Source organism: Desulfovibrio piger (assembly GCF_951793255.1).
Classification (GTDB): Bacteria; Desulfobacterota; Desulfovibrionia; order Desulfovibrionales; family Desulfovibrionaceae; genus Desulfovibrio.
In genome coordinates, this window is record NZ_OX636706.1 from 2937677 (window position 1) to 2990000 (window position 52324).

Below are 52324 nucleotides of genomic sequence, written 5' to 3' on the forward strand. Positions count from 1 at the left end.
TGCACAAGCAGCCATCTATTTTGTCTTTCCGGGCGCAGATGTCAAGTTGAGCAAAAAAGTTGGGGCACTTCCCTTTTTGGCCATGTCGGGCTATGGTTTTATTACTACCGTGTGAAAGGTCGCACGTTGCCCTCGTAAATCCGGCGGCCCCGGGCTCGCCATATCGCTTACTAAGGGAGTTTTAGCATGTCCAACCCCGTGGATACCCAACGTACTTACGCACTTGTAGGCACCGGCGGCTGCGGCAAAACGTCGCTGGCCGAGATGCTCCTCTTCAATAGCGGCGCTCTGACCCGCATGGGCGCCATCGAAGACGGTACCACCTGCCTCGACTATGAACCGGAAGAAGTACGTCGTCGCGGCTCCATCCAGCCTGCGGTGGCTACCTGCCTCTGGAACAAGAATCGCCACTTCATGCTTGATATCCCGGGTGACGGAAACTTTACCGGCGACATGGAATGCCTGCTCAAGGGCGTGGACGGCGTCGTCTTCGTGCTGGACGCCGTGGATGGCGTGCGCCCCCTGACCAAAAAATTCTGGAACCTCACCCGCGCCGAAAACCTGCCCGCCATCTTCGTCATCAACAAGATGGATCGCGACCGCGCCGACTTCCAGATGGCCTTCGACGGCCTGTCCACCCTGGGTGTCAAGGCTGTGGCGCTGCAGGTGCCCATCCGTGAAGGCGAGGCCTTTACCGGCTATGTGGACGTGCTGACCGGCAAGGCCTACACCTTTGGCGCTGACGGCGCTGTCAGCGAATGCGATGTGCCCGCCGATGTGGCCGACGACGTGAGCCTGCTCCACGACCTGACCGTGGAAAACATCGCCGAAAGCGATGAAGAGCTCATGGAAAAATACCTGGAAGAAGGCAGCCTGTCTCTGGAAGACCTGCAGATCGGTCTGCGCAAGGGTACCGTGGCCGGTGAGCTCTGCCCCGTGCTGGTCTGCTCCTCCCTGGAAAACAAGGGTGGCGTGGCCGTGCTGGAAGCCATCCAGGCCCTGCTGCCCGCCGCTTCCGAGCGCCCCGCCTTTGTGGACGCCCTGGGCCAGGAACGCAAGCCCGATCCCGACGCCCCCGTGGCCGGTTTCGTCTTCAAGACCCTGGCCGACCCCTTCTCCGGCCAGCTTTCGCTGGTGCGCATCCTCTCCGGCACCATCAATGGTGATGCCACCCTCAAGAACATGCGCAGCGGTGAAAACGAACGCCTGGGCAGCCTGCTCTTCCTGACCGGCAAGACCCAGACCCCCTGCAAGGAACCCGTGGGCCCCGGCGCCATCGTGGCCGTGGCCAAACTGAAGAACACCCGCACCGGCGACAGCCTGTGCGACGAAAAGCAGCCCTTTGCCCTGCCCATGCCCAAGCTGCCGCCGCAGCTCATCACCTACGCGCTGGCTCCCAAGGAAAAGGGCGATGAAGACAAGGTCTACTCCGCCATCCAGCGTCTGCTGGACGAAGACGTCACCCTGCGTCTGGCCCGCGACGAAGAAAACGGCGACATCCTGCTTTCCGGTATGGGCCAGCTGCACATCGAACTTTCGGTGGAAAAGGCCAAACGCCGCTTCAAGGTGGACATCATCCTCAAGACGCCCAAGGTGCCCTATCGTGAGACCGTGCGCGGCAAGGTGCAGGTGCAGGGCCGTCACAAGAAGCAGTCCGGCGGCCGCGGCCAGTTCGGTGACTGCTGGATCAAGATGGAAGGCCTGCCCCGCGGTTCCGGCTATGTCTTCGAAGACGCCATCGTGGGCGGCGTGATCCCCCGCCAGTACATCCCCGCCATCGACAAGGGCATCCAGGAAGCGGCCGCCCGCGGTTTCCTGGCCGGTTGTCAGGTGGTGGACTTCCGCGTCAAGGTCTACGACGGCAGCTACCACACCGTGGACTCCTCGGAAATGGCCTTCAAGGTGGCCGGCTCCCTGGCCTTCAAAAAAGCCATGGAAAGCCTCAAGCCCGTGCTGCTGGAACCCATCGTGCTGCTGACCGTCTCCGTGCCTGACGAATGCATGGGCGACGTCATCGGCGACCTTTCCTCGCGTCGCGGCAAGGTGCTGGGCTCCGACTCCGCCGCCGGTGTCACCGAGATCAAGGCCCACGTGCCCATGAGCGAAGTGCTGCGCTACGCTCCCGACCTGCGCTCCATGACGGCCGGTCAGGGCTTCTTCACCATGGAATTCGCCCACTATGAAGAAGCTCCCCAGCCTGTGGCCGACAAGGTCATCGCTGAACACCAGAAGGCCGTGGCCGGCGAATAAGCCCCAGCCTCTCTCCTGCTGATCAAGGGCCACCTGCTCCGTGCGGGTGGCCCTTTTTATTTACGGACGTTCTTCCACAGGTCCCCCGCAGCGCACCGAGGGTTGCAAGAAAGGGGAAACATTCCCCGGAGTGGACGGAAGAGGAATGCAACAAAGGGACATCGCCCCAGAACGGAGGACGCAGCCACAGCGCTGTCTGAACAGCAAAAATGCGAAAAGAGCCACGCCATCCAGGCAGGATTCCTGCCCGTTCCAGAGCCGAAAACATCGTGACACAGCCCCGGGAGCGATGACCGCACCGTGTCCGGCAAAGCGCCCTCGGCATCCCCCCTGCCCTTCCCCGTATCAGGTGAGCCAGAGCTGCAGCAGCGATGGGCAGGGATAGGGCCTGACGGCACCGGCTGCCCCTTCCCGCAGGCAACAAAAAAGGGAGGTCATCCGCGGATGTCCTCCCTTCGCAAAAATCAGGCGTATCGTTTACAGGGAACGCAGGCTGGGGGCCGCATGACGGGCCGCAGGGACCTTGCCTGCCAGGCTCATCTCGGGCCGGATGCCCGCATTGCGTTCGATGAGCTCCACAGCACGGGAGATCTGGCGACCGACCCTGGACTCATTGGCGATCTCGCGTTCCAGGGATGTGATGCCCTTGATGACCGTGGAGTGACGGCGGTTGAAGCGCTCGCCGATCTCCTTGAGGGACATGTCCGTATGCTTGCGGGCCAGATAATAGATGGTATTGCGGGCCAGCACGTACTGCTGTTTGTGCGAACGGGATGCCAGCTGGCGTTCGTTGAGGCCGTAGCTCTCGCAGACCAGGCGCACGATGGAGGCGAAGTCCGGGCCACAGTCCACGGTGGCGTACTGCTGCAGCACTTCCAGCGCCAGCTCGGGATTGAGCCCGCAATTGAGCATGCGCGCCTTGAACACCAGACTTTTGAGGCAGGATTCCAGCTGGCGCACGTCGCCCTGCAGGCGCCCAGCCAGCAGATCACAGACCTCGTCAGGCAGCAGCACCTGAAAGCTCTTGGCTTTGCGCTCCAGGATATGGCGGCACATTTCCGTATCGGGCCGCTCCAGAGGCGACACGATGCCGGAGCAGAAATGGGAGACCAGCTGGCTGTCCAGTTTTTCCAGCTCGCGCGGAGAAAAGCTGCTGGTGAAGATGGCGCGGCCGCCGCGATCCTGCAGGCTCTTGATGACGGTCAGGACCATGTCCTGCATCTTTTCCTTGCCCTGGAGGAAATGCACGTCTTCCAGCAGGAGTACGTCCAGATCGCGCAGACGGGCGCGAAAGCTCTCCACATCATTGCTGCGCAGGGCAGCCACATAGCGCGACGCCAGATCCTCGGCGGAAAGGTAGGCCAGACGGGCCTGACCGCCCTGCTCCTGCACGGCACGGCCCACGGACTGCATGATGTGGGTCTTGCCCAGGCCGGAGGCCGAGCTGACGAACAGCGTCTCCACACAGCCGCCGTCATGGCAGATGTCCTTGGCCGCAGCCACGGCCATGGCGTTGCAGGGGCCGACCACGAAATCGTCGAAACTGAAGCGCCAGCGCTGACGGGTACGGGGGCGCAACGTGGGGGCAGGCAGAGGCAGGGAACACTGGCTGGGCTGCCAGAGGGGCTGGGACGGACGGGAAGGCGCCGTATGGAGAGGCGTTGCGGGCGCCTCATGCACGGGCTGCGCCACGGGCGTAGCGAGAGGGGCCGCAGCAACGGCGGCAGGGGCAGCGGGCGCGGCAGGAGCGGGAGCAGCACCCTGACAGGAGATACGGATATCGATGTTCTCCGGCGCCACCTGCAACACGGGCGCGGCAGCGGAGCGCAACGTATCCCGCATGCGGTCACGCAGCCAGCGGGCCACATATTCGCTGGGTGCGGCAAGGCACAGGCTGTTCCCCTCGATATGGGCATCCAGGGGATGGATCCACACCTTGAAGATGCCGGGATTGAGGACATCCCTCAAATTTTCAGAGATCTTCTGCCACTGCTCTTGCATGCCTGTCATTGCCCGCCCATGAAAAATGCCGGTACGCGGGTCATGGTCAGCCATGCCCGCTCAAAAATGTCTCGCCCCATTGGTGCTGTTGCGATGTCGCCGTCCGTCTTTCGGCGAAGCGCCCGCAAGGATGTAGTTTTTTCGCGTTGTTCTGTCAACATATGGCGAACGGGAAGACCAGGCCTTTCGCGCCTGCTGCCGCCATGCGGGCATCCCTGCCCTCTATCCTCTGTGGACGCTTGTGAGATTCTGCCCTTTTTTTCCCCATACTGCAAGCCGGAAGAGCCGCCATGAAAAAGAAAGGTCGTTGCCACCGGAATGACAACGACCTTGGGATCTTGCAGATATCGATGTTTACTTGAACTGCACGAAGTTCTTGAGCAGCCCCAGCAGTTCGTAACGCAGGGATTCATCCTGCAGGGCGAAGTAGATGTTGGCGCTCAGGAACTCGGCCCAGTCACCGGCATCGAAACGCATGCCGGCCATACGCACGGCCATCATGCCGCGGTCCTTGGCCATGGCCTGCAGGGCGTCGGTGAGCTGGATCTCGCCGCCGTGGCCCGGTTTGACCTTTTCCAGATAGTCGAAGATGTCCGGGGTCAGCACATAGCGCCCCACGATGGCCATGCGGGAAGGCGCGTCCTCGCGCTTGGGCTTTTCCACCATGTCCCGCACGCGGTACACGCCGGGGGCCACTTCCTCGCCATCGATGATGCCGTAACGGCTCACCTTTTCCCACGGCACTTCCATGACGCCGATGACGGGCATCTTTTCGGCCATGGCCACTTCGATGAGCTGGCCGATGCCGGGCACGCCGCTGAACATCAGGTCGTCGCCCACCATGACGGCAAAGGGCTCGTCACCCACCAGTTCACGCGCGCACAGCACGGCATGGCCCAGGCCCAGCTGGCGCTTCTGGCGCACGGAAAGGATGTTGACCATCTCCGCCACGCGGCGCACTTCTTCCAGCTTGTCCAGCTTGCCGGAACGCTCCAGCAGGTCCTCGAGCTGAAGGTTGTGGTCGAAATGGTCTTCGATGACGTTCTTGTCGCGGTTGGTGACGAAGATCACGTCCTTGATATGGGCACGCTGGGCCTCTTCCACAACGTACTGGATGACAGGCTTGTTGTAGATGGGCAGCATTTCCTTGGGAATATTCTTGGTTGCGGGCAAGGAACGGGTCCCCCAGCCGGCCACAGGGATAACAACCTTACGAATATCCTTCATGTTCTCCTCCATCATGGCACGCCCGTCACGGGCCGTACCTGGGACATGGTTCTTGACGAAAGTATGTCGCGGGTCTGCCGCGGCAGCTCCAGGAACGAATCAGCTCCTCCGGGAAGAGGACAAAAACTAGCGAAGTTCGCGGCTCACCACATCGGCCAGATCGCGCGCGTAGCGGACGACCTTGTCTTCATCTTCGGCCTCGACCATGACGCGGCACAGGGCCTCGGTGCCGGAGTAACGCAGCAGCACGCGGCCACGACCGGCCAGGGCCTTTTCCACATCGGCCACGGCCTTGCCGATGGCGGGGCGCTCCTCGAAGGGCAGCTTTTTTTCCACCCGCACGTTGATGAGCTTCTGGGGGAAGAGGTGCAGCAGGCCCGCCAGCTCGGACAGGGGCTTTCCCTTCTCGCGCACGATGCGCAGCAGCTGCAGGGCCGCCAGCAGACCGTCACCGGTGGTGCTGTACTGGCGGTAGATGAGGTGCCCGGACTGCTCGCCGCCCAGCATGGCGCCGGTCTTGCGCATGGCTTCCATGACGTAACGGTCGCCCACCTTGGTGCGCAGCAGCGTACCGGCGCGTTCCTTCATGAAGATCTCCAGCGCCAGGTTGCTCATGGCCGTAGCCACCAGCATGTTGCCGGGCAGTTCGCCCCGCTCCATCATGGCCTGGGCCCCCAGGGCCATGAGCTGGTCGCCGTCCAGGACATTGCCCTTTTCATCCACCACGATGAGGCGGTCGGCGTCGCCGTCCAGAGCCAGGCCCACGTCCGCGCGCACTTCGCGCACCTTGGCGGCCAGGGTCTCGGGATGCAGGGAACCGCAATGGTCGTTGATATTGGTCCCGTTGGGGCTGGTCCCCAGGCGGAAGACTTCCGCCCCCAGTTCTTCCAGGGCCAGCGGGGCCACCTTGTAGGCCGCACCGTTGGCACAGTCGATGACGATGCGCAGGCCGGACAGGGTCAGATGGGCCGGGAAACAGCTCTTGGTGTACACGATGTAGCGGCCGCCGGCGTCTTCGATCTTGCTGGCGCGGCCGACCCGGTTGGAATCGGGATAGGGCCAGCGCATGTCGGGATCGAGCACCATGGCCGAGATCTCGTTCTCCACCTCGTCAGGCAGCTTGAAGCCGTCGGCGTCGAAGAATTTGATGCCGTTGTCCGAATAGGGGTTGTGCGAGGCGGAGATGACCACGCCCAGATCCGCCCGCATGTTGCGGGTCAGGAAAGAGATGGCGGGCGTGGGCAGCGGGCCGGTCATGATGACGTGCATGCCGGCGGCGCACAGGCCCGCCGTGAGGGCGGACTCGAACATGTAGCCGGACAGGCGGGTATCCTTGCCGATGACCACGCGGTGCTGGTGCGAGCCTTTGCGGAAGCGCACCCCGGCGGCCAGGCCCAGACGCAGGGCCACATCCACGGTCATGGGATAGATATTGACAGGGCCACGCAGGCCATCAGTGCCGAAAAGACGTTCTGCCATGTGTTCTCCTTGCCGGTGCCATGCGCCGGAGGCTACTTCTTACGGGTAATGGTAACGCTGTCGAATGAGGGATTCAAGATGGTCATGCCTTCCGGCAGCTGGATGCGCGGCTCTGCCGTGCCCTTCTGCCCCGGCTCCAGCGCCGGCGGGACGACCATCACTTCCAGTCGTTTGAGATAGGACGAATTGCGGGCCAGGGCCTCGGGCACCTCCACCATGACTTCCACATGGGAGGGCTCCACCGTGAACTGCGAGGCGTTCTGGGCCTCCACCGAGATCTTGCACCGGCGGGAGACCACGGTACGGCCGCTGGTGATGGTGTACTGCACCTTCACCGAGGCGGGGTTGGAGGTGACCAGGCTGGGAGTATCCAGCAGCAGGGTCTGCTCCACCGTGGTGCCGGCGGCCTTGGGATCCAGCCGGATGCCCAGAGGCAGGTTGTTGATGGACGAGATGACGCCTTCCGGCCCGCGCAGAGTGACGGATGCCGGGGACACGGTCACGTTCTCCACGGTCAGGGCCCCGCTGCGCAGGGGGGATTCCAGCACGGCCCGGATGGGCACGCTGCGCTCGGCCAGGGTGTCGGCCGTGATGACGATGCGGGGCGGCTGTACGTCCACCAGCTCGAAGGCCCGCAAACTGGGGCCCATGTTGTCCGAGGTCAGGGGGACGATGGTCGTGCCCTTTTTGATATTGGAAAGATTGATGGCTTCCGTCAGGCTGCGCGACGAGATGGAGCGCAACAGGATCTCCGGCCCGCGCAGACGCACCTGCACCTTGCTGACAAGACCGTCCGTCACCACCAGCCCGGAGGGGATGCCGTTGTATTCGATGCCCACTTCCAGCTGGACTTCCAGACGGTCGCGCACGCTGACCACATACCACATGCCCACGGCCACGGCAAAGGCCACGAGCAGGGAAAGGAGATGGGGGGCCTTGCGGCTGTTCTTAGAGAATATCATTGAGCACCTGCCTCAAGCGTGTGGCATCGAGACTGCGGACGAGCTCGCCCTTCATGGCCACGGAGATCTCGCCGCGCTCTTCCGAGACCACGACCACCACGGCATCACATTCCTGCGTCATGCCCAGGGCGGCGCGGTGGCGCGTGCCGAACGACTGCCCCTTGGCCTCGGCCAGGGGAAGGATGCAGGCGGCGGCCGTGATGCGCCCCTTGCTGATGAGCACGGCACCGTCATGCAGCGGCGCCTTGGGATAGAAGATGTTCATGAGCAGCTGGCGTGACAGCAGGGCATCCACCCGCACGCCTTCGCGCTTGATCATGTCGTCCAGCCGGGTGCCCCGCTCGATGACGATGAGGGCCCCCACACGCAGGCGGGCCATCTCCACACAGGCCATGACCACTTCTTCCACGGCCGAATGCTGCAGCGCACGCTTGCGGAAAAGGTTGTTGGTCCCTATCTCGCCCAGTGCCTGCCGGATGTCGCTCTGGAAAATGACCACGATGAGCAGGAACAGGGAGCTGAAGACATGCTGCAGCAACCAGGTCAGGGTATACAGCGCCATGCTGCGCGAGATGAAATACAGCAGGGTCAGCAGCCCAAGACCGGTCAGCACCGTCAGGGCACGCGATCCCCGCAACAGCTGGATGACCTGGTAGAGCAGGAATGCTACCAGCAGGATGTCCAGCGCGTCACGCCATTCAAAAACCACATGTTCCAGCACGGTCCCTATCCTTGGGCATCAGAAAAATCCCCTTCCACGCCATGGGATGGCGTCCCCCCTTGCCGTCTGCCGCATCACGGATGCCGGGCAGCCGGCGCGCAGTATAAAAACAAGCGCACGCCGGCGCAACAGACAAATATCCCCCGTGCGGCCGGGCCGGGCATCAGTCCCCGCAGGCCCCGGCGGGATCACGGAAGGCCGCGGCCAGCGTGAGCGTCTGGCGCGTGGCGGCCACATCGTGCACACGATGCCAGAACAGGCCCTTTTCCCAGAGCATGGCCGTAGCCACCTGGGTGGCGCAGCCCCGTTCCTGGGTGGTGAGGCCCAGCAGCTGCCCGAACATGGACTTCATGGACAGGCCCATGAGCACGGGCCGTCCGAAGGCGAGCCAGTCCTCCGCATGGGCCAGCAGCTCCAGATTATGGCGCAGGGTCTTGCCGAAACCGATGCCGGGATCCAGCACGATGTGCTCTTCCGGCAGACCGGCGGCGGTCAGACGGTGCAGCTCGCGCTCGAAAAAGGCCATGACCTCGGAACGCACGTCCGTATAGCGGGGATCCTTCTGCATGACGTCCGGTCTGCCCTGGCTGTGCATGAGCACATAACCCGGCTTGTACTGGACGAGCACGTCCAGCAGGCCGGGATCGAAGCCGCAGGCCGAAATGTCGTTGATGATCTGCACGCCTTCTTCAAGCACGGCAGCCGCCGTGGCCGCATGGTAGGTGTCCACGGAGAGCATGACGCCGGGGATCTCCCGCCGCAGTTCGCGCAGCACGGGCATGAGACGCAGCAGCTCCTGCTCAGGCGTCAGGGCCTGTGCGCCGGGCCGGGAAGATTCCGCCCCCAGATCGAGGATGTCGGCCCCTTCCGCATGCAGGCGCATGGCGTGGGCCAGCCCCAGATCCGCGGAATCGTGCGTGCCGCCGTCATAGAAGGAGTCCGGCGTCAGGTTGACGATGCCCATAACGCCAAAGGGGGCAGAGGTCGTCACCGCCCCGCCCCCAAGACACAGCCAGGAGCCGCCCCGGCGGGACGGCTCCTCAGACATATGGTTATTGCTTGCGCTGTTCGTTTTCATCGTTGTCCTGCGTTCTGTTGCCCGTATCGACATCGCCCTGCTCCGCCTTTTCGGGAGCGGGTTCAGCAGCCTTGTCCGCCTCGGGCGCCGCGGCGTCCGTGTCGGCCGGATCCGGCTCCAGCACGAAATCCCCGGCAGGAGCGGCCTTCACCGGCTTGCCGTTGGCGTCCAGCGGCAGCAGGGGCTTGTTCTCCATGAGCAGGTCCAGCTCTTCGCCGCTGATGGTCTCACGTTCCAGCAGCGCCTGCGCGATGCGGTCCAGGGCCGCACGGTTGTCTTGCAGCAGCTTGACGCAGCGGGCGTGAGCCTCTTCCACGATGCGCTTGACTTCGGCGTCCACCAGGCGGGCGGTTTCTTCGCTGTAGTTCTTGTTCTGCACCCATTCGCGGCCGATGAAGACTTCTTCACCGGTCTCACCGATGGACAGGGTGCCGATGGCATCGCTCATGCCCCACTCACAGACCATCTTGCGGGCCATGCGGGTCACGCGTTCGATGTCGTTGGAAGCGCCGGTGGTGATGTCGTCAAAGACGATCTCTTCCGCCACACGGCCGCCCAGCAGCACCACCAGGTTGTTGCGCAGGTAATTGCGCGAGTAGCCGTGGCGGTCTTCCTCGGGCAGCTGCATGGTCAGGCCCAGGGCGCGGCCGCGGGGGATGATGGTGACCTTGTGCACGGGATCGGAACCGGGCAGCAGGCGGGCCGCCAGGGCATGGCCGCCTTCGTGGTAGGCCGTGATGCGCTTTTCCTCATCGGAAAGGATCAGGCTGCGGCGTTCGCGGCCCATGAGCACCTTGTCCTTGGCGTATTCGAAGTCGTGCATGTCCACCTTGGTGGCATTGAGCTTGGCGGCCTGCAGGGCGGCTTCGTTGACCAGGTTCTCCAGATCGGCGCCGGAGAAACCCGGCGTACCGCGAGCCAGTGTATCCAGATCCACATCGGGATCCAGAGGCGTACGCTTGGTGTGGACCTCGAGGATACGGCGGCGGCCGCGCAGGTCAGGCGTGGGCACCACCACCTGACGGTCGAAACGGCCGGGACGCAGCAGGGCCGGGTCCAGAACGTCGGGACGGTTGGTGGCGGCCAGCAGGATGACGCCCTCGTTGCTTTCGAAGCCGTCCATTTCCACCAGCAGCTGGTTCAGGGTCTGTTCGCGTTCGTCATGGCCACCGCCCAGACCGGCGCCACGCTTGCGGCCCACGGCGTCGATCTCGTCGATGAAGATGAGGCAGGGGGCGTTCTTCTTGCCCTGCACGAACAGGTCGCGCACACGGGAGGCACCCACGCCCACGAACATCTCCACGAAGTCCGAACCGGAGATGGAGAAGAAGGGCACGCCGGCCTCACCGGCCACGGCGCGGGCCAGCAGGGTCTTACCGGTACCTGGAGGGCCCACCAGCAGCACGCCCTTGGGGATGCGGCCGCCCAGACGGGTGAACTTTTTGGGGTTGGACAGGAATTCCACCACTTCGGACAGTTCGTCCTTGGCTTCATCCACACCGGCCACGTCCTCAAAGGTCACACGGGCCGAGTCCTGGTTGAGCAGGCGCGCGCGGGAACGGCCAAAGCTCATGGCCTTGCCGCCGCCACCCTGCATCTGGCGCATGAAGAAGATCCAGACACCGATGAGCAGCAGCATGGGGAACCACGACACCAGCAGGGTCATGTACCAGGGCTGTTCTTCCGGCGGCTGGGCCTTGACTTCCACCTTCTTGTCCAGCAGGCGGGACACCAGCTCATTGTCACGCGGGGCATAGGTCTGGACGGAGGCACCGTCCGGTCCGCGCCCGATGAGGGTGTTGCCCTGGATCTCCACAGAGCTGATCTGCCCGCCGTCCACACGGCCGATGAAATCCGTGTAGGACACCTTCTGGGCCGAGCTTTGCGGCTGCTGGAACATATTGAAAAGCATGACCATCGCAAGGACTATGGCAGCCCAGAGCATCAGGTTGCGACTAAACTGATTCAATTCGGCCTCCACTACAGAGCGGTAAAGCGTTGTGCTGATGGCGCACCGGTCTGCGCCAAGCAGTCAAGGTACTCTGACCGGCGGCAGGGTGTCAATCGACACCGGTCAGGGATCAGGAACAAGATAAGTCTCTTTTCCCGCCTGGCAATGGGCAGCGCCGGAGAGACGGGAAAATCGCTCTTCCCGCACCATACTCCGGTACCAGCGCCTTGCCGCAGGGCGGACTTGCTTTCCCCCGGGCTTTGTGTCACATATATGGCTGTTGTGTGGAGGCGTGTCGTCACCGGTGTGGCGCCCGGTCTTCAAAACCGGTGGCAGGCTTAACCGTCTGCGGTAGGTTCGACTCCTATACGCCTCCGCCATCCCGTCAACAGTCCGTCCGCAAGCCTTGTGCCTGCGGACTTTTTTTGTATCAGCCCCGTTTCGGAGCGCCGGGGCAGGCAGCCGCAAGGGTGTCCCTGCCTGTAGCAGACGGCGCGTCGGGATACCGTCAGCGCATTGCCTTTTACCTGCCTGACGGGCATCATCACAGCATGTCCCGGCTCACATCTTCCTCTCCCTTGCCGCCCATGCTGCTGGCGGCCTGCCCTTTGCCGTCCTTCTCCGGTCAGTCTCCTGCCATCTCACTGCCGGAGTTGCCGGAGGGCCTGCCGGCGGCGGAAGACCGGGCCCATATGGCGGCTTTCCGCCTTCCGGCCGAACGTGAAAAACGCCATCTGGCACGGCTGCTGCTGGCGGTGCTGCTGCATCGCGCCGCTGTTGCCGGTCTGTCCGCCCTCCCCTCTTTGAGCTGGCATCCCCTGCCGCTGCTGTTCCACCGCATGCGGGAGGCCCGGCTTTTCTTCGCCCGCCATGCCTGTCCCCGTCTGCATCGCCTGCCTTCAGGCCGTCCGTGGCTGGAAGGCTTTTCCGTCAGCTTCAGCTACAGCGAACAGGCGGTCTTCTGCCTGCTGGCCGGGCCCGATACCAGCCCCGGCGTGGATGCCGAGGCCCTGACGAGCCCGGCGCCGTCCGCATCGGCCTTCGCGCCCCAAGAGCTTTCCTCCCGTCTTTCTCCATCAGCCCGACAGCGTGACTGCCTGCGCCGCTGGACCATCAAGGAAGCCGTCTTCAAGGCCGCCGGTACGGGCTGCGACCGACCGCCGCGCCTGCTGGACAGCGGCCGCAGCGGCCGGCGCACAGGCGACCTCAGGCTGGATGCCGCCCTTTACCGCTGGCAGATGCTGCCCTGTCCCGGCCACTGGCTCTGCGTGGCGGTGCGGGGGTAAGGCTTCCATTCTTTCCGCGCACCAGGTCGCCCCGGCCATTTTGTGTCCCCTCGCAGCTGCCATATACAAACATTACTTGCCTTATGCCCGCTTTTGGGTCACTGTGCGCCCATGCTTCGCTTTCATCTGGTCAGCCTTTTCCCGGAGTTTTTCCGCTCGCCCCTTGAGACGGCACTGCTGGGCCGCGCCCGCGAGGCCGGCATCGTGGACTTTTCTTTCCACGATCCCCGCAGCTTCAGCACCAGCCGCCACCATCATGTGGACGACCGCCCCTACGGCGGCGGTCCCGGCATGGTCATGCAGGGCGAACCGGTGGCCGCGGCGCTGCGCTCCATCGAGAAGCCGGGACGCATGATCCTGCTGGCTCCCAGCGGGCGTCCCCTCAATGATGCGCTGGCCCGCGAACTGGCCCGGGAAGAAGACCTGACCCTGATCTGCGGCCGTTACGAAGGACTGGATGCCCGCCTGCTGGACATCTTCCCTCTGGAGCCCGTGAGCGTGGGCGAAGCCGTGCTCAATGGCGGCGAGACGGCGGCCCTGGCCGTCATCGAGTCCGTGGCGCGGCTGGTGCCCGGCTTCATGGGCAAGGAGGAGTCCGGGGACGACGAAAGTTTTTCCAACGGCCTGCTGGAGTACCCCCATTACACGCGGCCCGAAGTCCTGGAAGGCCGCGAAGTGCCGGAGGTACTGCGGGGCGGGGACCACGGTGCCGTAGCGCGCTGGCGGCGGCAGCAGTCGCTGGCCACCACGCTGCGGGTGCGGCCCGACCTGCTGGACAGCGCGCCCCTGGTGGCGGAAGATGCCCGCCATCTGGCCACGCTGCCCTGGACAAGGGCCGGAAGGAACCTTTCTTTCTGCCTCGTGCACTATCCCGTGCTGCTGGGCCGGAAAAATTCCGGCGTTTCCTCTTTGACAAATTTGGATATTCACGATATAGCCCGGATTTCCCGCAGCTATGCGATGGGACCGTTCTATGCCGTGACCCCGCTGGAGGACCAGCAGCGTCTGCTACAGGCCATAGTCCGGCACTGGACGCAAGGCGCGGGAAGCAGGGGCAACCCGGACCGGGCCCAGGCGCTCGCCACGGTTTGTCCTGCCGAATCCGTGGATGCCGCTGTGGAACATCTCACGGAGCGCACGGGCATGCGGCCCAGAGTGGTGGCAAGTTCCGCCTCCTGGCCCGCTCACAAGCACGCGCCCCCGCCGCTTTGTCCGGCGGATGTGTGCCGCATGTGCGAAGAAGGTCCTGTGCTGCTGTTGCTGGGTACGGCCCAGGGGCTGGCCCCTGAGGTGCTCGCCCGGTGTGACGGGGTGCTCAGACCCATACGGTATCTGGGCTACAACCACCTTTCGGTGCGGAGCGCGGCCGCTATCCTGGCCGACAGAATTTTGGGCGATTACAAGTAAGCGCCACAGTTTTTCTTCACGACGACAGCCGTCCCAAGGCTGCGTATTTAAGGAGTAGGGCATGGATATCATTAAGAAAATTGAACGTGAAAACATGCGTATGGATATGCCCGTGTTTCGCTCCGGCGACACGGTGAAAGTGCATCTGCGCATTGTGGAAGGCGAAAAAGAGCGTATTCAGGTGTTCCAGGGCAACGTGATCCGCATCCAGCGCGGCACCACCGACGCCACCTTCACCGTGCGCAAGATCTCTGACGGCGTGGGCGTGGAACGCATCTTCCCCCTGCACTCCCCCTTCATCGACCACGTGGAAGTGGTGAGCCAGGGCCGCGTGCGTCGCAGCCGTCTGTACTACCTGCGCGCCCTCAAGGGCAAAGCCGCTCGCATCAAGCCCCGCGGCCGCTTCTGATTCGCAGCCCAGCGGAATGTCCATGGCGGCCTGAGGGTCCTGTGAACATGCCCGGGCAGAATACGAACGGAATGAACCTCACCCTGCCTTGCGCGGGGTGAGGTCTTTGGCGTTTTAGCAACCGAGTGAAACACGATGCCCCCTCGCCGCAAAAGATCCTCCGCCGCACCGGCCCCGGAACAGGGCCTGCTCTGCGCCCTGCCCTCCCGTCCCCTGCTCATGGCGGGCATCGATGAGGCGGGCCGCGGCTGTCTGGCCGGTCCCGTCGTGGCGGCGGCCGTCATCCTGCCGGAAGAATACGACCTGCCGGGCCTCACGGATTCCAAGGCCCTGAGCGCCGCCCAGCGGGAACATCTGGCGCCCCTGATCCGCCAGTGCGCCCTGGCCTGGGGGCTGGGCGTGATCTGGCCCGCCACCATCGACCGCATCAACATCCTGCAGGCCACCTTCGAAGCCATGAGCCGCGCCGTGGCCGGCCTCAAGCGCAGGCCCGACCTTTTGCTGGTGGACGGCAACAAGACCGTGCCCGAGCCCGTCCTGCTGCCGCACTGGCGCAAGCGTCATGCCGACGCCCCCGACCTGCCCCGCCAGAATGCCGTGGTGGGCGGGGACAGCTCCGTGCCCGCCATCTCCGCTGCCTCCGTCCTGGCCAAGACCTACCGGGACATGCTCATGGAGCATCTGGAGCGCCGCCATCCCGGCTATGGTTTCGCCCGGCACAAGGGCTACGGCACGGCCGACCATTACGAGGCCCTGCACCGTCTTGGCCCCTGCCGCCAGCACCGGCTGACGTTTCGCGGCGTGCTGCCCGACAGGGACGAAGGCCCCGGTACCCGGCAGGGGAGCCTGCTGTGAGTTTTCTTTCCCGCCTGCGCCGCCTGGCCGATCCTTCCGGGCCACCGGCAGGGGACGACCGTGCGGGCGGGGACCACAAGGCCGCCCTGGGCCGTGCCGGGGAAGACGCCGCCGCCACCCTGCTGCATGCGCGCGGCATGCGCATCCTGGCCCGCAACTGGCGCAGCGGCCCGCTGGAACTTGACCTTGTCTGCCGGGAAGGCGACACTCTTGTTTTCGTGGAAGTCAAAACGCGCGGTCCGGGCAGTCTGGGCAGCGCCCTGGACGCGGTGGGGCCGCGCAAGCGGCAGACCCTGATCCGGGCCGCACGGGCCTGGCTGGCCGCACATGACCAGTGGCACCTGCCCTGCCGCTTTGACCTCGTCTGTATCGAACCGGGGCCCACGGGCCCGCACATGGAGCACATCCGCCATGCTTTCGACCTCTCCGGCTCCGGGCCATCTGTGGATAGTGGCCACGCCTCTTGGCAACCCTGGTGACCTTTCTCCCCGCGCCCGCGAAGTCCTCGCCGGCGCCGACCTCATCCTGGCCGAGGATACCCGCCGCGCCGGGCTGCTGTGCAGCCAGTGCAACATCCCGGCCCGCCGCTTCCTGAGTTTCCATGACCACAACGAGAGCGAACGGCAGGAAGAGGTCCTGCGCCTGCTGCGCCAGGGACAGAACCTGGCCCTGGCCTCGGATGCGGGCACGCCCCTGCTGGCCGATCCCGGCTACCGTCTGGTGCGCGCCTGCCGGGCCGAAGGCCTGCCCGTCTCGCCCGTGCCCGGCCCTTCGGCGCCGGTGACGGCCCTTTCCGCCGCGGGCATCCCGCCCCTGCCCTACACCTTTTTGGGTTTTTTGCCGCGTGATGCCGCGGGCCGCCGCGCCACGCTCTCGGCCTTTGCCCGCACGCCGGGCTCGCTCATCTTCTTCGAACGCAAGGACCGCCTGCGCGAGAGCCTGGCCCAGGCCGCGGAGCTGCTGGGCCCCCGGGCCGTGGCCGTGTGCCGGGAATTGACCAAGACACATGAGGAATTTATACTTGGCCGTCTGGAGAAATGGCAGGAGCTGCCCGAAGAACTGCTGGGCGAGATCACGGTCATCATCGGCCCGCCGGAACAGAAGGAACGCGCCGATGAAGCCGAAGCCCGCCGGGCCCTGGAAGCTGTCATGGCCGCTGCGGACGAGCGTCTCAAGCCCAAGGAAGTGGCCCGCCGGGCCCAGGAGATGGCCCCCGGCTGGAGCGCCAAGGAGCTTTACGAACTGCTGACCCGCGCCTGAGCCTTTCTCCGCCACGGAACCGACCGCCCAACCAAGCGAGCCCGCCATGTTGCCCACCCGGACAGCCCTTTCCTGCCTTGCGCGAAGCTGCTGCATCAACGCCGCCGTCACGGCACGCGGCATGCAGCAGCTGGGATTGCTGTTCGCCCTGGAACCGGCACTGCGCCATCTGTATCCCGAGGCCGAAGCACGGGCACAGGCGGCGGCCCACTACAGCGCCCACAGCAACACCCATCCCTATATGCTGCCCTTCTACATGGGCCTGTTGCTGAACATCGAAGAACAGGTGGCCGAAGGCAAACTGCCCTCCAACGCGCTGGACACGGTGCGCCGCACGCTGGGCACTACGCTTTCCGCCGTGGGGGACGGTTTTTTTGAAGGGGGCGTCTTCCCCTGCTGGGCGTTGTGCTGCATCTGCTTCCTGCTGGCCGGGCACACGCTGCCCGTCATCCTGCTGACGGTCCTGCTGGTCGTGGCCCTGCTGGCCTTCAGGACAGGCACGTTTTTCTTTGCCCTGCGCTACGGGCTGGCTGCCCTGGCCTGGCTCAAGCGTCTGGGGCTCATCAACTGGACCGGCCGCATCAAGGTCGTCAATGCCTGCCTGCTGACCGTGGCGGCTGCCATGCTGCTGCCCTACAGCGGGGACCGGCATACGCTCCTCTGGTGTATGGGCGGCGGCGCTGCCGTTCTGGCCGCCGCCTGGATCATCGGGCGCCTGCATTTGCCGCGCATCGTGCTCTGGCTGATCCTGCTGACCTTTCTCGTGCTCATGGACACGGGGCTGGTCGGCCTGTAAAGGCCCTTGCCGCCACGGCAGGGAAACATCCGGCCACACGGACGGGAAAGGCGCGCTCCGCAGGGCCTGTAGCCGCCTCAGACGACAGGGCCGCATACGGCATGGCATCCTTGCCGCAAGGCCCCCGATGCGGTGCGGGGGACCGTCAGGAACAGATCGTACAGGTCGCCCCGGGCGACCAGGGAGAATATATCATGGCAGAAGTTCAGGAAACACCCGAAGGCCTCGTCCTCCCCGTCACGCTGCATACGCGTGGCGGGCTGCACGCACGGCCTGCTGCCCGTCTGGCGCAGGAGGCCCAGAATTTTTCCTCCGACATCCAGATCCAGAGCGACAACGGTACCGCCGATGCCAAAAGCATGCTGGATATCCTCTCCCTCGCCATCTCCACAGGCTGCACGCTGACCCTGCTGGCCCGGGGCGATGACGCCCGCGAAGCCCTGACGGCCCTGGCCGATTATCTGGAAAATCTGCAGGACTGATATGGCACGCTCTCTTCTTTTCGGTACGTCCGTCTCTCCCGGCATCGCCATCGGGGTGCTGCGCTTCGCCCACAATGTCCAGACCGTGGAGATGCGCCGCATCAGCCCGCGCGAAGTGGAAGGCGAGCAGGAACAGCTGCGCGCCGCCGTGACCAATGTGCGCGCCGCCCTGCAGGAAGCCATGGCCAAGGTCCCGGAAGACCTTTCCGAATACCGTGAGGTCATCGCCGCCCAGATCGAACTGGCCCGCGATCCCAAGCTGGTGGGCAGCGCCCTTTCCCGCATCGAGAAGGAACTGGTCTGCGCCGCCTGGGCCCTGGACAGCACGGTGGAACAGCTGTGCAGCATCTTCCGCAACATGGACGACCCCTATCTGCGCGACCGTGCGCAGGACATCCGGGCCGTGGGCCTGCGCCTGCGCGAATGCCTGGCCGGCAGCTGCGCCCTGCCCGCCGCGGCCGGTGCCGGCATCCTGGCCGCCCAGGATCTTTCGCCCGCCGACGTCATGGACATGGATTTCAAGGACGTGCGGGCCGTCATCACGGCAGAGGGCGGGCCCACGTCGCATACGGCCATTTTGTCGCGCGGCCTGCACATCCCGGCCCTGGTGGGCGTCACCGGCCTGCTGGAGACCGGCAAGCCCGGTGAAAAGGTCATCGTGGACGGCCTCAACGGCTGCCTGCTGCTGGACCCCGATGCCGACGACCTGGCCACCTATGAAGAGCGCCAGCGCGAGTATCAGGAGTGGGAGGCCCGCATCCGCAGCGAGTCCCACTGGCCCGCCGAGATGCGCGACGGCGTGCGCGTGAGCGTCCATGCCAACCTGGAACGCCTGGAAGAAATGGACGAACTGCAGGACAGCGGCGCCGAAGGCGTGGGCCTGTACCGTACGGAATTCTCCTTCCTGCGGGAGCATCTGCCCAGCGAGGAAGAGCTCTATGCCGAATACAGCGCCGTGGCCCGCAAGGCCGCGCCCGCGCATGTGGTCTTCCGTACCCTGGACGCCGGTGCGGACAAGATGCTCCGCGCCCAGGAGGCCCTCAAGGAACCCAACCCGGCCCTGGGCCTGCGCGGCATCCGCTTCTGCCTGCGGCACCAAAAGATCTTCCGCAGCCAGCTGCGCGCCCTCATGCGCGCCGGGGTGGAAGGCAATATCTCCCTGCTGCTGCCCATGATCTCCGGCCTGGCCGAGGTACAGAGCGTGCGCCGCATCATGCAGGAACTGCAGCAGGAGCTGCAGGCCGCCGGTCTGCCCCACGCCGCCGATCTGCCCCTGGGCATCATGGTGGAGACCCCGGCGGCCGTGCTCATCGCCGATGCCTTGGCCCGCGAATGCGACTTTTTCAGCATCGGCACCAATGACCTTATCCATTACCTCATGGCCATCGACCGCAACAACCTGCATGTGGGCTACCTCAACGAGGCCCTGCATCCGGCCGTGGTCCGCTCCCTGAAGCGCATCATCGACTCCGCCCACCGCGAGGGCATCGGGGTCTCGGTCTGCGGCGAGCTGGCCGCCGACCCCTACGGTCTGGCCCTGCTGCTGGGCATGGGCGTGGACACGCTCTCGGCCTCGCCGCGCTTCGTACCGGGCATGAAGCACATGATCCGCCGCCTGGACGCCCAGACCTGCATGGACATGGCCCACAGCGTGCTCATGAGCACCGACGTGACGGCCTCGCAGCGCATGCTGCGCGAACGCCTGCAGGAGAGTCTGGGCTCGGAGCTGGCCTTCCATACCACAAGCATCATGACGAACAGTTAGGAATATGAGCAAAAAACCATCCCCGTCCACCATCGCCGTCAACAAGAAGGCCCGCCACCTGTACGAACTCTCCGACTTCGTGGAAGCGGGCATCAGCCTGACCGGCCCTGAAGTCAAAAGCATCCGGGCCGGAAAGATCAACTTTCTGGACAGCTATGTGGATTTCCGTGACGGCGAGGCCTTCGTGCTTTCGCTGCATATCGCCCCGTACGACAATGCCGGCTATGTGCCCCAGGATCCCGACCGCCCGCGCCGCCTGCTGCTGCACGCCGCCGAGATCCGCCAGATGGCGGCCCGCGTGGAACAGAAAGGCCTGACCGTGGTGCCCGTGCGCATGTACTTCAAGCAGGGCAAGGTCAAGATGGAGATCGCCCTGGGTCGCGGCAAGAAGCTCTTCGACCATCGCGAGACCCTCAAACGCAGGGCCGAAGAACGCGACGCCGCCCGCGATCTGGCCTGATATCATGTGGCGTCCGCCGCTGGCCCCGGGCCTTCTCTGGCAAAGCTGGCTCTTATGCTGGCTGCTGGGCCTGCTGGCGGCACGCTGGCCCGGACCCGCGCTTTGCGCGGGTCTTTGCGTCCTGGTGGCGGACAGCCGTTTGTGGCGTCTCCCCCGCCTGCTGGTGGGCTGTGCCGTCGCCCTGCTGGGCTGTGTCACGGCCCAGGCCCTGCTGCCCGCTTTTCCCGTGCCCCCCGTGCTGGAACAGCTGTACGAGGAACGCACCCCGCCCCGCCACTGGCCTGTGCTGGAAGCCAGGGTGAGCGATGTACGCACCCTGCCGGAACAGCGCCTGCGCATCAGCCTGACCGACCTGCATCTGCAACAGCCTGACGGTCAGCCTCTGGTCCATCTTCCCGGCAACCTTGCCTGGACATGGGAGCAGGCCGCCGTCTTCCCGCTGCCGGGCCAGACCATACGCCTGCAACGCAAGCTGTTGCCCGTGGATACCCAGCGCAACTTCGGCCTCACCGATTGGGGCTTCTGGTGGCACAGCCACGGTACCGGCTGGCGCATCTGGAGCCGGGGCACGGGCGGTCAGCCCGCCGTCGACGGCGCCCCCTCCCCCTTTGCCCGGCAGCGTCTGGAACTCATTCGAAAGTTCCTTGCCGTGCTCCTGCCGGGCAGGGACGATCTTTTGCCGCCCGCCGCCGCGCCTCCCTCCGGTCTGACGGCCGCAGCCCCTCCCCAGATCCCTGCCGCCGCGCCTCCCACGCCTTCCGCGGCACCGGTGCCCCAGGGCAAGGCCATCCTGCTGGCCCTGCTCTTCGGGGAACGCTTCCTGCTGGAGACGCCCACCGTGAAAGCCTTCAATGCCGGCAACCTTTCCCACAGTCTGGCCCTTTCCGGGCAACATCTGCTCGTGGCCGGTCTGGCGGGGATGCTCCTGGTCTGGCTGGCGGCCCGTATGCATCCGGGGCTCTATCTCTGGCGCCCCCGTACCGTCCTCATCCCGCTGGCGGCCTGCCCGGCGGCCCTGGGCTATCTCTGGCTGGGCAATGCGCCGCCTTCGCTGCTGCGGGCGGCCGGGATGCTCCTGTTGCTGGCCACGGCCATGGCCCTGGCCCACCTGCGCTGCATGCCGCTGCCCCAGACGCTCCGGGAGCGCCTCCCTTCCAGCGGGCTGGATGTCCTGTGCTGCACGCTGCTCTGCATCACCGTCATCTCCCCCCTGTCCGTCTTCGATACCGGTCTGCAACTTTCCGCCCTGTGCGTGTCCGTCATCTGCTGCGCCACGCCGCTCATGGGGCAGCTGTTGCGCCGTATCCCGCGGACGTCCCCCGGGCAGCGCCTGCTCCGTTCACTGGCCAGCATTTTGCTGGTCTCCTTCTTCATCCAGCTGGCCCTGCTGCCCCTTTCCCTGCTGCTGTTCAACAACAGCGGGCTGTGGTTCCTGCTCAATGTTTTCTGGCTGCCCGTCCTGGGCACCCTTGTCCTGCCGGGGGCCTTCCTGGGACTGGGGCTCAGCCTGTGCGGCCTTGGCCCGGCAGCCGCTCTGGTGCTGGATGTGGTGGCCCTGCCCTGCCAGTGGCTGGTGGACGGCCTGCTTTTCCTCCAGACGCAGGGCTGGCTCAGCGTCCCCCCCATCCTGCGGCCCCACTGGACGGCCCTTCCCGCCATGGCCTGCCTTTTTCTGGCACTGGCCCTGCGGGCCGGACGCCCCGGCTTGCCGCCGGCGGGAAAACGCCTGCTCATCTGCGGTCTGCTGCTGGCCTGTGTGGGCCCGGCCCTGCGTCTGCACCACAGTCTGGTGCCCCGGCTGGAGCTTTCCGTCCCTGACGTGGGACAGGCGCAAGCCGTCCTGCTGCGTCTGCCGCATGGCCAGACCCTGCTCGTGGACGCCGCAGGCAGCATGTCCCGCTCCTGGAACCCGGGACGCGAACTCCTCCTTCCCCTGCTGGCCTGCAATGCCCGCCCCGGTCTGGACGCCATCATCAACAGCCATCCCGACATCGATCACGCGGGCGGCATCCCTCCCCTGCTGGCGGCCTTTCCCGAAGCGCTCCTGCTGCACAACGGCCAGCCGGGCAGTGGTCAGATGGGGCATATCTGGCAGGCCACCCTGCAAAAACGGAAGAACACCCCCCTCCATGCCGGAGATACCCTGCAACTGGGCGATCCCGAAGACGGGCTGGCTCTGCATGTGCTGCATCCGCCCCGGCCAGCCCCGGGCGCCTATGTCTGGGAAGGCAACAGTGCCTCCCTGGTCCTGCGCCTGGTCCACAATGGGCACGGCCTGGCCCTTTTCCCCGGTGATGCCGACGGGGCCGCCCTGCGCCACCTGCTGGCCAGTGGCCGGGACGTGCAGGCCGATGTTCTGCTGGCACCGCACCACGGCTCGGACAGTTCTTTTTTGCCTGAATTCCTGACGGCTGTGCGCCCCCGGCTGGTGGTAGCCTCCTGCGGCGCCTTCAACCGCTTCGGCCATCCCGGGAAACAGCTCAGACAATGGCTGGAAGAACAGCATATCCCCCTGCTGCAGACAGGCCGCCACGGGCATGTCCGTGTGACCTGGCCCCTGTCAGGCGACAGGGACGTCCCTCTTCTGGACTGGGACACCGCCCGGCCGGTACGGCCCTGAAAACAGACGAGAAAGAAAATCCTCCCTACTGCTACCGCTGCCTGCCGGACGCGGGACGACCTTGTCCGCAGGACGTGTGGGGCCTCATCGACGAACGCATGCCTGCAAGACGGTGGCAGGGTGGAGAGTCCTCCGGATAAAAAATTGCTGTCGTCCTCCGCAACGTACGATGTTCGCTCGGCTGACGCGATGACCGTGGCAGCAGTGCGGTGGTTGTCCGGCGCTTTGTGCGCGCACCACAGGATACAGGCTGCGCATCACTCTACAGCCTGCGGCCTCAAGCTCTGGAAAAGAGGATACCCTTGCGCACACTCCCCTCTTTGTACGGCGCCGGATACGGACAACGGGCCGCTCCCCGCGGGGAACGGCCCGTTGCTCATCACGGCTGCACATCAGCCATACACAACTGTTTGTCAGGCTGACGGCCCGAAATGCCCGCCAGACCGAGGTTTCCTGAGAGAGGGGAAGGGAGCTTTACCGCAAAGCTCCCTTCCCCAAAAGATCGCCCGCTACTTCTGGCACTGCGGACAAAATACCGTGGCCCGGCCGGCGATGCGCCCTTTTTCCAGCTCCGTGCCGCAGCGACGGCAAAGCTGTCCGCCACGGCCATAGACGAAAAAGGTATTCTGGAAAGCGCCCACATTGCCGTTGGCATCCCGATAATCACGGATGGAGCTGCCGCACTGGGCGATGGATTCCCGCAAGACCTCCTGCAAAGCGCAGCGGAGACGTTCCGCTTCTGCCTCCGAAAGCTCCCCGGCAGGCCGGCGGGGATCGATACCGGCCCGGAACAGGGACTCGTCCGCATAGATATTGCCGATACCGGCCAGTGCGGTCTGATCCAGCAGGGCGGCCTTGATGGCCCGGCGTCCGTGCAAACGCGGCCCCAGAGAACCGGGCCCCATGTGCAGCGGTTCCGGGCCCAGCGAACGCCAGAAGTCCCAGCGCTCCAGCAGCTCCGGCGTGGCGGCAAAGACCAGGCCGAAGGAGCGCACATCATCGAAAAAGAGCTGCGCCCGGCTCCCGTCAGGCCGCTGCAAATGGAAGATGATGCGCGTGTGCTTCAAAGGGGCGGCCCCTTCCGGGTGGACCATGAAGCGCCCCGTCATGCGCAGATGCACGGCCAGAATCGACGGCACAGGCAGAGCAGCGGCTACGGCGGGCGGCTCCAGATCCAGCAGGGCCAGCTTGCCCCGGCGACGGGCAGCGCTGATGCGCGTCCCCGCCAGTCGCTCCACAGGAAGGCTCAGGGGATGCAGGGAGCGCTCGCGCAGCACGTCCACCCGCTCGATGCAGCATTCCAGTACCTGCGGCCGCAGAGTACGGACGACGGTCTCCACTTCCGGCAATTCGGGCATGATCCACCTCATACGAAAAGACCTGCCGAGGGCAGGTCCAAACCAGCAGGGGCCGGAACCATCCGGCCAGGAAAAAGACAGCCCGTGTTGCGGACAGCACGGGCAGCAAAAAAGACAGGCAAAAACAGGGAACAGGGCAGTCGTATGGACGGTCCGAAATGCTCGCCGCAATCCGGCGGCAAAGCCGACTCCACAGGCTAGGCCTGTTCGTCACCGCCCAGATAGATGTCCAGCAGGCCTTCCGGCGGCGCGATGTGGATGCACTCCCCTTCCAGGTCGAAGCCTTCGATGAACGAGGCTTCCGCAGGGAACAGGACTTCCTTGCCGTCATCGGTCACGATGCTCCAGACCTCCAGACCGGCAGGATATTCCACATGATCCAGCACGCCCAGGCGGGAGCCGTCAGGCAGGATGACGGCAAAGCCCAGCACGTCCTCCACGTAGACTTCGTCTTCGTCCACAGGGGGCAGCAGGTCGCGGTCCACAAGGATCTTCTGGCCGCGCAGGGCTTCGATGTCGTTACGGTCGGTCACCCCCTCCAGCAGGAGCAGGGGACGACCTTTGTGCATGCGCCACGAACGGGCCCGGGCAGGACGCGGCGGGGCATCGCCCGCCTGCAACCAGAAAGGACCGTCCAGCAGCGAAGGGGAGTCTGCGTACCAGTCGACGCAGATCTCCCCCTTGATACCGTGCGGGCGCGCGAGCGTGCCCATATGGATGCGTCGTGCCATGAGGAACTATTCCAGGATCTCGAGTACGACGCGTTTTTTGGCCTTGGTGGACGCGGCGCTGAGCAAGGTGCGCATGGCGCGTGCCGTGCGGCCCTGCTTGCCGATCACCTTACCGAGATCTTCCTTGGCGACCTTCAATTCCAGCACAGTGGTCTGTTCGCCTTCCACTTCAGTGACCTGTACCTGATCAGGCGCGTCCACGAGCGAACGGGCGATAAATTCAATCAAAGCTTTCATTGCTGGCCTCCCGCAAGTCCTGCCGTGACAAGACTGTTGCTGTGAGCGGGCGCTGCATCTCCGCGGAAAAAGCCCGCGGGAAAAGCGCCATGCGCCTGCGGTGCGGTACGTCCATCAGGCAGCCCCCTCAGGGATCTGCCGCGTCAGTACCGCACACCGGAAGAACATCGGGCCAGTACCGGAAAGACCGGTACGATGGTATCCTGCAAAGATACCCTTAGGCCATCTTCTTGAGCAGGGCGCGGACGGTGTCGGTGGGTTCGGCACCGCGATCCAGCCAAGCCTTCACCTTTTCGGCGTCCAGCTTCACTTCGGCGGGATCGGTCATGGGGTTGTAGTAACCCAGGAATTCCAGCGGACGGCCATCACGACGGGTTTCGTCGTTGGCGGCCACGACGCGGTAGAAAGGATGCTTCTTGCTGCCCAGACGGGTCAATTTCAGCTTAACAGCCATGATTATCTCCTGTTTGTGCTATGGTAGCGTTGCGGGGGCAAAAGAGCAAGTTTGCCCTCCCCCCATTATATCAATGACCAGTGCGCCGCAACGATTTTTTTATCGCGTCTCCGGCATCGCCGCAGCCGTCTGGCGATGAGGTTTCGCCGTGCTCTGCCGGGGAACGGACGCTGATCCGTGCGGACAGACCGCACGGACGGGCCTATTTCTTTTTGCGCTTGGCAGGCCGTTCGCGCTTCTTGCGCTTTTTGGCCGCCGCCGACTTGCCGTGTCCGGCATCCGGCAGCCCCATGGGCGGCATACCGGGCATGCCACCCATCCCCGGCATCATGCCGGGCATCCCGCCCATGCCGCCGGGCATGCTCATGCCCCGGGGCATCCTGGGCATGGCGGGCATCCCCTTGGCCTTGCCACCCATCATCCCCTTCATCATCTGGCGCATCTGCTCGAACTGACGCACCAGCTGGTTGACCTGCTGCACCGTGACCCCGGCGCCCTTGGCGATACGCGCCCGGCGGCTGCCGTTGAGGATATCGGGGTTGCGGCGCTCGGCCATGGTCATGGAATTGATGATGGCTTCGGTACGGGCCATTTCCTTTTCAGGCATGGCCCCGTTGGCTTCGGCCAGCTTTTCGCGCAGGCCGCCCATACCGGGGATCATCTTCAAAATACTGTCCAGAGAGCCGAGCTTCTTGATCCGGCGCATCTGGGTACGGAAATCTTCCAGGTCGAAGCTGGCCTTGCGCATCTTTTTGGCAAGGGCTTCGGCCTCGTCGGCGTCGATGGTGGCCTGGGCCTTTTCCACCAGAGTGAGCACGTCGCCCATGCCCAGGATGCGGCCCGCGATGCGGTCAGGATGGAAGACCTCCATCTCGGACAGCTTTTCGCCCATACCCACGAACTTCACCGGGGCACCGGTCACCGCCCGGATGGACAGGGCCGCACCACCGCGGGCATCGCCATCCATCTTGGTCAGCACCACACCGGTCAGGCCCAGACGTTCGTTGAAGGACTCCGCCACGGTCACGGCATCCTGACCGGTCATGGCGTCGGCCACGAACAGGATCTCCTGCGGGTTCACCGCCGCCTTGATGGCGGCCAGTTCCTGCATCAGCGGCTCGTCCACATGCAGACGGCCGGCGGTGTCCAGCAGGACCACCGTGGCCTGCTGCTCGCGGGCGGCGTCCATGGCCTGACGGGCGATGTCCACGGGATTCATGTCCACCGTGGACGGGAAGCAGGGCATGTCCAGCTGCCTGGCCAGCACGGTCAGCTGATCGATAGCCGCGGGACGGTACACGTCGGCAGGCACCAGATAGGGACGCATCTTCTGCTTGCGCAGCAGATTGGCGATCTTGCCCGCCGAGGTGGTCTTACCGGAGCCCTGCAGGCCCACCAGCATGATGACGGCGGGTTCCTGGCCCTGAAGGTTCAGACCCGCTGTCTCACCACCAAGCAGTCCCACCAGCTCTTCATGGACGATCTTGACGACCTGCTGCGCCGGACTGACGCCCTTGATGAGTTCCTGTCCCAGGCACTTCTGGCGGACGTTCTCCACAAAGTCCTTGACGACCTTGAAGTTGACGTCGGCCTCCAGAAGGGCAAGACGCACCTCGCGCAGGCCGGCCTGGATATTTTCTTCCGTCAGCTGGCCGCGTCCGCTGAAGGAGCGGAACACACCGGAAAGGCGATCGGAAAGACTTTCAAACATGGGAACCCCGCTATCAAGTTACACTGAAAGGCCCTGCCCTCCCTGCCGCAGGACATGGCGGCAGATCACGCGGGCCCGGCCAGCGCATACAGAATTGTGATTCATAGGCTGTTTATGCCGTTTCGTCAAGAAAAGACCGCAGTGGCGGCCATCACGGCTTTTTACCAGGCCGTCCCGGCCTGTCTGTGGCTCACGGATCCCGGGGGACATGCCCCCTCACGCTGCCCCTGCTCTGCCCAAAAACAAAAAAGGCCGCCCCCGAAGGAGCGGCCTTTTCAAATCGCGGGTAATACGCTTTAGAAAGCGAAGCGCAGGCCCAGCATGAATTCGTGGTTGTAAGGACGGCTGCCCACCTTGATCTGGTCGCCGTTCAGAGCACCACTGGCTTCGGTGTAGCCCAGGTCCACATAGCGGTAAGCGGCGTCGATGTACAGGGCGTCGTTCACGTTGTAAGCCACACCGGCGCCCACGTTCCAGGCAAAGTTGGTGGTGCTTTCGTCACGGGAAACAGCACTGCCACCACGGTGCAGGTCGAAGCCCAGGTAGTTGAAGGACATACCGATACCGGCGCCGATGTAGGGCACGAAGGCGCTGTCGTTGCGGAAGTCATAGTACAGGTTGGCGAACAGGGTGGAGCTGTTCCAGGTGCAGTCCACGCTGCCCCAGTTGCTGCCCCAGCTCTTTTCGCTGTTGCCGCGCAGGGCGTATTCCAGTTCCACACGCAGGGGCACCAGATACTGGGGCCAGAAGTCGTAACCGGCAGCCAGAGCGCCGCCCAGGGTGAACTGGGAGTATTCGTCCACGCCGCCCATACCGGAGCGTTCGATGGTGCCGGTTTCCTGAATGGTCATCAGGAACTTGGGAGCCAGGTACATACCGGTACCTTCGGCCTTGGCCATGCCGGGCAGGACCAGAGCCACCAGCAGAGCCAGTGCAAGGATGGTGCGTTTCATTGCTCTCCTCCAAAGAGATGTTTCCTGCAAAGCAGGGCCTGTTCAGGCGGTAAAAGTTTAGACTTTCTCAAACGGGACTATAGAGATTTTCCAGCCCGCGGTCAAATGCTCTGTGCCGCAAGACGCAAAAAAAGGCGTCGCCCCAAGGACGACGCCCCTGAAATCTGCCGGAAAGCAGCCTAGAACTTGTAGCCGAAGCTCAGCATATAGATGTTGGCCACGGTGTCCTTGGAATTGCCGCCGGTGATACCGGATGCCAGACCGGGGGTACGAATACCACTTGCATCAGTGTCATCATAGTTGGTCGGATTGATCCACATGTGGCAGTAGGCGAAGTCGATGGTGAAGTCGTTCCACTCCACGCCCGTGCCCAGGGTCAGGGCCGTGCGGCCGTTGGAGGGCACCATGAAGTCGGAGTGATCCTCGTTGATGACCGGGGTCTCGTACCAGAAACCGGCACGCAGGCTCCACCAGTCCAGAGGCTTGTATTCCACGCTGGCGTTGAAATTCCAGCCGTCTTGCCAGTTTTTGTGGCTGATGGACTGGTTGCCGTTGTCCATGTAGATGTTCAGGGAATTGTAGGTGGACCATCGCGTCCAGACAGCGCCCACTTCGAAGCTCAGATTGTCCAGAGGCTTGTAGGCCACGCCCAGGGCCAGGGAGTCGGGCAGCTGTACGGTACCGTGGAGGTTGCAGTCCTCAAGAGAAACTTTAGAAAGCGTACTGTTGCGTTCAAATTTGCCTTCACCGTATGCGTTGACCGTGACCTGGGTCTTGTAGGCCAGGCCCACGGACCACTGATCGTTCAGACGGGCATGCAGGCCGAAGTGGCCGCCCACGCCCCAGCCCGAAGCCTGGACTTCGGCATCATGATCCATACCGGGCACAGGAGTCGTTCCCTTCAGATTAAAACCCGGTGCCTTCTGTTCCGTGGTCAGGTTGACGTTCATGATCTCCAGACCGGCGGACACGGAGAGGATGTCATTGATCTTCCAGGCCAGAGTGGGCACGGCGGAGATGGTCTGCAGGTTGACGCTGTACAGATTATAACGGCCGGTCCAGTTCTGGTCATAGCTGTTGCCCAGACCGAAGCGCGAGAACACGCCCAGGCCCAGCCACAGGCTGTCATTGAGCTGCCAGCTGGCGTAGGCGTGCGGCGCGGCCCACACGGCGGGCTTGGTGGTGGTCTCCTGCTTGCCGTGGGCCGTATCCAGCGACAAGGTCCCCATAGGCGCGACCAGGGCCATGCCGCCCATGACCTGGACGCCGGGCAGCTGGGTAATGCCGGCCGCGTTGTAGGCGATGGCCGACACGTCGTCGGCGCGGCCCACCATGCCGCTGGCCAGACCCAGACCGCGTGCGCTCCACTCGGTCAGCGCAAAACCTTCAGCCATGACGGACGACGCCATTCCCAGAACCAGGGCCACCCACAGGCCCACCACACGCAAAGCTTTCATTCTTCCTCCCTTGACCATGAAGCACCGGACAAATTCCTTCCGCCCGGTACCGGCTCCCGCCCCGCCGTGCCCGGCCATGACGCGCATACCGTCCGCTCCGGCATCAGGTCCGGTCAAAGGCCGCAAAAATGCCCGGGCAGGCACCGCGGAGCTTTCCCCAGTAAAATCCCGCTTACGGGTAAAATAAACCGGAAGATTAGAGCATATTGACAGGGTCAAGGTCAAGGAAAAGCCGCAAACGGCTGGCGCACTGCTGCCGCAAAGCTTCATGGTACAGCGCCCTGACCTCCTGCCAGCCGGCACTTTTGATGAGGCAGGAAAAACGCCTGCGGCCCCGCAGCATGGCCAGGGGCGCCGGGATAGGCCCCAGCAGGCGCACGCCCAGCTCACGGGCCCTGGTTTGCAGCAAACGGGCCAGCTCCCCCAGCGCCGCGGCACCGCCGGGATCTTCCGCAGGGAAGGAGATGCGCAGCAACGCCAGACGCACGAAAGGCGGATAACCGTGTTGTCGCCTCCGGGCCAGCTCGGCGGCATAAAAACCTTCATAATCACCGCTCTGGACATACTGCCAGCAGTAGTGATTGGTATTGCGGGTCTGGATCAGTACCCGCCCGGGTTTGTCGCCACGTCCTGCCCGGCCTGCGGACTGGACCAGCAGCTGGAAGGACCGCTCCGCAGCCCTGTAGTCCGGCAGATTGAGCCCCAGATCCCCGTCCGCCACGATGGCCAGGGTCACATCAGGGAAGTGGTGGCCCTTGGAGAGCATCTGCGTACCTACAAGGATGGGGGACTCGTGCCGGGCAAAAGCCGCCAGTATCTCTTCCATGCGTCCGGGCCGCCGGGTGCTGTCACGGTCGAGGCGCAGGACAGGCTGCCCGGCCAGCGTGGACAAATATTCTTCCAGCCTTTCGGTCCCCTCCCCCATGGGCAGGAAGTTCATGCTCCTGCACTGCGGGCAGGGACTGGGAAAGGGCACGGCATAGCCGCAGTAATGGCAAACGAGCTGCCCCCGCCCTTTATGGTAGGTCAGGGCAATGTGACAATGCGGGCAGCTGACGGTCTCCTTGCAGTCCAGGCAGTACAGCAGGGGCGCGTAGCCGCGCCGGTTGAGCAGGACAACGGCCTGCTCCCCGCGTTGCAGCACTTCGCGCAGGGCCTGCTCGCTGCGGGCAGCCAGCAGCCCTTCCCCGGCCAGGCCGCTGGTATCCACCAGCTCCACCGGCGGCAAAGGCCGCCCTCCTACCCTCTCCGGCAGGCGAAGAAGATCTATCTGCCCCTGACTGGCCGCATGGAAGGTCTTGATGTCCGGCGTGGCCGAGCCCAGCACCAGCAGGCCGCGCTGCCGTGCAATGCGCGACCAGGCCAGTTCCTTGGCCTGATAGGGCAAAGACTCGTCCTGCTTGAACGAGCTGTCATGCTCTTCGTCCAGGATGACGCAGCCCAGCTGCGGTACAGGCAGGAAGAGCGCCGAACGCGTCCCCACCACGAGGCAGGGCTCCTGCCGGGTGGCCAGACGGCGGAAGATCTCCTCCCGTCGTGCCGGGGGCTGGTAGCCATGATAGAAAAACAGGGGCACATGGGGCAGGACGCAGGCCGCATCCCGGCGCAGCTTGCAGGCAAGAGCCACTTCGGGAGCCAGCAGGAGGACGCTCCTGCCCTGCTCCATGCAATGCCGGATCAGCTCCAGATAGACAGCCGTCTTGCCGCTGCCGGTCACCCCAAACAGCAGGACCGATGCGGGCCGCTCCGTCTCCAGCGCAGCACTCAGGGCCTCCAGGGCCCACTGCTGGTCTGCATTGAGCTCAAAGGCCCGGGGCGCGGGCGGGAGCAGCTCGTCAGCGGGCTCATCGGCCTCCGCGTGGCGCAAAGCCACGAATCCGGCCTGCAGCAAAGATCGCAGGGCCGGAGCACTGCCGGCTCCCAGATCCCGAGTCAACTGGCGACGGCTGACCTGTCCCCGTTCATGCAGATAGTCCAGTATCTCGCGCTGCCGTGCGGCCTGCGGCCGTACCGGCCAGGGAGGATCCACCCGCAGCACACAAAGTTCCTCCCCGGCGGCATCCCGGCCCGGAGCGACAAGGCGGGCCTCCCCCCGGCACAGGGCCACGGCCAGGGCCTGGCGCAGACCCGGTTCCAGTTTCGTGACCTGCTTCACCGTACAGGAAAAATCCCTGTCCGCCGCCAGCCAGCGGATGCGCAGATCCACCTGACGCAAGCCCTGCGGCAGGACATGCCCGAACACACAGCCCGGCTCCAGTCCCTGCCGGATGGCCAGATCCCGTGCCAGCGCCCTGATCTCCTCCGAAAGCAGGGGGACGGTCTCCAGCGGCCAGGCCACCTCCTTGCAGGTGACACCGTCAGGAAGATCGCTGTGCTCCAGCCGCTCCATCAGGATGCCTGCCCGCAACGCACCACGGCCCAGGGGGATGGCCACGCGCAGGCCTTCCTGCCAAAACTCTTCGGGAAAGATGTCGGGCAAGGCGTACGTCAGGGTGCTGTAAGGAGCGGAAAGCAGAGCGATACGGGCAAACATGGGACCTCGGCAAACTGCGGGGAGAGCCGCATCCCTCCGGGACAGGGACGTTGTTCCGGCTCCGTGCATCAAAAGAAGGATACGGCCATGCGGGAACACACTACGGCAGGGGGGAGCGGTCGTACCAGCCCAGCATAGGCGGAGGCCCCGGCCAAGGCAAGGCAACACTATGGCGCGGAGGAGGAGGAAATGCCGCTCTTCCCCCCTCTTTGCCGGGCATAAAAAAAGGGGGGCTTGCGCCCCCCTTGAAAGCATCGCTGTCGTAAAGACTAGAAGCTGTAAGCGAAGATCAGCTGGGCCTTCCAAGCGTCCTGCTTCTTGTAGGAATCGCTGCGGTAGCTGCGCTTCCAAGTATCGTCGTCCATCATGTTCACGATGTAACCCAGTTCCAGGTTGGCTTCCAGGTTTTCGTAGATCTGGTAGCTGTTGACCAGGTTGAATTCCAGCAGGCCGTCGTTGGTGGTCAGGTAGTGACCATCCTTGTCCAGACCATTGTCCCAGCCCCAGGAATGTTCCACATACTTGGCCATGGAGGGGCTGTTGGTGCCGCCCCAGTAGGCCACGCGGAAGGAGTGCTTCAGATCTTCCACAAAGCTCAGATCGTGGATGCGCAGACCGATACCCCAAGTGCCGGTGTAGGTCAAGTTGCGGTCATACAGGCTGCCGGCAGAGGACCAGCCGTAGTTGCCGTCGCCCATGAAGGACATGAAGTTGCCGCAACCGGAAACGGTGGGCATGCGCTCGGAACCGTTCTTGACGTTGCCGTCGTCACCGGAAGCATACCAGCCGAAGATGCCGGGGGTACCCCAATCCATCTTGTATTCCACCAGGGCCTTGACCAGCCAGCCTTCACGCTTGGTGTCGCCCATGCGGAAACCGGTACCGTTGTAGCGATCGGCAGTGTAGCGACCCATGGATTCCACATAGCCGTAGTTGATGTCCAGCTCGACGTTCAGCGGATCCCACAGGGTCAGGGAGATGGGCAGACCGGCCCAGAACATGGAACCGTAAGCCTTGCCGGTAGTGGTATTAGCCACGCCGTCGTCGGGCGAAATGGGACGGGTGTAGGGCCCCATGGACTTGACAGTCTTGCTGTTGGCACCGGCCATGCCGTACATGGCCCAGGGGGTCACCTTCACGCCGTCGAAGGTCAGGGGCACCATCAGGGCGAACAGGTCCATGTTGTCCTGGTAATTCGTACGATCCGCACGAGTGTTGTAGTTATCGTTGTACGGACGGGCCCAGAAAGTGGTCAGGCCCACGTTTTCGTTGAACTGGTAGCTGGCCACCACGCCGGCCACATCGTCATCAAAGACGGCGGAACCACCGGCCACGTTGGGCAGCTGGATGCCCTGGATACCCATGCGGAACTTGAGGTCGGTATTGGGCACCATCCAGTCGATGTAGGCGTTCTTCAGTTCCACCACGGTGCCGTCAGCGCCCAGAGCGCCGCCGCTTTCGGCATTGCCCCACACCTGGTCACCAATTTCGAAGAACACGGTACCGGACAGGGCTTCGGAAGCCACGGCGTCCAACTGCAGACGAACACGCTGGGAAGCGGAGAAGATGTCGTCGGTGTCTCGGGCGCTGTTGTGGTCGCTCCCCTTAGCCTTCGTATGGCTGATCAGGGAGCCGTCACCGGCGGAGAAGCCCATCAGCCACTGGCCTTTGGCCTTGAAATCAATAGCGCCGGCGCCGGTAGCGGCGCCCAGCAGCATGCCCGCAGCAAGAGCGAGGGTCATCAGCTTTTTCATGATAAAAACCTTCCTTCCTGAGAGAAATTTCCTGACGTGCATGGGACGTTCCTCCCCAGGGGACATCCCGGCCAGACATGGCAAAACTGTATCCGTTTTCCACGTGAGTACAAATTTTGCTACGCAAGCATACGCATGCCTTTTCTCGCCGTCAAGAGGGAAAGGACAATTTTTTGAACCGTGTCATAAAATGACAGGATCGGACAATCCGGGATGGCGGAGTATTCTGCGGACGATTCTTTCAGCCCGGGCTGTGCGGATCAGCCCTTCAGAAAAAGGCTGTCCACCATTCTCCAGAGAAACATCGTACTACACAGTACATCTCCGTGCATCTCAGGCACACTCTATCTGAAACAACAAAAGCCCCGCCGAAGCGGGGCTTGAAAACCGGGGGGCCGAAGCCCCCACGGTCGAATGTCTCAAGCCGAAGCTTAGAAGGAGTACACGAAGGACAGGTTCACGTTCCAGGCGTCGTACACGCCGTCGCCGTCCAGAGCGCCGCGACCGGGGTTCTTGCCCCAGACGGAGCGGCTGTCTTCCAGCCACAGGGCCACGTAGGAGGCATCCAGCATGACGGTGAAGTTGTCATACATCTTGTAGGTGTTGGTCAGACCGATTTCCAGAGCGGTGTCGTCGGTGGTCAGGTACATGGGATCGTAAGCAGTAGCATACCGAGCGACGTCGCTCACACCATGCTTTGCATAGGGATTACCGTAATCACGGATGTACTTAGCCATCTTAGGAGCGTTGGTGCCGCCCATGAAGTTCACACGCAGGGTGTGCTTCAGGTCTTCCAGGAAGCTCACGTCCTTCAGGCGGGCGCCGATGCCCCAGGTACCGGTCATATTGGTGCCCAGCACGCCTTCACGGGCGATGTAGGGGTTGCCGTTGAAGGCGAAGTTGGAGAAGCCGTTGTTGCCGTTGGCGCTCACCACAGGCATGCGCTCGGAACCGTTGCGGGGGTTGCTGTCGTCACCGGAACCGTACCAGCCGTACAGACCGGGAGTACCCCAATCCAGCTTGTATTCCAGCAGCAGGCTGGCCAACCAGCCTTCGCGGTTCATCTTCTGGTCTTCGTAAGAGGCGGAACCGTAGTTCACATCCCAAGCGATGCGGAAGGGATCCCAGTAGGTCACTTCGCCGGTCACGCCAGCCCAGAAGGCATTGCCATAGGAATCATTCCAGTCGGTGCCCTTGAAGCCGGACTGCATGCCGGCGCTGGCACGACCCCAAGCATTGCCGGGGTCCTTAGCAAAGTTGTCGAACATACCGGGGCCCATGGCAGCGTACATGACCCAAGGAGTCACCTTCACGCCGTCGAAGGTCAGAGGCAGCAGCACGGCGAACATGTCCATGTTGTCCATGTAGTTGTCCCACTTGGTGGAACCAGCGTCAGAGCTCTTATAGCCGGCATTGTCGTTGTAGGGGCGAGCCCAGAAAGCGGTCAGGCCAACGTTTTCGTTGAACTGATAGTTCAGGCTGATGGCGGCCACGTCATCGTCCATGATCTGGGAGGCATTGGTGGTGAAGCTGGGCAGAGCGATGCCCTGGATACCCATGCGGACCTTCAGGTCGGTCTGGGGCACCATCCAGTCGATGTAGGCGCGCTTCAGTTCCACGACCTTGCCGTCAGCGCCCAGAGCGCCGCCAGTGCTGTCCTGGCCCCAAATCTGGTCACCCATTTCAAAGAACACGGTACCGGACAGGGCCTCGGAAGCCACGGCGTCCAACTGCAGGCGGACGCGCTGGCGGGCTTCGAACTCGTCTTCGTGCTTGCCGAAGCCGGAGTTGTTCTTGGCCTTGCTTTCACCAAAGTTGCCGTGCATGCCGTAGTCGAAAGACATGATCCACTGGCCCTTGGCCTTGAAGTCGATAGCGTTGGCGCCGGTAGCGGCACCCAGCATCATGGCGGCGGCCAGAGCGAGAGTCATAAGCTTCTTCATGATAATACCTTCCTTCATTACTTCCGCATCTTTCGATCCCATCCACTACGGGGATCTTTTTCCCTTGCGGGACCCCATTCCTGACCTGTGCGGAGCGGGTCAGGAATCCCGGCCGATACGGCCGGAGCTAAAAGCTCGTTTTTGAGAGCTCGCGGCAGCGATCCGCTTGTCCGTCGAACTTGTAAAAATTTTTATACCCCTTTCTTGGCCTTGTCAACGTTTCTTTAAAAAAAACAATAACTTACATAGGATAATCTATATTCATTTTAAAATAAAACTTCTTTTCCGCTTGCTCTTCCTGACCTCGATGTCCCCAAAATGAACTTGAAAGTCCGGCTGTTGAACACAAAAAGCCCCGCCGGAGCGGGGCTTGAAAACCAGGAAGCCGAAAGCCGGTCTTCCTCGCTCCCCTCTTTCAATCCAGGGGAGCAAAAAGACAAAGAGCGGGGAGGTGGAGGAAACCGCGCGCGGCCTTCCCCCCCTCAAGCGCAACGCGATACAGGCCGCAGCCAGTCTATCGAAAGGCTCACCTGTACCATTTACCCTCAATAATAGATGCGGTTTTTTACAGGCGGAAATTTCTCGTTCACCAAACGCAAAAAAGCCCCGCCGAAGCGGGGCTTGAAGACCGGGGGGCCGAAGCCCCCACGGTCGAACTTCTCAAGCCGAAGCTTAGAAGGAGTACACGAAGGACAGGTTCACGTTCCAGGCGTCGTACACGCCGCCGTCCTTGCCGGAGAAGCCGCGCATGGGGTTCTTGCCCCAGGTGCTGCGGCTGTCATCCAGCCACAGAGCCACATAAGCGGCATCCAGCATGACGGTGAAGTTGTCGTACATCTTGTAGGTGTTGGTCAGGCCCACTTCCAGAGCGTAGTCTTCGGTGGTCAGGTAGATGGGATCATAAGCGGTAGCATACTGAGCGACGTCGCTCACACCATGCTTTTCATAGGGATTACCGTAATCACGGATGTACTTGGCCATCTTGGGAGCGTTGGTGCCGCCCATGAAGTTCACACGCAGGGTGTGCTTCAGGTCTTCCAGGAAGCTCACGTCCTTCAGGCGGGCGCCGATGCCCCAGGTACCCACCATGGTGGACCCCAAAGCCTTTTCACGGGCGATGTAGGGGTTGCCGCTGAAAGCGAAGTTGGAGAAGTCGTTGTTGCCGTTAGCATACACAGTGGGCATGCGCTCGGAACCGTTGCGGGGGTTGCTGTCATCACCGGTGGAGTACCAGCCGTACAGACCGGGAGTACCCCAATCCAGCTTGTATTCCAGCAGCAGGCTGGCCAGCCAGCCTTCGCGGTTCATCTTCTGGTCTTCATAGGAGGCGGAACCGTAGTTCACATCCCAGGCGATGCGGAAGGGATCCCAGTAGGTCACTTCGCCGGTCACGCCGGCCCAGAAGGCATTACCGTAGCTGTCATTCCAGTCGGTACCCTTGAAGCCGGACTGCATGCCCTTCTTGACAGGAGACCAAGAGGCACCGAACTTGCTCTCCTTGTCACCGAACATGCCGGGCCCCATGGCGGCGTACATGACCCAGGGGGTCACCTTCACGCCATCAAAGGACAGGGGCAGCAGCACGGCAAACATGTCCATGTTGTCCATGTAGTTTTCCCACCGATCCTTGTTGGTATCAGAGCTCTTGTAACCGTAGTTGTCGTTGTAGGGGCGAGCCCAGAAAGCGGTCAGGCCCACATTTTCGTTGAACTGGTAGTTCAGGCTGACGGCGGCCACGTCATCGTCAAAGATCTGGGAAGCATTGGTGGTGAAGCTGGGCAGGGCCAGACCCTGGATACCCATGCGGACCTTCAGGTCGGTCTGGGGCACCATCCAGTCGATGTAGGCACGCTTCAGCTTCACGACCTTGCCGTCAGCGCCCAGAGCGCCGCCGGTCTCGCTGTTGCCCCACACCTGGTCACCGATTTCGAAGAACACGGTACCGGACAGGGCTTCGGAAGCCACGGCGTCCAACTGCAGGCGAACGCGCTGGCGGGCTTCGAATTCGTCTTCATTGCCGGTGGTGCTATTCTTATAACCGGAGTTACGGTTGGCCTTGCTCTTGGCGAAGTCGCCGTGCATGCCGTAGTCGAAAGACATGATCCACTGGCCCTTGGCCTTGAAGTCGATAGCGTTGGCGCCGGTAGCAGCACCCAGCATCATAGCGGCAGCCAGAGCGAGAGTCATAAGCTTCTTCATGATAATACCTTCCTTCATTACTTCCGCATCTTTCGATCCCATCCACTACGGGATCTTTTTCCCTTGCGGGACCCCATTCCTGACCTGTGCGGAGCGGGACAGGAATCCCGGCCGATACGGCCGGAGCTGAAAGCTCATTTTTAAAAGCTCGCGGCAGCGATCTGCTTGTCCGTCGAACTTGTAAAAATTTTTAAACCCCTTTTATCAGTTTGTCAATATTAAGTGATAAAAAACGATATAGACTTGTTCATTTCAGGCGACACCATAAAAAGAGTCTTTCTTTACAGCATGATAGCAAGACAATCTTTAAAATCGTCCATGCGAAATGCACCCGCAAAGCGAAAATTTCCACAGCCCTGACCGGAAAATCCCCTTGGGGCGGGACAGAAAACTGAACCATGCATTTTCCCCATCAAGCCTGGCCACGGCACCAGGACAAACGTGCCGCACCATGCCCGGAGCATGCGAAGGCGCCCGCCACTCTTCCCGGTATTGCCGGCGGCACGAAAGATCCCGCACGCGGACGGCTCTCCTGACAGTTCCAGGGACAGGCATCGACCGCAGGCCCCGATCACTCCCAAAAGAACAGCCAGGAAAATTCCCCGCCTCCCGGTTCCTTTCGGTGGCCCCCGTCCGAACCGGTTGCGAAATCCGACAGTTTGTGCCGCACGATGAGCCCCTTTCCACGGCACTACATTAGTATATGGACGGCGGCGGCCATGCCCGCATGCAGGAGCAAGCGTCTCTCTCCCGCTTTCATAAAAATTTTGCCCGTCCGTCCTGTGCTTCCGGCCCTTTTCTTGCATTGACATGGACACGAGGAATGTATATAATTATATATTAAATTTTGTTGAACAATTCCAGCACATTACGAGGCAAATATGTTCACCAATCGCGGCAAGGCCCTGACTTTTGACGATATCTTGCTTGTCCCCAGCTATTCGGAAGTGACTCCCGACGCCGTGGACATCTCCACCTGGCTCACTCCTTCCATCGAATTGCGCATCCCCCTGCTCTCCGCTGCCATGGACACGGTCACCGAATCGGCCATGGCCATCAGCATGGCGCGTATGGGCGGCATCGGCATCATCCATAAGAACATGCCCATCGAACGCCAGCGCCTGGAAGTGGAACGCGTCAAGAAGAGCGAAAGCGGCATGATCCTTGACCCCGTTACCGTTTCCTCCCGCAACTCCGTGCAGGAAGCCCTGGACCTGATGGCGGATTTCCGCGTGTCCGGTCTGCCCGTCGTGGATGACGGCAAGCTGGTGGGCATCCTCACCAACCGTGACGTGCGCTTCATCGAAGACGCCTCCGCCATCCGCGTGGGCGAAGTGATGACCAGCAAGAACCTGGTCACCGTGCCCATGGGCACCTCCCTGGAAGAAGCCAAGCGCCACCTGCACGAACACCGCATCGAAAAGCTCCTCGTGGTGGACGAGAACGAGCGCCTGCGCGGCCTCATCACCATGAAGGACATCGACAAAGTCCAGAAATACCCCAACGCCTGCAAGGACAGCGCCGGCCGTCTGCGCGTGGGTGCCGCCATCGGCATCGGCCGCGACTGCGACGAACGCGCCGAGCAGCTCATCCAGGCCGGTGTGGACGTGCTCGTCCTGGACTCCGCCCACGGTCATTCCATGAACGTGCTCAAGGCCATCCGCAAGGTCAAGACCGCGTACCCCAACTGCCAGCTGGTGGCTGGTAACGTGGCCACCTACGAAGGTGCCCGCGCCGTGCTCGAAGCCGGTGCCGACGCCGTCAAGGTGGGCATTGGTCCCGGCTCCATCTGCACCACCCGCATCGTGGCCGGTGTGGGCGTGCCGCAGGTGACCGCCGTCATGGACGGCAGCCGCGCTGCCCGCGAGATGGACCGCTGCTGCATCGCTGACGGCGGCATCAAGTTCTCCGGTGACATCGTCAAGGCCCTCGTGGTGGGCGCCCACTCCGTGATGATCGGCTCCCTGTTCGCCGGTACCGAAGAAAGCCCGGGCGAAACCATCCTCTACCAGGGCCGTACCTACAAGATCTACCGCGGCATGGGCTCCATCGACGCCATGAAGGACGGCAGCTCCGACCGTTACTTCCAGGAACGCAGCAAGAAGCTGGTCCCCGAAGGCATCGTGGGCCGCGTGCCTTACCGTGGCCATGTGATGGAAGCCATCTACCAGCTCATGGGCGGTCTGCGTTCCGGCATGGGTTATGTGGGTGCCCGCACCCTCAACGACCTGTTCGAGAACACCACCTTCTGTGAGATCTCGGCGGCGGGCCTGCGTGAAAGCCACGTGCACGACGTCATCATCACCAAGGAAGCCCCCAACTATCGCATCGACAACTAGCCTCAGACCTGCGGGCGATCGCTGCAGCGACCGCCCGCATCCGTTTGGTGCTTGCATCCTGTTTTCCGGCAGCCAGGCTGCCCGTTCATGACATTATATAAAGGACGCCGTCCCTCCCGGGCGGCGTCCGCATACATTGCAAGGAACACTCATGGCGCACAGCAAGGTCATTATCATTGACTACGGTTCGCAGGTCACCCAGCTCATCGCACGGCGTGTGCGTGAAGCCGGCGTGTATTCCGAAATCCATGCCTGCAACGTCACCGCCGCCGAAGTGGCCGCTATGGCTCCTTCGGCCATCATCCTTTCCGGCGGTCCTGCCAGCGTGGGCGAAGCCGATGCCCCCACCCTGGACAAGGGCTTCCTGGAACTGGGCGTGCCGGTGCTGGGCATCTGCTACGGCATGCAGCTGCTGGCCCAGAACCTGGGCGGCGAACTGGCCCAGTCCCTGACCCGCGAATACGGCCCGGCCGACCTGACCCTGAAAGCCTCCTGCGCCCTGTGGGACGGCCTGGACAGCTCCAAGGCCAGCCGCGTGTGGATGAGCCACGGCGACAAGGTCAAGACTCCCCCGCCCGGCTTCGTGATCACCGGCAGCACCCCCACCCTCGAAGTGGCTGCCATGGCCGATGAAAGCCGCAAGATCTACGCCGTGCAGTTCCATCCCGAAGTGCACCACAGTGTGGACGGCGACGCCATGCTGCGCAACTTTCTGTTCAAGGTCTGCAACATCGTGCCCGACTGGAGCATGTCCAGCTTCGTGGAACGCGTGGTCAAGGAAATGGCCGAAAAGATCGGTGACAAGCACGTGGTCTGCGCCCTTTCCGGCGGCATCGACTCCACCGTGGTGGCCGTGCTGCTGCACAAGGCCATCGGCCATCGCCTGCACTGCATCTTCGTGGACAACGGTCTGCTGCGCCTCAACGAAGGCGAGGAAGTGGTCAGCTATCTGCGTGAGCACTTTGACCTGAACCTCAACTTCGTCCAGGCCCAGGATCGCTTCCTCGACCTGCTCAAGGGTGTGGAAGATCCCGAGAAGAAGCGCAAGATCATTGGCCACACCTTCATCGACATCTTCGACGAAGAAGCCAAGAAGCTGCCCGAAGTGGAATACCTGGCCCAGGGCACCCTGTACCCCGACGTCATCGAATCCGTGTCCCACAAGGGCCCCAGCGCCGTCATCAAGAGCCACCACAACGTGGGCGGCCTGCCCGAGACCATGAAGCTCAAGCTGGTGGAGCCCCTGCGCGAACTCTTCAAGGACGAAGTGCGCAAGGTGGCCGCCGAGCTGGGCATGCCCGATTCCATCGTCTGGCGTCATCCCTTCCCCGGTCCCGGCCTGGCCATCCGCGTGCTGGGCGAGATCACCGAGGAACGCCTGAACATCCTGCGCCAGGCCGACAAGATCGTGCAGGAAGAACTGCGCGAGTCCGGCTGGTACCGCAAGGTCTGGCAGGGCTTTGCCGTGCTGCTGCCGCTGAAGACCGTGGGCGTCATGGGCGACGGCCGTACCTATGAGCACGTCATCGCCCTGCGCGTGGTGGACAGCGTGGACGCAATGACCGCCGACTGGGCCCGCCTGCCCGCCGACCTCATCGCCCGTATGTCCGGCCGCATCATCAACGAAGTCAAGGGCGTCAACCGCGTGGTCTACGACGTCTCCTCCAAGCCCCCGAGCACCATCGAGTGGGAATAATGCCGAAGCAGCAGGCTCCTTGTCCTGCTCCCGGCCACAGTGCCGGCGCACTGTGAAGACAGCATAAAAAAAGAGCTGACGGCTTGCCTGTCAGCTCTTTTTTTATCATGGCGCTGCAACGCTATGCCAGCTCGTCTTCCTCCACATCACGCAGCGCCTTGTTCCCCGCCGTTTTCCACTCCGTCCGGCCATTGGCGTTCCTGCCCAGGACGACAGCCGCCGCCAGAGAAGGGCTGGTGAAGATATGGTCTTTCACAAAATGGAAGTCCGCATCGACGATCCCTTTTTCGAGCAGACTGTCCCGCAGACGGCGCAAGCTCTCTGCCATGCTGGGGACCACGGGCGAAGCGATGGTCGATCCCTTGAGCACGGCAAAACCATCCGCCACGACAAGCCCTTTGGCGGCGGCCCCCCTGGCAGCATTGATGAAAAAGCAGGTCGGCTCACTCTGTTGCCCCACGCTGCTTTCTTCCAGGGTATCGAAAAGCTTGTAGCCCAGCGTATTGACGAGCAGACGGGCGTTGCTGATGAACTCCTGCAACATGGCCTCGTCATATTCCGAGATCGAGGAGCAGGTGGGGACCGTGCTGTTGATGATGACGGCTCTTCCCGAATCCTGTGCCAGGCAATAGAACCTGTTCTCAAGATATTTCACGTGCGCCTTGTTGAGCAGATCATCCTTGCTGATGACGACGATGGCATCGCTCCAGTAATCCGCATCATGCAGATGCTGCTTCAGGCGTGTGCAGACTTTTTCCGCCTCACCGATGTAGACGGTATCCGTATTGTTCTCATCCTTCCCCAGCAGGAAATAGACGCCGGTGTTCTCGGCATCGGCCCGCTGGGAAAAGACAGAAAGTTCATTGCGCGAGACCTTGTAGATACGGCCGTTCCAGTTGGAGAGCTCGCACATGATGCGACCATTGGGATTACCGTCAAAAATATACATCTGTATCGTTTTGCTGAATGCCACAGATGCTCCCCCTCATGATGGCAGGTGCTTTCAGGATATTTTTTGCCATGACAGTCTATCCTTCCCGGCCGCGGCATTCAACAGCCGCGTCCGTCTTCCCGAAGCAGTCCATCCCCCTATCCGCACCTGACGGCGATATCGAGCTATCATCGTCGCCCGCCGCTGGGCAGAGCCATGGAGCCCCTGTGACGCACAGCCCCGCTGGACTCCGCTTTCCGTTCCGGAACAGTACGCCCCTGTCCGGGGCACATTTTCCTCTTGTCCTTGCCGAAGCCAGTCCCTATCCTCCCGAAAACATATGACGAGGCCAGCCCGTATCTTCGGGTATCTCCATAGAACACCGCATCCCTGTGAGCTTTCCATGTCACGCATCTTCCCTGCCCTTTTGCTTTCCCTGGCACTGCTTTCCCCTGCCATGCCTCTCCAGGCGGCCGAAGGATTGCCCGCTACGCCGCAAGCCGCCGTGGACGCCTTGTCCCTGGAGCGGGACATCCATACACTTATGCGGAACAAAAAGGCCCTGGCCGGTGTGGCCCTGCTCACCGAAGACGGCCTCTGCGCCGGTGTCCACATGGATGCGCCCTTCCCCCTGCTCAGTGTCATCAAGTTTCCCCTGGCTGTGGCTGTGCTGAAAAAGATGCAGCACGAGCAGGCCACACTGACGACCATGATCCCCGTGCGGGCGGAGCAACTCCACACCGGCACCCACAGCCCTTTACGCGACCAGCGTGGCCGCCGCGACATGGAAGTCAGCCTGGAAGACCTGCTGCGGTATACCGTCACTTTCAGCGACAACAACGGTTGCGACATCCTGATGGAATATGTGGGCGGCCCGGCCGTGGTGGAGGCCTGCGCCCGCCGTCTGGGGGCGGACAGCGTCTTCATCGGTCATAATGAAGACTGGATGCACCTGAACATCTACAACCAGTATGCCAACTGGGGCACGCCGCGCAGCATGGCCCGGATGCTGCTGGGATTTTTCAGCTCCCCGGACTTCTCCCAGGAGCACAAGGACTTCCTGACCGGCATCATGGCCGGGACGCCCGCCCTGCCCGGCAAGATCCTTGAGGGCCTGCCGCAGGGACTGACCGCCGGACACAAGACCGGCTCTTCCGACAGGACGCCCCAGGGACTCAAGCTTGCGGACAACGATCTGGCCTTTTTCCGCCTGCCCGATGGGCGCTATGTGGCCCTGGTGGTCTTCCTCTGCAATTCGCTGGAAAGCCCCGAGACGAACCTCTCCCTCATCAAGGACATCACCCGCCTGTCTGTGGACTGGCTGGCACGGCAGCCCATGCTGCTGCAGGGCGGTACCGCGCGGCCCTGACATCCCGCACCGGGACACGAGGCCATCCAGGCAATATCCTGCCTTCATCCACAGGGCGTCCTGCCTGCTGAAGAGTGGAAGCGGCAGGCGGCAGGCGTACTTTACAAGGCCTGCGGGCTCAGGTAATTTTGCGTTTTAGCATTTCCGCGTCCATGACGCTCAGGACTAACAGCAGAGGAAGATATGTTCGGTATCGGCAGTACGGAATTTTTGGTTATCCTTCTTGTGGCCCTTGTGGTGCTGGGGCCCAAGAGTCTGGCAAGTGTTTCCCGCACCCTCGGCAAGGCCATGGGTGAATTCCGCCGCGTCTCCACCGATTTTCAGCGCACGCTGAATGCCGAAGTGGAGCAGGAGGAACATCTCAAGCGCAAGCAGGAAGCTGAAAAGGAATTTTTCAGCCCCGAAGCTCGTGCTGAACACGCGGCCAAAACAGCCGCCCAGACGCAGGCAACGGCCCAGCCCGCAGCCTCCCAGCCCCAGGCGGCACCCGCTGCCGCACCTGCGGCAACGGAGACCGCGGCCCGTCCTGCTGTCCAGCCGGAAGTCGTCCCCCCTGCCGCGCCCGTACCGCCTACGGACAGTCCTCTGGCCCAGGCCCTTGCCAAGGCCCAGGCCGAAGCCGGTAATGCCGCTACGGCGGCCCCGGCTGCCGCCACGCCTGCCAGTGGAGCAAAAGCATGAGCACCATCCAGGACAAACAGGATCTGACCGTCACGGTCACGACTCCCGAACAGGACGCTCCCCTCTCTTCTGCGGCCCCGCAAATGGTCGCAGCAGGCGAAGATCTGCCCGAAGCGGCTGCGGAAAAGGCCGCTCCTGTCGTGGCCTCCGCTACGGAACCGGAACAGACGGGCCCCCTGACCGAACAGGAAGGCACCGTGCCCTCTGCTCAGGACGGGGAAGCCGCCATCCCTGAACCTCCGGCGGACAGCCCTCTGGCCCAGGCACTTGCCAAGGCCCGGGCCGAAGCCGAGGAAGCCCCCGCCCCTGTGGAACAGCCTGCCGCCCCCGCTCCCGAAGCCCAGGCAGACGATGCTGCCCCCGCAGCGGCAGAAGCCCCTGCCGACCCGTTGCCGGATACGGCAGCTCCGGCTCCTGATGCCGTGGCAGCTCCCGCGCCGCAAGGTGGTGATGACGCGGGCCAGCCGCCCGTCCCGCCTGCCACGGCTGCTGCCGGTACCGGCGGGACGCCCGAGCCCGAAGAAAAGACCATGGGCCTCATGGATCATCTCAACGAGCTGCGCTGGCGCCTGGTGCGCTGCTTCATCGCCGCCGGTGTGGGCTTCCTGCTCTGCTGGACGGTGGTCGAGCCCATCTTCAACTTCATCACGGCTCCGCTGCTCAGCGCCTTGCCCGCACACGGCACGGCCATGTACACCACCTTGCCCGAACCCTTCTTCGTGCGCATGTTCGTGGCCTTCGTGACCGGCCTGTTCGTGACCAGCCCGTACATCTTCTATCAGATCTGGGCCTTCATCTCCCCCGGGCTGTACGAGGAAGAGAAAAAGGGCCTGCTGCCCATCGCCCTGCTTTCCGCCATCTTCTTCATTGGTGGCGGCGTGTTCTGTTACTTCATCGTCTTCCCCTACGCGTTCAATTTCTTCCTGGGCTTCTCGTCCGAGCAGATCCAGGCCATGCCGCGCATCACGGACTACCTTGATTTCGTCATCAAGCTGCTCCTGGCGTTCGGCCTCATCTTCGAGATGCCCCTGTTCTCCTTCTTCCTTTCCCGCATGGGGCTCATCACGGCCCAGATGATGCGCAAGGTGCGTCGCTATGCCGTTCTGTGCATCTTTATCGTGGCCGCCATCCTGACGCCGCCGGACGTTGTCTCCCAGCTGCTCATGGCCATGCCCATGCTGCTGCTCTATGAGATCAGCATCCTCGTGGCTGCCGCCTTTGGCCGCAAGAAGAAGGAAAAGAAGGAAGAGGAGGAAGGGACGCCCGGCGATCCCGCTCCGGCCGACCCTGCGCCCGCCTCTCCCGCTCCCGAAGGACCGGACGGCACGACGGTCGCGGCCGCTGCCGCAGCTGCCGCCACGGTGGCTGCCATGAGCGATGACGACGCCCAGCGCATTCCGCCCGAAGAAGAAACGCCCGCCCCCGCCATGGAGACGGCCGAAAGCTCTACGGCCGAAGCAGCTGAAACGGAACGGACGTCCGAGGAACTCCCCGAAGGGGCTGAGGACCATCCTGCGGAGCTGGAAGGCCTCACGCCCGATGCTGCCGATACGGCCACACCTGCGGAACAGCAGGACGATCCCGCTTCCGTGGCGGAAGTCCCTGCCGCTGACGACGATCCCGCAACGCCTGCCAAGGACAAGGAATGATGATGGAAGCGACTCTGCCCCAGCGTTCGGCCCGGCATGCCCGTAAAAGCGCCGAGACCGACATCAGTCTGAGCCTTACCCTGGACGGCTCGGGCAAGACCGATATCCAGACCGGCTTCGGCATGCTGGATCACATGCTGACCCTGACGGCATTCTGGGCCGGAATGGACCTGCACCTGCGCTGTCAGGGCGATCTGCACATCGACGCCCACCACAGCGCCGAGGACATCGGCCTGGTCCTGGGCCAGGCTGTGCTGGAAGCCCTAGGGGACCGTGTGGGCATCACCCGTGTGGGCTACGGCCGCGTCCCCATGGATGAGGCCCTGAGCGATGTCACCATCGACCTTTCCGGCCGCCCCTGGCTGGAATGGCGCGGTGATGAACTCCTGCCCCCGGTCATCGCCGGGGAGGAAAAAGACCTCTGGCGGGAGTTTTACAAGGCCTTTGCCAGCAGCGCCCGCTGCAACCTGCATGTGACCATGCATTATGGCAAAAATGGCCATCACCTTCTGGAATCCGTCGCCAAAAGCCTGGGCCTGGCGCTCGCCCAGGCGGTCCGGCGTAGCGGGAACGTCATCCGCAGCACCAAGGGAGGGCTGGATTGATGAAGAACCGTTTCCTGTGGATATTGTGTGTGCTTCTGTCCCTGCTGGTCCTGACGGGCGGCTGCAACCGCAAACCTGCCAGCACGGCGGACGTGCCGCGCTCGCTGTCCCATCAGTACAAGATCGCGGTGGCGCCCTTCACCCAGCCCCGCGACATCAGCCAGCTCATCATGGGCCAGCTTCCCCAGCCGCAGGCCCTGGCCGCCCGTGACGTGCTGATCGCCCAGGACCGCCAGCTGCGTGATGTTTTGTACACCACGACCAAACGCTCCTATGACTTCCTGCCCCGAACCCGTCCCTTGCCGGACCTGAAGCGTTTCCACACCTCGGAGCGTCCCCAGGCCCTGCCCCTGTGGGTGGAATACGCCCGCAAGACGTCGGCGGACATCCTGTTCATCCCGCAGGTCCTCACCTGGCGGGACCGTCAGGGCTCGGCGGCCGGTGTCACCGAACCCGCCCATGTGCGGCTGGAGTTCTTCCTGCTGAACATCAAGGAAGGCAACATCATCGGCCACTCTGTCTACGAGGTCGAGCAGCAGGGCCTGACGGAAAACCTGCTCAACGTGGGCGACTTCTTCAAACGCCAGGGCAAGTGGGTCACTGCTGAAGAGCTGGCCCGCGAAGCCATGATCAAGGCTGTAAAGGATCTGAACTTATGATTATCTTTCCCGCTGTCGACATCCAGGACGGAAAGGCCGTCCGCCTGAAACAGGGACGTGCCCACGAGAGCACCGTGTTTTCCCCCGATCCTGTGGCCGCTGCCGTGGCCTGGCGGGACAAGGGCGCCCGCTGGCTGCATGTGGTCGATCTGGACGGCGCTTTCGACGGTCTGCCCAAAAGCCGGGACATCGTGCGCAACATCTGCCGGGAGCTGGATATCCCCGTGCAGCTGGGCGGCGGCATCCGTGACGAACAGACGGCCCGTGCCTATCTCGAAGCCGGTGTGCAGCGCCTGATCATCGGTACCATGGCCCTGGAGCAGCCCGAAGCCTTTGCTTCCCTCTGCAAGACCTTTCCCGGGCAGATCGGGGTCTCCCTCGATGCCGAGGGCGGACGCCTCAAGACCAAGGGCTGGGTGGCCGATGCCGGTCTGAGCGTGGACGATGTCCTGCCCCGCCTGCAGGAAGACGGCGCGGCCTTCATCATCTATACGGATATCGAGCGGGACGGCATGCAGTGCGGCGTCAACCTGACGGCCCTGCGCCATCTGGCCGAGACCTCCACCGTGCCGGTCATCGCTGCCGGTGGTGTGGCCACACTGGCTGACGTACAGGCCCTGTACCCGCTCAGCACGCAGGCCAACCTGCAAGGTGCCATCAGCGGCCGGGCCCTGTACGAAGGCACGCTTGACCTTGTGGAAGCCAACGCCTGGATCGCTGCCCAGCAGTAGTTTTCAGGATACCGCAAACAGCAAAGGGAAGGAGATACCATCTCCTTCCCTTTTTTATGTCTTTGCTCACCCGATGCAGATGGGATGCCCGGCTCTGGCAGGATTCCTTTTCTGTCATCCGCGCTCGTGTCCCCTTGCCCGAATCTGCCGTCCTTCAGATTGCCTGCTTTACATGCAGCGCCTATCTATTTTCGCCTATAGCAACCGGCTACGTTTTCGTCCTGCATGGGCTCTCCGGCTTACTTTGCTACGCTCGATAAGTAAGAGACCCGCATCACCTCTTTCCTGCCCCTACATCCTCATCCGAGGCCTTTATCCGGGCCTCCCGCACCAAACTTGCCTCATCTCTACTTCTAGCCTATCATATAAAGATGCAACATCCTCTGCTCATACTCTCCCGGCTTTTCTTCGCCGTCATGGCAGAGCGACACTGGCGCAGCCATCTGTAATCCTGATGCCCTTTCTGCCGGTCCGGAGCGGACCGGCACGTCTGTAGCAGCTCCGCAATGCCGTTGCGGAGCCCTTTGCGTTCGACCGCATATCCTGAAAGGTGCATCATGAATCCCACACGTCCCTATCACTGGCTCTGTTTGCTGGCGGCCATCGTTTTTGAGGTGGCCGGTACCACCGTCATGAAGCTCTCCTTTGGCTGGAGCTTTGCCCACGCTGCCCTTGCTGGCCTTGTCCTCATGTGGATAGCCATCGGGCTTTCTTACTACTCACTCGCCAAAGCCACCACGGGCCTGCCCGTAGGCGTGGCCTTTGCCTTCTGGGAGGCCCTGGGGCTGGCTCTCATCACACTCTCCAGCATCTACATCCTGGACGAGCCCTTTTCCCTGCAGCGCCTGGCCGGCCTGCTCTGCGCCCTGAGCGGCGCCCTGCTGGTCCATCACGGCACCGTCCAGGACAAGGATACGTCCTCCGATACCAGCCGCACCGCCAGCTAGAAGGAGCTGCCCATGAATACGGAAACGCTGCATCTCATCCTTTCCGCTGGCCTGGTGGCCGCAGCCGCGGCTCTGGACGTGGCCGCCAACCTCATGCTGGCCCGTTCTGATGGCTTCAAAAAGCGCTTGATCGGTATTGCCGCTCTGGCCCTGGTCGGTCTGGCCTTTTACTGCCTCTCTCTGGCCGTCCAGTATATGGACCTGGCCGTGGCCTACTCCATGTGGGGCAGCCTCGGTATCCTGGGCACATCGCTGTGCGGCTGGCTCTTCCTGCGCCAGCGCCTCAAGCCCTGCGCCTTTGCCGGTATGGGACTGCTCATCATCGGCATGATCCTGCTGCGCACGAGTTAGCATCACGATGCATAATGAAGGGGGAGGGAACCCCTTTTCCTTGCGGAAAAAAGTTGTTCCCTCCCCCTCGCCCCCTCCTTCCCCCAAAACCGCCCATCAAGACTGCCTGCATTACAGGCAGTCTTTTTTTATGGCTGGCGCAAGTTGAGGGATGTTCCTGTCTGGAAAAAATTCTGCCCCATCAACAGCCGGTAGGAGGAAGGACGCCTTGAAAAGGCTTGATGGCTCCATAAAATACCATCGTGTGCTTTCCGGGCCAGGCCCGGGAATTCGCAAACACTATTCCGCTGGATGTCGATGGCGACACCGCTACCTTACAATATTTTCGATTTGAGCCTCTTCACAGCCAAGGCAACCCCATTCCCATCCATACACAGGTCCGCTGGCAAAACGCAGTCCCAGGAGCAAAAGTTTTTGGAAGCAAGGGGCGCGGGGAGGGAGAACCTTTTTCCAAAAAGGTTTCCCTCCCCGCAAGCTTTTCTTTCTTCAAATCTTCAGGCCCTGCCTGCCGTCCCCAAAACAAAAAAATCCCCGACGGAGCGGGGACAAAAAAAGACCCCCTCGCGCTGTGAGCTGCAAGGGAGTCTCGAACAATCTTTGGCAGCGGCCTACTTTCCCACATGACGTTATGCAGTATCATCGGCGATGGAGAGCTTAACTTCCGAGTTCGGAATGGGGTCGGGTGTACCCTCTCCTCTATGGCTACCAAAGAAATTTGGCAAATTTATTGAAATAGGGTGGAAGGATTTTTCGAGAAACAAGACGCACGGGCTATTAGTACTAGTCAGCTCCACCCCTCACAGGGCTTCCACCTCCAGCCTATCAACGAGGTCGTCTACCTCGGCCCTTCAGGACTTGCGTCAGGGAGAACTTATCTTAAGGCAGGCTTCCCGCTTAGATGCTTTCAGCGGTTATCCCTTCCACACATAGCTACCCTGCTGTGCCGTTGGCACGACAACAGGTCCACCAGTGGTGTGTCCATCCCGGTCCTCTCGTACTAGGGACAGGCCCTTTCAATTCTCCTACGCCCACAGAAGATAGGGACCAAACTGTCTCACGACGTTTTAAACCCAGCTCGCGTACCACTTTAAACGGCGAACAGCCGTACCCTTGGGACCTGCTTCAGCCCCAGGATGTGATGAGCCGACATCGAGGTGCCAAACCGCATCGTCGATGTGAACTCTTGGATGCGATCAGCCTGTTATCCCCGGCGTACCTTTTATCCAATGAGCGATGACCCTTCCATTCGGGATCACCGGATCACTAACACCTACTTTCGTACCTGCTCGAGATGTCTCTCTTGCAGTCAAGCTCCCTTTTGCGTTTGCACTCGACGGCTGGTTTCCAATCAGCCTGAGGGAACCTTTGCATGCCTCCGTTACATTTTGGGAGGCGACCGCCCCAGTCAAACTACCCACCAGACACTGTCCTCCTACCGGATCACGGCAAGGAGTTAGGGACCTGAACAAACAAGGGTGGTATTTCAACGATGGCTCCCTCCATACTGGCGTACAGAGTTCACAGCCTCCCACCTATGCTACACATGCAGGCTCAAATCCCAATGTCAAGCTATAGTAAAGGTGCACAGGGTCTTTCCGTCTTTCTGCGGGTACACGGCATTTTCACCGCGACTTCAATTTCACCGAGTCTCTGGCCGAGACAGTGTGGAGATCGTTACGCCATTCGTGCAGGTCGGAACTTACCCGACAAGGAATTTCGCTACCTTAGGACCGTTATAGTTACGGCCGCCGTTTACTGGGGCTTCAATTCGGAGCTTCGCTTGCGCTGACTCCTCCTTTTAACCTTCCAGCACCGGGCAGGCGTCAGTCCGTATACGTCGTCTATACGACTTGGCACAGACCTATGTTTTTAGTAAACAGTCGCCACCACCATTTCTCTGCGGCTTTTCAGGGCTCGACAGAGTGAATCGCTTCACCCTAAAAAGCACCCCTTCTTCCGAAGGTACGGGGTTATTTTGCCGAGTTCCTTGGCCAGAGTTCTCTCGAGCGCCTTGGATTATTCATCCC

The 52324-nt window shown here is 62.7% G+C and carries 41 protein-coding genes, 1 tRNA gene, 2 rRNA genes and 1 pseudogene (2 of these 45 cut by a window edge); 24 read left to right on the top strand and 21 right to left on the bottom strand.

Features of this window, described 5'->3' with window-relative positions:
* On the top strand, positions 1–115 hold the final stretch of the coding sequence (locus Q4I12_RS13195) for a hypothetical protein (protein WP_168935672.1). 137 nt of this gene lie to the left of the window's left edge; only the last 115 of its 252 coding nucleotides appear in the window; the start codon falls outside the window, past its left edge; its stop codon occupies positions 113–115.
* A gap of 71 nt (positions 116–186) precedes the next feature.
* Positions 187–2250: an elongation factor G gene (locus tag Q4I12_RS13200; protein WP_302261937.1), complete on the top strand. Its 2064-nt coding sequence runs from the start codon at positions 187–189 to the stop codon at positions 2248–2250.
* Between the two features lie 477 nt (positions 2251–2727).
* Here Q4I12_RS13200 and Q4I12_RS13205 read toward each other — a convergent pair whose 3' ends face one another.
* The 7 genes from Q4I12_RS13205 to ftsH form a co-directional block, all read right to left on the bottom strand.
* Complete coding sequence (locus Q4I12_RS13205; protein ID WP_302261938.1) at positions 2728–4260, bottom strand: DnaA ATPase domain-containing protein; 1533 nt, start codon at positions 4258–4260, stop codon at positions 2728–2730.
* Positions 4261–4605: 345 nt separating this feature from the next.
* Entirely contained in the window at positions 4606–5478 is an 873-nt protein-coding gene (gene galU / locus Q4I12_RS13210; protein ID WP_168935669.1) for a UTP--glucose-1-phosphate uridylyltransferase GalU, read from the bottom strand.
* A 126-nt stretch (positions 5479–5604) separates the two neighbouring features.
* Positions 5605–6957 (bottom strand): phosphoglucosamine mutase, encoded by a 1353-nt coding sequence (gene glmM, locus Q4I12_RS13215; RefSeq protein WP_297158897.1) that lies wholly within the window; start codon positions 6955–6957, stop codon positions 5605–5607.
* Between the two features lie 32 nt (positions 6958–6989).
* A complete protein-coding gene (locus tag Q4I12_RS13220) occupies positions 6990–7919 on the bottom strand; it encodes a CdaR family protein (protein ID WP_006006470.1) in 930 nt (309 codons plus the stop codon).
* Positions 7906–8640, bottom strand: coding sequence for a diadenylate cyclase CdaA (cdaA, locus tag Q4I12_RS13225; protein ID WP_168935667.1), 735 nt, complete (start codon positions 8638–8640; stop codon positions 7906–7908). The genes Q4I12_RS13220 and cdaA overlap by 14 nt, the downstream gene beginning before the upstream one ends.
* 163 nt (positions 8641–8803) lie before the next feature.
* Positions 8804–9688 carry a dihydropteroate synthase gene (folP, locus tag Q4I12_RS13230; RefSeq protein WP_414600740.1) on the bottom strand — a complete coding sequence of 295 codons (885 nt, stop codon included), beginning with the start codon at positions 9686–9688 and terminating at the stop codon, positions 8804–8806.
* Between the two features lie 4 nt (positions 9689–9692).
* A complete protein-coding gene (gene ftsH / locus Q4I12_RS13235; protein WP_437438860.1) occupies positions 9693–11687 on the bottom strand; it encodes an ATP-dependent zinc metalloprotease FtsH in 1995 nt (664 codons plus the stop codon).
* 268 nt (positions 11688–11955) lie between these two features.
* Here ftsH and Q4I12_RS13240 point away from each other — a divergent pair.
* The 12 genes from Q4I12_RS13240 to Q4I12_RS13295 all read left to right on the top strand — a co-directional run bounded on the left by Q4I12_RS13240 (position 11956) and on the right by Q4I12_RS13295 (position 23009).
* Positions 11956–12049 (top strand) — tRNA-Sec (locus Q4I12_RS13240).
* A 171-nt stretch (positions 12050–12220) separates the two neighbouring features.
* Complete coding sequence (locus Q4I12_RS13245; protein ID WP_302261940.1) at positions 12221–12955, top strand: 4'-phosphopantetheinyl transferase family protein; 735 nt, start codon at positions 12221–12223, stop codon at positions 12953–12955.
* A gap of 111 nt (positions 12956–13066) precedes the next feature.
* The gene (gene trmD / locus Q4I12_RS13250) at positions 13067–14362 is read left to right on the top strand and encodes a tRNA (guanosine(37)-N1)-methyltransferase TrmD (RefSeq protein WP_302261941.1); all 1296 of its coding nucleotides are present in this window, start codon (positions 13067–13069) and stop codon (positions 14360–14362) included.
* A gap of 61 nt (positions 14363–14423) precedes the next feature.
* The gene (gene rplS / locus Q4I12_RS13255) at positions 14424–14771 is read left to right on the top strand and encodes a 50S ribosomal protein L19 (protein WP_006006452.1); all 348 of its coding nucleotides are present in this window, start codon (positions 14424–14426) and stop codon (positions 14769–14771) included.
* A gap of 135 nt (positions 14772–14906) precedes the next feature.
* A complete protein-coding gene (rnhB, locus tag Q4I12_RS13260; RefSeq protein WP_418731014.1) occupies positions 14907–15626 on the top strand; it encodes a ribonuclease HII in 720 nt (239 codons plus the stop codon).
* A gap of 23 nt (positions 15627–15649) precedes the next feature.
* The gene (locus Q4I12_RS13265) at positions 15650–16105 is read left to right on the top strand and encodes a YraN family protein (protein ID WP_204674442.1); all 456 of its coding nucleotides are present in this window, start codon (positions 15650–15652) and stop codon (positions 16103–16105) included.
* Positions 16038–16886 carry a 16S rRNA (cytidine(1402)-2'-O)-methyltransferase gene (gene rsmI, locus Q4I12_RS13270; RefSeq protein WP_302261943.1) on the top strand — a complete coding sequence of 283 codons (849 nt, stop codon included), beginning with the start codon at positions 16038–16040 and terminating at the stop codon, positions 16884–16886. Before Q4I12_RS13265 ends, rsmI begins: the two co-directional genes overlap by 68 nt.
* A gap of 46 nt (positions 16887–16932) precedes the next feature.
* Positions 16933–17682 carry a PTS system mannose/fructose/sorbose family transporter subunit IID gene (locus tag Q4I12_RS13275; protein ID WP_302261945.1) on the top strand — a complete coding sequence of 250 codons (750 nt, stop codon included), beginning with the start codon at positions 16933–16935 and terminating at the stop codon, positions 17680–17682.
* A gap of 194 nt (positions 17683–17876) precedes the next feature.
* Positions 17877–18164: an HPr family phosphocarrier protein gene (locus Q4I12_RS13280; protein WP_168935662.1), complete on the top strand. Its 288-nt coding sequence runs from the start codon at positions 17877–17879 to the stop codon at positions 18162–18164.
* Position 18165: 1 nt separating this feature from the next.
* Complete coding sequence (ptsP, locus tag Q4I12_RS13285; RefSeq protein WP_302261947.1) at positions 18166–19929, top strand: phosphoenolpyruvate--protein phosphotransferase; 1764 nt, start codon at positions 18166–18168, stop codon at positions 19927–19929.
* Positions 19930–19933: 4 nt separating this feature from the next.
* Entirely contained in the window at positions 19934–20389 is a 456-nt protein-coding gene (gene smpB, locus Q4I12_RS13290) for an SsrA-binding protein SmpB (RefSeq protein ID WP_006006439.1), read from the top strand.
* Between the two features lie 4 nt (positions 20390–20393).
* The gene (locus Q4I12_RS13295; RefSeq protein ID WP_302261949.1) at positions 20394–23009 is read left to right on the top strand and encodes a ComEC/Rec2 family competence protein; all 2616 of its coding nucleotides are present in this window, start codon (positions 20394–20396) and stop codon (positions 23007–23009) included.
* A 509-nt stretch (positions 23010–23518) separates the two neighbouring features.
* Here the strand turns inward: Q4I12_RS13295 and mutM are convergent.
* The 11 genes from mutM to Q4I12_RS13350 form a co-directional block, all read right to left on the bottom strand.
* Positions 23519–24367, bottom strand: coding sequence for a bifunctional DNA-formamidopyrimidine glycosylase/DNA-(apurinic or apyrimidinic site) lyase (gene mutM, locus Q4I12_RS13300; protein ID WP_302261951.1), 849 nt, complete (start codon positions 24365–24367; stop codon positions 23519–23521).
* Positions 24368–24564: 197 nt separating this feature from the next.
* Positions 24565–25098, bottom strand: coding sequence for a ribosome maturation factor RimM (gene rimM, locus Q4I12_RS13305; protein ID WP_168935658.1), 534 nt, complete (start codon positions 25096–25098; stop codon positions 24565–24567).
* A gap of 6 nt (positions 25099–25104) precedes the next feature.
* Positions 25105–25335, bottom strand: coding sequence for a KH domain-containing protein (locus Q4I12_RS13310; RefSeq protein WP_006006428.1), 231 nt, complete (start codon positions 25333–25335; stop codon positions 25105–25107).
* A gap of 217 nt (positions 25336–25552) precedes the next feature.
* On the bottom strand, positions 25553–25789 hold the full coding sequence (gene rpsP / locus Q4I12_RS13315; protein ID WP_072337376.1) for a 30S ribosomal protein S16: 237 nt from the start codon (positions 25787–25789) through the stop codon (positions 25553–25555).
* A 202-nt stretch (positions 25790–25991) separates the two neighbouring features.
* Positions 25992–27500, bottom strand: coding sequence for a signal recognition particle protein (gene ffh, locus Q4I12_RS13320; protein ID WP_302261954.1), 1509 nt, complete (start codon positions 27498–27500; stop codon positions 25992–25994).
* A 296-nt stretch (positions 27501–27796) separates the two neighbouring features.
* Positions 27797–28453, bottom strand: coding sequence for an outer membrane protein (locus Q4I12_RS13325; protein WP_289616316.1), 657 nt, complete (start codon positions 28451–28453; stop codon positions 27797–27799).
* Between the two features lie 179 nt (positions 28454–28632).
* Positions 28633–29910 carry an OmpP1/FadL family transporter gene (locus Q4I12_RS13330; protein WP_302261956.1) on the bottom strand — a complete coding sequence of 426 codons (1278 nt, stop codon included), beginning with the start codon at positions 29908–29910 and terminating at the stop codon, positions 28633–28635.
* Positions 29911–30106: 196 nt separating this feature from the next.
* Complete coding sequence (priA, locus tag Q4I12_RS13335; RefSeq protein ID WP_302261958.1) at positions 30107–32443, bottom strand: replication restart helicase PriA; 2337 nt, start codon at positions 32441–32443, stop codon at positions 30107–30109.
* Between the two features lie 269 nt (positions 32444–32712).
* Positions 32713–34197: an outer membrane homotrimeric porin gene (locus tag Q4I12_RS13340; RefSeq protein WP_302261960.1), complete on the bottom strand. Its 1485-nt coding sequence runs from the start codon at positions 34195–34197 to the stop codon at positions 32713–32715.
* Positions 34198–34628: 431 nt separating this feature from the next.
* A complete protein-coding gene (locus tag Q4I12_RS13345; protein ID WP_302261962.1) occupies positions 34629–36140 on the bottom strand; it encodes an outer membrane homotrimeric porin in 1512 nt (503 codons plus the stop codon).
* A 672-nt stretch (positions 36141–36812) separates the two neighbouring features.
* Positions 36813–38339: an outer membrane homotrimeric porin gene (locus Q4I12_RS13350; RefSeq protein ID WP_302261964.1), complete on the bottom strand. Its 1527-nt coding sequence runs from the start codon at positions 38337–38339 to the stop codon at positions 36813–36815.
* A gap of 881 nt (positions 38340–39220) precedes the next feature.
* On the opposite strand from Q4I12_RS13350, the gene guaB reads away from it, so the two are divergent.
* Complete coding sequence (guaB, locus tag Q4I12_RS13355) at positions 39221–40678, top strand: IMP dehydrogenase (protein WP_006006392.1); 1458 nt, start codon at positions 39221–39223, stop codon at positions 40676–40678.
* A gap of 151 nt (positions 40679–40829) precedes the next feature.
* The gene (gene guaA / locus Q4I12_RS13360; RefSeq protein WP_204626323.1) at positions 40830–42374 is read left to right on the top strand and encodes a glutamine-hydrolyzing GMP synthase; all 1545 of its coding nucleotides are present in this window, start codon (positions 40830–40832) and stop codon (positions 42372–42374) included.
* A 121-nt stretch (positions 42375–42495) separates the two neighbouring features.
* Here the strand turns inward: guaA and Q4I12_RS13365 are convergent, their stop codons facing one another.
* Positions 42496–43347 (bottom strand): GIY-YIG nuclease family protein, encoded by an 852-nt coding sequence (locus tag Q4I12_RS13365; protein WP_302261968.1) that lies wholly within the window; start codon positions 43345–43347, stop codon positions 42496–42498.
* A 361-nt stretch (positions 43348–43708) separates the two neighbouring features.
* Between Q4I12_RS13365 and bla the strand changes: the two genes are divergently transcribed.
* The 8 genes and pseudogenes from bla to Q4I12_RS13405 all read left to right on the top strand — a co-directional run bounded on the left by bla (position 43709) and on the right by Q4I12_RS13405 (position 50297).
* Positions 43709–44674, top strand: coding sequence for a class A beta-lactamase (gene bla / locus Q4I12_RS13370; protein WP_302261970.1), 966 nt, complete (start codon positions 43709–43711; stop codon positions 44672–44674).
* A gap of 183 nt (positions 44675–44857) precedes the next feature.
* A complete protein-coding gene (locus Q4I12_RS13375; protein ID WP_302261972.1) occupies positions 44858–45355 on the top strand; it encodes a twin-arginine translocase TatA/TatE family subunit in 498 nt (165 codons plus the stop codon).
* Positions 45356–45885: 530 nt separating this feature from the next.
* Positions 45886–46635, top strand: a pseudogene (tatC, locus tag Q4I12_RS14025) (twin-arginine translocase subunit TatC); the annotation flags it as partial.
* Positions 46636–47018: 383 nt separating this feature from the next.
* Entirely contained in the window at positions 47019–47609 is a 591-nt protein-coding gene (hisB, locus tag Q4I12_RS13385; RefSeq protein WP_302262122.1) for an imidazoleglycerol-phosphate dehydratase HisB, read from the top strand.
* Positions 47609–48268 (top strand): hypothetical protein, encoded by a 660-nt coding sequence (locus Q4I12_RS13390; protein WP_302261976.1) that lies wholly within the window; start codon positions 47609–47611, stop codon positions 48266–48268. Before hisB ends, Q4I12_RS13390 begins: the two co-directional genes overlap by 1 nt.
* Positions 48265–48999 carry a 1-(5-phosphoribosyl)-5-[(5-phosphoribosylamino)methylideneamino]imidazole-4-carboxamide isomerase gene (hisA, locus tag Q4I12_RS13395; RefSeq protein WP_204626329.1) on the top strand — a complete coding sequence of 245 codons (735 nt, stop codon included), beginning with the start codon at positions 48265–48267 and terminating at the stop codon, positions 48997–48999. The genes Q4I12_RS13390 and hisA overlap by 4 nt, the downstream gene beginning before the upstream one ends.
* Before the next feature lie 557 nt (positions 49000–49556).
* Positions 49557–49946, top strand: a complete 390-nt coding sequence (locus tag Q4I12_RS13400; RefSeq protein WP_204626330.1) for a DMT family transporter — start codon at positions 49557–49559, stop codon at positions 49944–49946.
* 12 nt (positions 49947–49958) lie between these two features.
* Positions 49959–50297, top strand: a complete 339-nt coding sequence (locus Q4I12_RS13405; RefSeq protein ID WP_006006369.1) for an SMR family transporter — start codon at positions 49959–49961, stop codon at positions 50295–50297.
* A 595-nt stretch (positions 50298–50892) separates the two neighbouring features.
* Here the strand turns inward: Q4I12_RS13405 and rrf are convergent.
* Together rrf and Q4I12_RS13415 are read right to left on the bottom strand one after the other, a co-directional pair.
* A 5S ribosomal RNA gene (gene rrf, locus Q4I12_RS13410) occupies positions 50893–51007 on the bottom strand.
* 43 nt (positions 51008–51050) lie between these two features.
* A 23S ribosomal RNA gene (locus Q4I12_RS13415) occupies positions 51051–52324 on the bottom strand; it runs 1659 nt beyond the window's last position.

What these genes read in the sequence shown, in the direction of transcription:
- rpsP (WP_072337376.1), bottom strand. Translation starts at nt 25,789, where the DNA reads ATGGCTGTTAAGCTGAAATTGACCCGTCTGGGCAGCAAGAAGCATCCT.
- Q4I12_RS13220 (WP_006006470.1), bottom strand. Translation starts at nt 7,919, where the DNA reads ATGATATTCTCTAAGAACAGCCGCAAGGCCCCCCATCTCCTTTCCCTG.
- Q4I12_RS13340 (WP_302261960.1), bottom strand. Translation starts at nt 34,197, where the DNA reads ATGAAAAAGCTGATGACCCTCGCTCTTGCTGCGGGCATGCTGCTGGGC.
- Q4I12_RS13280 (WP_168935662.1), top strand. Translation starts at nt 17,877, where the DNA reads ATGGCAGAAGTTCAGGAAACACCCGAAGGCCTCGTCCTCCCCGTCACG.
- glmM (WP_297158897.1), bottom strand. Translation starts at nt 6,957, where the DNA reads ATGGCAGAACGTCTTTTCGGCACTGATGGCCTGCGTGGCCCTGTCAAT.
- Q4I12_RS13400 (WP_204626330.1), top strand. Translation starts at nt 49,557, where the DNA reads ATGAATCCCACACGTCCCTATCACTGGCTCTGTTTGCTGGCGGCCATC.
- trmD (WP_302261941.1), top strand. Translation starts at nt 13,067, where the DNA reads ATGCTTCGCTTTCATCTGGTCAGCCTTTTCCCGGAGTTTTTCCGCTCG.
- galU (WP_168935669.1), bottom strand. Translation starts at nt 5,478, where the DNA reads ATGAAGGATATTCGTAAGGTTGTTATCCCTGTGGCCGGCTGGGGGACC.
- Q4I12_RS13350 (WP_302261964.1), bottom strand. Translation starts at nt 38,339, where the DNA reads ATGAAGAAGCTTATGACTCTCGCTCTGGCTGCCGCTATGATGCTGGGT.
- Q4I12_RS13245 (WP_302261940.1), top strand. Translation starts at nt 12,221, where the DNA reads ATGTCCCGGCTCACATCTTCCTCTCCCTTGCCGCCCATGCTGCTGGCG.
- Q4I12_RS13330 (WP_302261956.1), bottom strand. Translation starts at nt 29,910, where the DNA reads ATGAAAGCTTTGCGTGTGGTGGGCCTGTGGGTGGCCCTGGTTCTGGGA.
- Q4I12_RS13310 (WP_006006428.1), bottom strand. Translation starts at nt 25,335, where the DNA reads ATGAAAGCTTTGATTGAATTTATCGCCCGTTCGCTCGTGGACGCGCCT.
- Q4I12_RS13295 (WP_302261949.1), top strand. Translation starts at nt 20,394, where the DNA reads ATGTGGCGTCCGCCGCTGGCCCCGGGCCTTCTCTGGCAAAGCTGGCTC.
- ffh (WP_302261954.1), bottom strand. Translation starts at nt 27,500, where the DNA reads ATGTTTGAAAGTCTTTCCGATCGCCTTTCCGGTGTGTTCCGCTCCTTC.
- guaA (WP_204626323.1), top strand. Translation starts at nt 40,830, where the DNA reads ATGGCGCACAGCAAGGTCATTATCATTGACTACGGTTCGCAGGTCACC.
- priA (WP_302261958.1), bottom strand. Translation starts at nt 32,443, where the DNA reads ATGTTTGCCCGTATCGCTCTGCTTTCCGCTCCTTACAGCACCCTGACG.
- mutM (WP_302261951.1), bottom strand. Translation starts at nt 24,367, where the DNA reads ATGCCCGAATTGCCGGAAGTGGAGACCGTCGTCCGTACTCTGCGGCCG.
- ptsP (WP_302261947.1), top strand. Translation starts at nt 18,166, where the DNA reads ATGGCACGCTCTCTTCTTTTCGGTACGTCCGTCTCTCCCGGCATCGCC.
- rsmI (WP_302261943.1), top strand. Translation starts at nt 16,038, where the DNA reads ATGCTTTCGACCTCTCCGGCTCCGGGCCATCTGTGGATAGTGGCCACG.
- Q4I12_RS13325 (WP_289616316.1), bottom strand. Translation starts at nt 28,453, where the DNA reads ATGAAACGCACCATCCTTGCACTGGCTCTGCTGGTGGCTCTGGTCCTG.
- Q4I12_RS13345 (WP_302261962.1), bottom strand. Translation starts at nt 36,140, where the DNA reads ATGAAGAAGCTTATGACTCTCGCTCTGGCCGCCGCCATGATGCTGGGT.
- folP (WP_414600740.1), bottom strand. Translation starts at nt 9,688, where the DNA reads ATGTCTGAGGAGCCGTCCCGCCGGGGCGGCTCCTGGCTGTGTCTTGGG.
- Q4I12_RS13375 (WP_302261972.1), top strand. Translation starts at nt 44,858, where the DNA reads ATGTTCGGTATCGGCAGTACGGAATTTTTGGTTATCCTTCTTGTGGCC.
- guaB (WP_006006392.1), top strand. Translation starts at nt 39,221, where the DNA reads ATGTTCACCAATCGCGGCAAGGCCCTGACTTTTGACGATATCTTGCTT.
- Q4I12_RS13205 (WP_302261938.1), bottom strand. Translation starts at nt 4,260, where the DNA reads ATGACAGGCATGCAAGAGCAGTGGCAGAAGATCTCTGAAAATTTGAGG.
- bla (WP_302261970.1), top strand. Translation starts at nt 43,709, where the DNA reads ATGTCACGCATCTTCCCTGCCCTTTTGCTTTCCCTGGCACTGCTTTCC.
- rplS (WP_006006452.1), top strand. Translation starts at nt 14,424, where the DNA reads ATGGATATCATTAAGAAAATTGAACGTGAAAACATGCGTATGGATATG.
- smpB (WP_006006439.1), top strand. Translation starts at nt 19,934, where the DNA reads ATGAGCAAAAAACCATCCCCGTCCACCATCGCCGTCAACAAGAAGGCC.
- Q4I12_RS13405 (WP_006006369.1), top strand. Translation starts at nt 49,959, where the DNA reads ATGAATACGGAAACGCTGCATCTCATCCTTTCCGCTGGCCTGGTGGCC.
- Q4I12_RS13390 (WP_302261976.1), top strand. Translation starts at nt 47,609, where the DNA reads ATGAAGAACCGTTTCCTGTGGATATTGTGTGTGCTTCTGTCCCTGCTG.
- Q4I12_RS13200 (WP_302261937.1), top strand. Translation starts at nt 187, where the DNA reads ATGTCCAACCCCGTGGATACCCAACGTACTTACGCACTTGTAGGCACC.
- rimM (WP_168935658.1), bottom strand. Translation starts at nt 25,098, where the DNA reads ATGGCACGACGCATCCATATGGGCACGCTCGCGCGCCCGCACGGTATC.
- rnhB (WP_418731014.1), top strand. Translation starts at nt 14,907, where the DNA reads ATGCCCCCTCGCCGCAAAAGATCCTCCGCCGCACCGGCCCCGGAACAG.
- Q4I12_RS13275 (WP_302261945.1), top strand. Translation starts at nt 16,933, where the DNA reads ATGTTGCCCACCCGGACAGCCCTTTCCTGCCTTGCGCGAAGCTGCTGC.
- hisA (WP_204626329.1), top strand. Translation starts at nt 48,265, where the DNA reads ATGATTATCTTTCCCGCTGTCGACATCCAGGACGGAAAGGCCGTCCGC.